This is a genomic window from Halomonas fontilapidosi, assembly GCF_014192285.1.
Lineage (GTDB): Bacteria > Pseudomonadota > Gammaproteobacteria > Pseudomonadales > Halomonadaceae > Halomonas > Halomonas fontilapidosi.
Window position 1 is genome coordinate 90,914 of sequence record NZ_JACHXQ010000002.1, and the last position, 56,132, is coordinate 147,045.

General features: G+C 65.2%; 51 protein-coding genes and 2 pseudogenes (2 of these 53 running past the window's edge). 24 read left to right on the plus strand and 29 right to left on the minus strand.

The features are described 5' to 3' along the window. From FHR95_RS04030 to FHR95_RS04090, 13 genes are all read right to left on the minus strand, one after another. Positions 1-1,615, minus strand: the 5' portion of a protein-coding gene (locus FHR95_RS04030; RefSeq protein ID WP_183313462.1) for an OmpA family protein. 122 nt of this gene lie to the left of the window's left edge; the window shows 1,615 of its 1,737 coding nt (coding positions 1-1,615); the start codon lies at positions 1,613-1,615; its stop codon lies beyond the left edge, outside the window. A gap of 1 nt (position 1,616) precedes the next feature. Then, complete coding sequence (locus tag FHR95_RS04035) at positions 1,617-2,201, minus strand: hypothetical protein (RefSeq protein WP_183313463.1); 585 nt, start codon at positions 2,199-2,201, stop codon at positions 1,617-1,619. Beyond that, positions 2,198-3,295, minus strand: coding sequence for a hypothetical protein (locus tag FHR95_RS04040; RefSeq protein ID WP_183313464.1), 1,098 nt, complete (start codon positions 3,293-3,295; stop codon positions 2,198-2,200). The genes FHR95_RS04035 and FHR95_RS04040 overlap by 4 nt, the downstream gene beginning before the upstream one ends. Positions 3,296-3,465: 170 nt before the next feature. Then, positions 3,466-4,482 carry an Lnb N-terminal periplasmic domain-containing protein gene (locus tag FHR95_RS04045; RefSeq protein WP_246378371.1) on the minus strand — a complete coding sequence of 339 codons (1,017 nt, stop codon included), beginning with the start codon at positions 4,480-4,482 and terminating at the stop codon, positions 3,466-3,468. Positions 4,483-4,564: 82 nt separating this feature from the next. Further along, positions 4,565-5,533 (minus strand): branched-chain amino acid transaminase, encoded by a 969-nt coding sequence (locus tag FHR95_RS04050; protein WP_183313465.1) that lies wholly within the window; start codon positions 5,531-5,533, stop codon positions 4,565-4,567. 43 nt (positions 5,534-5,576) lie between these two features. Next, positions 5,577-6,722 (minus strand): class II histone deacetylase, encoded by a 1,146-nt coding sequence (locus FHR95_RS04055; RefSeq protein ID WP_183313466.1) that lies wholly within the window; start codon positions 6,720-6,722, stop codon positions 5,577-5,579. Further along, entirely contained in the window at positions 6,719-7,660 is a 942-nt protein-coding gene (lhpI, locus tag FHR95_RS04060) for a bifunctional Delta(1)-pyrroline-2-carboxylate/Delta(1)-piperideine-2-carboxylate reductase (RefSeq protein WP_183313467.1), read from the minus strand. Before lhpI ends, FHR95_RS04055 begins: the two co-directional genes overlap by 4 nt. A gap of 1 nt (position 7,661) precedes the next feature. Continuing rightward, on the minus strand, positions 7,662-8,018 hold the full coding sequence (locus FHR95_RS04065) for a RidA family protein (RefSeq protein WP_106231538.1): 357 nt from the start codon (positions 8,016-8,018) through the stop codon (positions 7,662-7,664). 26 nt (positions 8,019-8,044) lie between these two features. Beyond that, positions 8,045-9,079, minus strand: coding sequence for a histone deacetylase family protein (locus FHR95_RS04070; protein WP_183313468.1), 1,035 nt, complete (start codon positions 9,077-9,079; stop codon positions 8,045-8,047). Positions 9,080-9,090: 11 nt separating this feature from the next. After that, a complete protein-coding gene (locus FHR95_RS04075; protein ID WP_040187224.1) occupies positions 9,091-10,368 on the minus strand; it encodes a TRAP transporter large permease in 1,278 nt (425 codons plus the stop codon). Beyond that, complete coding sequence (locus tag FHR95_RS04080; RefSeq protein WP_040187225.1) at positions 10,365-10,910, minus strand: TRAP transporter small permease; 546 nt, start codon at positions 10,908-10,910, stop codon at positions 10,365-10,367. The genes FHR95_RS04075 and FHR95_RS04080 overlap by 4 nt, the downstream gene beginning before the upstream one ends. A gap of 70 nt (positions 10,911-10,980) precedes the next feature. After that, on the minus strand, positions 10,981-12,054 hold the full coding sequence (dctP, locus tag FHR95_RS04085; RefSeq protein ID WP_183313469.1) for a TRAP transporter substrate-binding protein DctP: 1,074 nt from the start codon (positions 12,052-12,054) through the stop codon (positions 10,981-10,983). An 83-nt stretch (positions 12,055-12,137) separates the two neighbouring features. Next, positions 12,138-12,983 (minus strand): AraC family transcriptional regulator, encoded by an 846-nt coding sequence (locus FHR95_RS04090; protein WP_183313470.1) that lies wholly within the window; start codon positions 12,981-12,983, stop codon positions 12,138-12,140. Between the two features lie 213 nt (positions 12,984-13,196). Between FHR95_RS04090 and FHR95_RS04095 the strand changes: the two genes are divergently transcribed. Next, positions 13,197-14,297: a pyridoxal phosphate-dependent aminotransferase gene (locus FHR95_RS04095; RefSeq protein WP_183313471.1), complete on the plus strand. Its 1,101-nt coding sequence runs from the start codon at positions 13,197-13,199 to the stop codon at positions 14,295-14,297. Between the two features lie 83 nt (positions 14,298-14,380). On the opposite strand, the gene FHR95_RS04100 is transcribed toward FHR95_RS04095, so the two are convergent. The 3 genes and pseudogenes from FHR95_RS04100 to FHR95_RS04110 all read right to left on the minus strand — a co-directional run bounded on the left by FHR95_RS04100 (position 14,381) and on the right by FHR95_RS04110 (position 16,150). Beyond that, positions 14,381-15,124 carry a lipoate--protein ligase family protein gene (locus FHR95_RS04100; RefSeq protein WP_183313472.1) on the minus strand — a complete coding sequence of 248 codons (744 nt, stop codon included), beginning with the start codon at positions 15,122-15,124 and terminating at the stop codon, positions 14,381-14,383. Between the two features lie 13 nt (positions 15,125-15,137). Then, a pseudogene (locus FHR95_RS17090) lies at positions 15,138-15,902 on the minus strand (2-oxo acid dehydrogenase subunit E2). 11 nt (positions 15,903-15,913) lie between these two features. Continuing rightward, entirely contained in the window at positions 15,914-16,150 is a 237-nt protein-coding gene (locus tag FHR95_RS04110; RefSeq protein ID WP_183313473.1) for a lipoyl domain-containing protein, read from the minus strand. Positions 16,151-16,155: 5 nt separating this feature from the next. Here FHR95_RS04110 and FHR95_RS17330 point away from each other — a divergent pair, with 5 nt between their 5' ends. The 8 genes from FHR95_RS17330 (at position 16,156) to FHR95_RS04150 (ending at position 23,887) form a co-directional block, all read left to right on the plus strand. Then, positions 16,156-16,488 (plus strand): helix-turn-helix domain-containing protein, encoded by a 333-nt coding sequence (locus tag FHR95_RS17330; RefSeq protein WP_343065187.1) that lies wholly within the window; start codon positions 16,156-16,158, stop codon positions 16,486-16,488. Between the two features lie 84 nt (positions 16,489-16,572). Next, on the plus strand, positions 16,573-17,781 hold the full coding sequence (locus FHR95_RS04120; RefSeq protein WP_183313475.1) for an MFS transporter: 1,209 nt from the start codon (positions 16,573-16,575) through the stop codon (positions 17,779-17,781). 342 nt (positions 17,782-18,123) lie between these two features. Next, the gene (locus tag FHR95_RS04125; RefSeq protein WP_183313476.1) at positions 18,124-20,919 is read left to right on the plus strand and encodes a monovalent cation/H+ antiporter subunit A; all 2,796 of its coding nucleotides are present in this window, start codon (positions 18,124-18,126) and stop codon (positions 20,917-20,919) included. Beyond that, positions 20,919-21,257: a Na+/H+ antiporter subunit C gene (locus tag FHR95_RS04130; protein ID WP_040187250.1), complete on the plus strand. Its 339-nt coding sequence runs from the start codon at positions 20,919-20,921 to the stop codon at positions 21,255-21,257. The genes FHR95_RS04125 and FHR95_RS04130 overlap by 1 nt, the downstream gene beginning before the upstream one ends. Continuing rightward, a complete protein-coding gene (locus FHR95_RS04135) occupies positions 21,254-22,777 on the plus strand; it encodes a monovalent cation/H+ antiporter subunit D (protein WP_183313477.1) in 1,524 nt (507 codons plus the stop codon). Before FHR95_RS04130 ends, FHR95_RS04135 begins: the two co-directional genes overlap by 4 nt. Beyond that, positions 22,774-23,280, plus strand: coding sequence for a Na+/H+ antiporter subunit E (locus FHR95_RS04140; RefSeq protein WP_040187252.1), 507 nt, complete (start codon positions 22,774-22,776; stop codon positions 23,278-23,280). The genes FHR95_RS04135 and FHR95_RS04140 overlap by 4 nt, the downstream gene beginning before the upstream one ends. Continuing rightward, positions 23,277-23,546, plus strand: a complete 270-nt coding sequence (locus FHR95_RS04145; protein ID WP_183313478.1) for a K+/H+ antiporter subunit F — start codon at positions 23,277-23,279, stop codon at positions 23,544-23,546. Before FHR95_RS04140 ends, FHR95_RS04145 begins: the two co-directional genes overlap by 4 nt. Continuing rightward, entirely contained in the window at positions 23,543-23,887 is a 345-nt protein-coding gene (locus FHR95_RS04150; RefSeq protein ID WP_246378373.1) for a Na+/H+ antiporter subunit G, read from the plus strand. The genes FHR95_RS04145 and FHR95_RS04150 overlap by 4 nt, the downstream gene beginning before the upstream one ends. Positions 23,888-23,949: 62 nt before the next feature. Here FHR95_RS04150 and FHR95_RS04155 read toward each other — a convergent pair whose 3' ends face one another. Continuing rightward, positions 23,950-24,558, minus strand: coding sequence for a TetR/AcrR family transcriptional regulator (locus FHR95_RS04155; RefSeq protein ID WP_040187259.1), 609 nt, complete (start codon positions 24,556-24,558; stop codon positions 23,950-23,952). A 231-nt stretch (positions 24,559-24,789) separates the two neighbouring features. On the opposite strand from FHR95_RS04155, the gene FHR95_RS04160 reads away from it, so the two are divergent. Both FHR95_RS04160 and FHR95_RS04165 read left to right on the plus strand, forming a co-directional pair. Continuing rightward, positions 24,790-25,893: a class I SAM-dependent methyltransferase gene (locus tag FHR95_RS04160; RefSeq protein WP_183313479.1), complete on the plus strand. Its 1,104-nt coding sequence runs from the start codon at positions 24,790-24,792 to the stop codon at positions 25,891-25,893. A gap of 171 nt (positions 25,894-26,064) precedes the next feature. Next, positions 26,065-27,357, plus strand: coding sequence for a glycerophosphodiester phosphodiesterase family protein (locus tag FHR95_RS04165; protein ID WP_221199207.1), 1,293 nt, complete (start codon positions 26,065-26,067; stop codon positions 27,355-27,357). A 42-nt stretch (positions 27,358-27,399) separates the two neighbouring features. On the opposite strand, the gene FHR95_RS04170 is transcribed toward FHR95_RS04165, so the two are convergent. Beyond that, positions 27,400-28,305 carry a helix-turn-helix transcriptional regulator gene (locus FHR95_RS04170; protein ID WP_183313480.1) on the minus strand — a complete coding sequence of 302 codons (906 nt, stop codon included), beginning with the start codon at positions 28,303-28,305 and terminating at the stop codon, positions 27,400-27,402. A gap of 115 nt (positions 28,306-28,420) precedes the next feature. On the opposite strand from FHR95_RS04170, the gene FHR95_RS04175 reads away from it, so the two are divergent. The 3 genes from FHR95_RS04175 to FHR95_RS04185 all read left to right on the plus strand — a co-directional run bounded on the left by FHR95_RS04175 (position 28,421) and on the right by FHR95_RS04185 (position 30,714). After that, complete coding sequence (locus FHR95_RS04175; RefSeq protein ID WP_183313481.1) at positions 28,421-29,125, plus strand: ABC transporter permease; 705 nt, start codon at positions 28,421-28,423, stop codon at positions 29,123-29,125. Beyond that, entirely contained in the window at positions 29,122-29,847 is a 726-nt protein-coding gene (locus tag FHR95_RS04180; RefSeq protein WP_183313482.1) for an ATP-binding cassette domain-containing protein, read from the plus strand. The genes FHR95_RS04175 and FHR95_RS04180 overlap by 4 nt, the downstream gene beginning before the upstream one ends. 72 nt (positions 29,848-29,919) lie before the next feature. Next, positions 29,920-30,714, plus strand: coding sequence for an ABC transporter substrate-binding protein (locus tag FHR95_RS04185; protein ID WP_221199226.1), 795 nt, complete (start codon positions 29,920-29,922; stop codon positions 30,712-30,714). A gap of 18 nt (positions 30,715-30,732) precedes the next feature. On the opposite strand, the gene FHR95_RS04190 is transcribed toward FHR95_RS04185, so the two are convergent. Further along, the gene (locus tag FHR95_RS04190; protein ID WP_040187275.1) at positions 30,733-31,701 is read right to left on the minus strand and encodes a LysR family transcriptional regulator; all 969 of its coding nucleotides are present in this window, start codon (positions 31,699-31,701) and stop codon (positions 30,733-30,735) included. 126 nt (positions 31,702-31,827) lie between these two features. Here FHR95_RS04190 and FHR95_RS04195 point away from each other — a divergent pair, with 126 nt between their 5' ends. The 6 genes from FHR95_RS04195 to FHR95_RS04220 all read left to right on the plus strand — a co-directional run bounded on the left by FHR95_RS04195 (position 31,828) and on the right by FHR95_RS04220 (position 40,309). After that, on the plus strand, positions 31,828-32,769 hold the full coding sequence (locus FHR95_RS04195) for a sodium-dependent bicarbonate transport family permease (protein WP_183313484.1): 942 nt from the start codon (positions 31,828-31,830) through the stop codon (positions 32,767-32,769). A 279-nt stretch (positions 32,770-33,048) separates the two neighbouring features. Next, the gene (locus tag FHR95_RS04200) at positions 33,049-34,218 is read left to right on the plus strand and encodes an isovaleryl-CoA dehydrogenase (RefSeq protein ID WP_183313485.1); all 1,170 of its coding nucleotides are present in this window, start codon (positions 33,049-33,051) and stop codon (positions 34,216-34,218) included. Between the two features lie 240 nt (positions 34,219-34,458). Further along, entirely contained in the window at positions 34,459-36,066 is a 1,608-nt protein-coding gene (locus FHR95_RS04205) for a carboxyl transferase domain-containing protein (RefSeq protein ID WP_183313486.1), read from the plus strand. Positions 36,067-36,073: 7 nt separating this feature from the next. After that, complete coding sequence (locus tag FHR95_RS04210; protein WP_183313487.1) at positions 36,074-36,919, plus strand: enoyl-CoA hydratase-related protein; 846 nt, start codon at positions 36,074-36,076, stop codon at positions 36,917-36,919. Next, on the plus strand, positions 36,916-38,949 hold the full coding sequence (locus FHR95_RS04215) for an acetyl/propionyl/methylcrotonyl-CoA carboxylase subunit alpha (RefSeq protein ID WP_183313488.1): 2,034 nt from the start codon (positions 36,916-36,918) through the stop codon (positions 38,947-38,949). Before FHR95_RS04210 ends, FHR95_RS04215 begins: the two co-directional genes overlap by 4 nt. A gap of 460 nt (positions 38,950-39,409) precedes the next feature. Next, a complete protein-coding gene (locus tag FHR95_RS04220; protein WP_183313489.1) occupies positions 39,410-40,309 on the plus strand; it encodes a hydroxymethylglutaryl-CoA lyase in 900 nt (299 codons plus the stop codon). A gap of 142 nt (positions 40,310-40,451) precedes the next feature. Here FHR95_RS04220 and FHR95_RS04225 read toward each other — a convergent pair whose 3' ends face one another. The 4 genes from FHR95_RS04225 to FHR95_RS04240 all read right to left on the minus strand — a co-directional run bounded on the left by FHR95_RS04225 (position 40,452) and on the right by FHR95_RS04240 (position 44,162). Beyond that, positions 40,452-41,513 (minus strand): hypothetical protein, encoded by a 1,062-nt coding sequence (locus tag FHR95_RS04225; RefSeq protein WP_183313490.1) that lies wholly within the window; start codon positions 41,511-41,513, stop codon positions 40,452-40,454. 69 nt (positions 41,514-41,582) lie between these two features. Next, positions 41,583-42,164, minus strand: coding sequence for a hypothetical protein (locus FHR95_RS04230; protein WP_183313491.1), 582 nt, complete (start codon positions 42,162-42,164; stop codon positions 41,583-41,585). A gap of 180 nt (positions 42,165-42,344) precedes the next feature. After that, positions 42,345-42,806, minus strand: a complete 462-nt coding sequence (locus FHR95_RS04235; RefSeq protein WP_183313492.1) for a hypothetical protein — start codon at positions 42,804-42,806, stop codon at positions 42,345-42,347. 114 nt (positions 42,807-42,920) lie between these two features. Further along, positions 42,921-44,162 carry a PDDEXK family nuclease gene (locus tag FHR95_RS04240; RefSeq protein WP_183313493.1) on the minus strand — a complete coding sequence of 414 codons (1,242 nt, stop codon included), beginning with the start codon at positions 44,160-44,162 and terminating at the stop codon, positions 42,921-42,923. Positions 44,163-44,388: 226 nt separating this feature from the next. On the opposite strand from FHR95_RS04240, the gene FHR95_RS04245 reads away from it, so the two are divergent. The 4 genes and pseudogenes from FHR95_RS04245 to FHR95_RS04260 all read left to right on the plus strand — a co-directional run bounded on the left by FHR95_RS04245 (position 44,389) and on the right by FHR95_RS04260 (position 48,056). Continuing rightward, on the plus strand, positions 44,389-44,787 hold the full coding sequence (locus tag FHR95_RS04245) for a phage integrase N-terminal SAM-like domain-containing protein (protein WP_183313494.1): 399 nt from the start codon (positions 44,389-44,391) through the stop codon (positions 44,785-44,787). Positions 44,788-44,961: 174 nt separating this feature from the next. Beyond that, complete coding sequence (gene nfo, locus FHR95_RS04250) at positions 44,962-45,810, plus strand: deoxyribonuclease IV (protein ID WP_183313495.1); 849 nt, start codon at positions 44,962-44,964, stop codon at positions 45,808-45,810. A 173-nt stretch (positions 45,811-45,983) separates the two neighbouring features. Continuing rightward, positions 45,984-47,602 (plus strand): annotated as a pseudogene (locus FHR95_RS04255) (BCCT family transporter). After that, positions 47,574-48,056 carry a universal stress protein gene (locus tag FHR95_RS04260; protein WP_183313496.1) on the plus strand — a complete coding sequence of 161 codons (483 nt, stop codon included), beginning with the start codon at positions 47,574-47,576 and terminating at the stop codon, positions 48,054-48,056. The pseudogene FHR95_RS04255 and the gene FHR95_RS04260 overlap by 29 nt, the downstream one beginning before the upstream one ends. Before the next feature lie 247 nt (positions 48,057-48,303). Here the strand turns inward: FHR95_RS04260 and FHR95_RS04265 are convergent, their stop codons facing one another. The 6 genes from FHR95_RS04265 to FHR95_RS04290 form a co-directional block, all read right to left on the minus strand. Next, positions 48,304-48,987, minus strand: a complete 684-nt coding sequence (locus FHR95_RS04265; protein WP_183313497.1) for a DNA-3-methyladenine glycosylase I — start codon at positions 48,985-48,987, stop codon at positions 48,304-48,306. 68 nt (positions 48,988-49,055) lie between these two features. Beyond that, on the minus strand, positions 49,056-49,562 hold the full coding sequence (locus tag FHR95_RS04270) for a GNAT family N-acetyltransferase (protein ID WP_183313498.1): 507 nt from the start codon (positions 49,560-49,562) through the stop codon (positions 49,056-49,058). 38 nt (positions 49,563-49,600) lie between these two features. Continuing rightward, a complete protein-coding gene (locus tag FHR95_RS04275) occupies positions 49,601-51,469 on the minus strand; it encodes an ABC transporter ATP-binding protein (protein ID WP_183313499.1) in 1,869 nt (622 codons plus the stop codon). 65 nt (positions 51,470-51,534) lie between these two features. Further along, entirely contained in the window at positions 51,535-52,407 is an 873-nt protein-coding gene (locus FHR95_RS04280; protein ID WP_183313500.1) for a DMT family transporter, read from the minus strand. A gap of 56 nt (positions 52,408-52,463) precedes the next feature. Further along, entirely contained in the window at positions 52,464-52,946 is a 483-nt protein-coding gene (locus FHR95_RS04285) for a GNAT family N-acetyltransferase (protein WP_183313501.1), read from the minus strand. A 156-nt stretch (positions 52,947-53,102) separates the two neighbouring features. Continuing rightward, positions 53,103-56,132: the 3' portion of an efflux RND transporter permease subunit gene (locus FHR95_RS04290; protein WP_183313502.1), read on the minus strand. 15 nt of this gene lie beyond the right edge of the window; only the last 3,030 of its 3,045 coding nucleotides appear in the window; its start codon lies off the right edge, out of view — the gene reads right to left on this strand; it ends in the stop codon at positions 53,103-53,105.

Below are 56,132 nucleotides of genomic sequence, written 5' to 3' on the forward strand. Positions count from 1 at the left end.
ACTCCCGCTTGTCCACGCTGATGCCGATCGCCACGGCGGTGCTCGAGCCCTCGCGACTCTCGACCTGGCGTGACCGCGAGCGAGAGAACTGCTGGGTTACGGTGAGCCCCTCGCTGCCCGTCAGCTCGAGCTGTTCGCTGGTGGCGCTGAACAGCTTGACCTCATAGGTATCGCTGGCGCGCATCACCTCGACGACATGACCCAGCTGGTTGGCGCGCAATGAGCCGGTGGCATTAAGGGCTGCCGCCAGGTGGTGCGCATAGGCCTCGGCGGCATTGTCCGCATGCCCCGCCACGGCCGCGCCGTTGAGCCCGAACGCCTGCCCCTCGACGGTGACGGAGAACGCCGACAGGTCGGGCGAGGTCGGTTGCCACAGGAACACGAATCCGTTGCCGTCGCCTCCGTCCTGCCGGTCGGGCGCGACCCCGTCCAGCACGGCACTGCCCCCGCTGCGCAGCGAAAGCCAGTAGTAGTCGCGTTCAGGGGTCATGATCCAGGTGATCCGCCAGTCCTGATTCGGCGTGCCGTCATCATCGTTGGCGCGCGCCGCTCGCTGCTCGCCCTGGCTGTCCACCAGATCGATCTGGCTTTCGCGGACGCCGTTGGCGATGAGGAACTGCTTGACGAAACGTCCCCGCTCGCGGCCCAGCTCGAGATTCTTGGTGGCGGATCCCTGCCGATCGGTCATGCCTTCGAGTCGAATTTGAGTGCCCATGTCAGCAAAGCTGCGCGCGAGTACGGTCAGCGCACGCCGATCTTCCTCGCTGCGAAACTCCGCCTTGCCGGTGTCGAAGTAGACGCCGAAGCTAGGCTCTCCCGCCTCATAAGGTGGGTGAAGTTTCGTGGTGAAACCACCGGCCGCGTCGACCTGGCTCTTGACGTGCTCGGCATAGGCCTCGAGGCCCGCCTGGGCACTGGTCGAAACCGTCGTACCGCTATTCAGTACATAGTCGGTGTCGGCATTGTCGCGGATGGCGATCAGGCCGTTGGCCGTGGCGGTGAAGGTGAAAGCCACCGAGCGGGAGGTCGTCATGACCTGGTGGCCGGGGGCATCGCTGGAAATGGCCAGGGTGTTCGCCGGTGGCGAATAGACCATCGCCTCGACCCCCTGCCCGCCGACCAGCTGATCGCGCAGGCTGCCGAGACGGACGCGCGGCGCCTGGCCGGAGGGCACGACCTGGGTTCCGTTTACCGAGAGCGTACCGGTCGCATCGGCGCGATACTCGAGCCGAGCCTGACGTGTCTCGACCCGCGTACCGCTCTCACTCTCCGATTGGGAGGCCGACGCCGAGGCGCTCTGCTGGCGAGTATCGCCCAGGCTGGCGTTGGCAGAGAAACCAAACTCGTCGCGCTTGCCCACCTCGAGGCGCAGCTGCAGGGACACCGAGACATCGGCATGCTGATAGTGGTAGAAGGCGGGCATCAAGCCCAGTTCCAGCAGCGAGCGCTCACCCAGGGAGTCTTGAACCTCGGTAAAGGCCTGCATCTGGCGCACCGAGTTGTCGTCCAGTTCCTTCTGCGCCTTGGCGATGCCCAGCCCGAGTTCCTTGATGAACTCGGCCACGCTGGCATCCGCCAGCACCTCGCCAGGCGTCATGCCGTCGTAGTTGGCCATGTCATGTCACCTCCTGTCGGGAGAGGTCGGGCGGCAAGGTTGCCCTGCGCGCCAGATCGGGCCGCACCCTGGCGCGGCGAACGGTGTAGTAGCCGTGGCGAGACAGCGCCTCGGAGAGCGTCTGGGCGGTGATGGTCAGCGCTCGCCGCCGCCAGGCCTGGAGTTCGGCGGCCAGCGCAAGCCGGTCGGGACGGGCGATGGCCACCGCCTGTTCCAGATGATGGTCGGCCTCGTCCTCACGCCCGAGGAACAGCAGCAGGACGGCGCGGCGCAGCGTCAGGGTGGCGTAATCGCGCCGCTGCAGAGGGGAAGGCGTTCCACGCCGCTCGAGTTCCTCGCAGGCGGCAATAGTGAGCGCCAGCGCATCGCCATGCCGGCCCTGGCGCTCAAGGCTCTCGAGGATGCAATCGGTATAGTGGCGAGCGAAGGGCGTCGGCGCCGCCATCTCACCGGCCAGTCGCAGTGACGTCCGATAGAGCTCCAAGGCACGCGCGTGGTCGCCGGCCAGCGCCGCAAGCTTGCCTTTCTCCGCGATGGCCAGGTGCTGAAGGTGCGGCGACCCACGCTCGAGCTTCGTTGCTGTCATGTCTTGTCTCCGGGGGTAGGAGCCGCATCGACGAAGCGGGTCCGAGCGCCGGCCGCGGCCAGCTCATGGGCCAGCATCCTGGCTTCCAGGTCCGACAGGTCGGCCACGATGAGAGAGGGGATCCGCACCGTCTCCTCCAACCCGAAACGGGCCAGCACGGCGTTCAGCCGAGCCGTATCTCGGGCGGCCAGCAGCTCGATGCCCGCACGCCCGAAGCCGCTCGGCTCGCTGTCAACCGACAGCCCCAGCGCGTGTGCCTCATCGAGACATTGTCGTGCGTAAGCCTCGTCGCGGGCCTCGGCCAGGGCAAGAGGAGGATGGGCAAGCACGCGGGGCGCCACGTGAGGCGGAATGCCGAAGCACTCCTCGAGCCAGGCCAACACGCCTTTGGAGGGCGACGCCTGAGCGGTCAGGACAAGATCCCAGCGCATGAGCGCGCGATTCACCAGCCGCATACCGCCCTCCCGCCCGAGAGAGGACCAGAGCGACCGCGCCTCGGCGTAAGACAGACCGAGCGGATGCCATCCCGGACGGAGCGTCTGCTCCTTCTCGCGCAGACGCGCCTTAAGCCAGGCCGGCACGCTGGCATTCGGGGCGAGATACAGATCGAAAGGCCCCGCGTCGCTGGGGGCCCGGGTGACCTGAGCGCCCTCGCCGAGCCGTCGTGAAAGACTCTCCACCGCCGCCGCTCCGACACCACCCAGCACCACGCCCGGCGGCGTTGCCAGCAGTCCAAAGGCGCGCTGGGCCGAGACCCCGAGAAAGTCGGCGAGTGACTCGGTTACGGCGGCGATGCGCGCAACATCCTGGACCTGAACGGCCACGTCGAGGGAAGTTTCGACCGGCGCCGCCTCTCCGTCGGGGGCCACGCGAGATTCCAGGCCCAGCGATGCCAGCAGACGGTCGAGAGCCGTGGCGGTATCGGCGTCGAGGTCATCGACAAGGACGCTCGGGGCTCGGAAGATGGCTTCGGCCACCTCGGCAACGGGTCTGGCGAGACCGTCGGCAACGGCGCGCAGCGCGGAAGGCGACACGTCACCGGGCGAGGTGACGACCACCTGGTGACGTGCGTGAGGCAAGGCCGAGCGTGGCATCACCGTGCTCCTTCCACGCGGACAACGTGGTAATGGGGGAAGGACGCCTCGGAAATCGCATGACCCTGACGGTCATCGGCGAGACGGGGCGCCGAATCAGCTAATCATGCTTTGAAGCTAAGCTGAGGGAATCAGATCCGTCAAACTCAAATGGGCGGAGCGATCATGCCCTACTGTTCAGATTCTTCAGACCACCCTGGCACGCCCCGCCGAATACGGAGCGAGAAGTCGTGGGCGTCATGGGCCTGCCGTGCGCGCCGGGTAATATCGCCGAGGCGGCGCAGTTCGCTCAGGGAGTAGCCGGGCACCAGCCCGCCACGGTCATGAATGTAGCCGGGCAGCAGGCCGCTGAGCAGCAGGCGGTGGTCAAGCGGGAGCCCCTCGATGATCTGGCGCATCATGGCGAACACCAGGGTCGTGCAGTTGGCGGTGATGGTGTGATAGAAGCGGGGCTCGCGCTCCAGATCATTGGCCGCCCCCACCAGGGCCAGCAGCAGCTCGCGCCGCGCGTCGGGCGAAAGCGTGACATGGTAGAGGGTGACGCGCTCGCCGCGCACGTTGCTGCGCAGTCGCAACACATCGCGTTCGTCGGCGGCGATGATCGCCAACTCGTACTGCTTGAAGAAGCCAGCGATCTCCGAGAAGCGCTCGTGGCGCTCACGACGCACTTCGACCGAAAAGGCCACGAAGTCGTCATCGGCCGGCCCTTCACCGGAAAAGCCGAAGGAAACCAGCACGTGAGCGATGCCCGGCCGCCCCCAACTCGACACGAACAGGTCGACCGATTGCAGGCGGTGCAGGTCATAGACACGCCGCTCCCAGCCCCCGCGGGCCTCGGTCGGTGTCTGCCAGTCGAAGTGACGCACCCGGTGCAGGATCAACCGCTGCCCCTCGACGTCCCCCGTTGCCAGGTGGGCGACATCCTCGGCCCACGCCAGGTCTTTCGCCGGCCTCAGTCGCCGCCACCAGGCCAACAGCGCAGTCGTCTGCACCGCCATGCCGGCAAGCGGCCCCAGCCGCGCGCCCTGCCAGGCCAGCCACAACCATACACTCCCCGCCAGCAGCCAGAGACCCGCCATCAGCCACCGCCCGGGCCGCAGTAGTGACAGGCGATGGCCCAGGGCCAGCGCGCCCCAGAGAGTGGCGAGCAGCAGCACCAGGCGCAAAAGACCATCCAGCAGCGCCATGACCATCATCGTCCTCGCACGCAAAATAGCGCGAGACTACCACCGCCGGCCGTGCCGGATGTCAAGCCGGGGAAGCGATGGCTCAGACGCCAGTCAGCCAGCCGGCGAACCCCTCCAGGTCATCATCGAGATCACCGCGGGTTACCTGCTTGTAGAGCCGTTGCAGCCGGGCGGTCAGTGACGCCTCGGCGATAGGCTGACCGGGCGGAGGCGCACCGGCCCGGGCGCCGATGTGCCGGCCATCGAGCTCGCGTAACGGCAGCAACTCGGCGGCGGTCCCGGTAACGAAGGCTTCGTCGGCGGTATAGAGCTCGTCGCGGGTAATACGCCGTTCCTGCACCTCGATGTTCAGCACCTCGCGGGCCAGGCGGATCACGCTGTCGCGGGTGATGCCCTGCAGGCAGGACGTCACTTCCGGGGTATGCAGCACGCCATCGCGCAACAGGAAGACATTGGCCGCCGAGGCCTCGGCGACATAGCCCTCCGGGTCGAGCATGATCGTTTCGTCGAAGCCCGCCTTCACCGCCGTGTTGAGCGCCAGTATCGAGTTGACGTAGTTGCCGTTGGTCTTGGCCCGGCAAAGGCTGATGTTGACGTGATGGCGCGCCCAGGAGGAGGTCAACGCGCGAAGACCGATGGCGGCAGCCTCGGGCGACACATAGTCACCCAGATCCCAGGCAGCGATCATCACATGGACGGTCAGCCCTTTCGCTCTGAGTCCCAGCCCCTCGGCGCCGAGGTAGACCGTCGGCTTGAGGTAGGCGTTGGTCAGTCCGTTGCGCGTCAGGCATTGGCGCTGGGCCTGAATCAAGGTTTCGTCATCAAAAGATAACGGTATATCAAGGGCGTGGGCGCTATCCAGCAGCCGCCGCGTGTGCTCCGCCACCCGGAAGAGGTGCGTGCCCTGCGGACCGTTATAGGCGCGCACGCCCTCGAAGCAGCCCATGCCGTAGTGCAGGCTATGGGTCAGCATATGGGTGTGGGCGTCACGCCACGGCAACCATTCGCCGTCGTGCCAGATCCAGCCGTCGCGATCATAGAGCGGTGTCATGGGCATGCGTTCCTGTCATGAAAAGAGTCATCGAAAACGCGGATCAGAGCCTTCCGGCCGCGGCCCAGGCCGCGCGCCAGCCGTCGATCAACGCGCGCTGATGGGGTTGCAGGGCCTGGTAGGCCCAGGCGGCAATCTCATCGTTCTGGGGGTCGGGCACCGCAATCTCGCTGTCAGCAAGTGTCTGGATCACCGCATGACCGCATAGCGGCACATAGCCTTCCGAGTAACCGCCCTCGTGAATCATCACCAGCCGACCCTGAGAGACGCGCTCAGCCAGCTCCCGAAGTTGGCGGGTCATGCCTGCGAAGGCTGCGCTATTGAGCAGCATCTTGCCCAGCGGATCCTTGCCGCAGGCGTCGTAACCACAGGCCACCACAATCAGCTCGGGCGCGAAGGCCTCGAGCGCCGGCAGCACCAGCTCGGACATGGCGTATTCGTAGGCCCCTAGCCCACAACCGGGGGGCAGCGGCAAGTTGAGGCAGGCGCCCTCGCCGGCCCCCTCTCCCTGCTCCTCGAATGTCCCGGTGTCCAACGGGAAGTTGCCCGCCTGGTGGACAGAGACCGTGAACACGTCGGGATCCGCATAGAAGGCCGCCTGCTGGCCGTTGCCGTGGTGCACGTCCCAGTCGAGAATCGCCACGCGCCCCACCTGGCCCAAGGCATGCGCCCGCATGACGGCTACCGGAATGTTGCCCAACAGGCAGAAGCCGCGCCCGAGATCCGCCTCGGCGTGGTGCCCGGGGGGACGACAGAGCGCGTAGGCCGTCGCCAGCTCACCGCTGGCCACCGCCTCCACCGCGGCAATGGCCAGGCCCGCCGACTGGCGAGCCGCGGCCAGGCTACCCGGGGTATAGGGGGCGCAGTCGCCTCCGTCCCCCCCGCGGGCACGATCGCCCGCTTCCAGCGCCTCCAGATAGCGCGCCGTGTGAAAGCGCTCGAGATCCCTGCGACTGGCCGGGGGGGGCTTGACCACTGAAAGCGCGTCGATCAGGCCGGAGACCTCGAGCAGATTCTTCAACCGCCGCTTGCTCTCGGGACTCTCCGAGGCCGACTGCGGCTGAAGGAACTCGCCGGGCGCGGAAAAGACCCCGATGGCGCCTGGATCGTGCCAGAAGCAGCGCTCGTGCCAGAAGAACCCTGCGGCCGCCGGACCGCCGGCCGGCGTTGCGTTTCGATCCGCCGTCATTCGCGACCCTCCTGGCACTCCCAGACCTCGATGGCCGCGGCGAGGTCCTCAAGCGAAGCGCCCACCGACTTGAACAGCGTGATGGCCTCGGACGACGAACGCCCCGGCTGCTCGTCGCGCATCAGTTCAGCGAGCTCGCCACGTATATCGTCGAAGGCGAAGCTTCCCTCGTCGACGGCCTGCAGGATATCCCCCGCCTCACCCCGGGCCCCGGCATAGGTGTCGACGAACACCTCGCTGCGGGCCAGACAGCGGGCATCGCTCTCGCGCATGGTCGGCCGGAAGGCACCGACCAGGTCCAGATGGGTACCGGGCGCAAGCCAGTCACCCAGGATCAGCGGCGCGGTGGAGAGCGTCACGCAGCTGACGATATCCGCCTCGCCGGTCGCCGCCTCGAGGTCAGTAACCGCGGCGCTATCGAAGCGGTCGGCATAGTCAGCGGCCAGCCGCTCGGCTTTCTCCGTGTTGCGCCCCCACACCCTTACCCGCGTGATAGGGCGCACCGAGGCGTGTGCCTCGATCACCATGGGCGCCAGCTTGCCGGTGCCCACCACCAGCAGCGTCGAGGCATCCTCTCGGGCCAGCTCCCGCGCCGCCAGCGCCGAGGCCGCCGCAGTTCGCCGGCGCGTCAGCTCGCTGCCGTCGATGCAGGCCAGAGGACGCCCATGGTCGCCCTCGCTGAGCAGGTAGACGCCGGCAATGGCCGGCAGCCCGTGGTCGGCGTTCTGCGGAAAGACATTGACCATCTTGACGCCGATATAGCCGGCCCGCTCCCAGGCCGGCATCAGCAGCATGGTGGCCTCGCCATCGGGGCGATGCATGGCGTGATGGTGACGTGGCGGCGACTCCACGCCCTCACGGAAGGTCGTGGCCAGCCGTTCGACCAGCGCCGGCCAGGCCAGCGAGGCCGACACCTCCTCGGCGGTGATGATGCGCATCTCAGGCCTCCGGCAGCGCCGCGGTGACCATGATCTCCACCTTCCACTCGGGCTTGGCGAGCTTGGCTTCGACGGCGGCGCGCACCGGCGGGCGCCCCGGCACCACCCAGCCATCCCAGGCAGCGTTCATCTGGTCGAACTCGGCCATGCTGGTGACCCAGATCTGGGCGGCCACCAGATGCTCCTTGGAGGTGCCGGCCTTGGCCAGCAAATCGTCGATGCGAGACAGCACCTGCTCGGTCTGGCCGCGCATGTCGGCGGAGGGGTCGGTCGGCACCTGGCCGGCCAGATAGACGGTGCCGTTGTGCACAGTGATCTGGCTCATGCGGGCGTTGCTGTCGTGATAGGTGACGGTCATGGCGTGGTCTCTCGTCGGAAGGGCAGTCAGGCTGCGGTATAGCCGCCCAGGAAGGCGGCAAGATTATTGCCCAGGTGCTCGGTGGGGTAGCCCCCCTCCTGCACCAGCACCGTGGGCAGTGCCAGGGCGGCGAGGCGCCGCCCCAGGGCAGTAAAGTCGTCGGTTTCCAGGGCCAGGCCGGCCAGCGGGTCATCCTTGTGGGCATCGAGCCCCAGGGCCACCACCAGCGCCTGAGGACGAAAAGCGTCCAGGGCCTCGATCAGGCGATCCAGGGTCGCCAGAAAGGTAGCGCCGTCGCTGCCCAGGGGCAGCGGCAGGTTGACGTTGGCCCCCTGCCCTTCGCCCTCGCCGTGCTCATCGGCTCCGCCCCAGAAGAAGGGATAGAAGTCGGCGGGATCGGCGTGCAGCGAACCGGTCCAGACATCCCCTCGGTCATAGAAGATATCCTGGGTGCCGTTGCCATGGTGGAGGTCCACATCAAGGATCGCCACACGCTCATAGCTTTCACGTAGCACCGTGGCGGCCAGCGCCGAGTTGTTGAGGAAGCAAAATCCCCCGGCTCTCTCGGGACCGGCATGATGGCCCGGCGGTCGACAAAGGGCATAGGCCGCGGGCTCGCCTATCAGCACGGCATCAGCAGCGGCCTCGGCACTGGCGGCGCTGGCCAGAATGCCGGAGAAGCTATCGGCGGTCATCGGGCAGGCCATGTCATGCATGTGCCAGCCCACCAACCCCACCGGATGCCGGGGATAGTGGTGGCCACCACCGCAGGGATGGACGTTGGGCGCCACGATCTCCGCGGCGTCCGGCAGCTCGCACCAGCGGGCATGGATCGTTTCGAGAAAATCGAGATAGCGCGGGGCATGAATCCTGGCCAGGCGGTCTCTTAACCGCCCACTATCGACCTCGGTGGGAGGCGTCATGGCAAGGCCCATGGAGGCCAGCCCGCGGGTCAGCAGCTCGGCCCGCACCGGCCCCTCGGGCGAGTCCACCGGGCGGCCTCGCAGCAGGAAGGTCGGCGGCGCATGGCGCTCCTGGTCGGGGTGGTAGAAGAGCTTCATGAGAGGGTTCCTTAGCCCAGCAAGGAGGGGATCCAGGTGGAGAGCGACGGAAAGGTGACCAGCAGCAGGATCACCACGATAAAGGCTACATAGAACGGCAGCGAGGCGATGATCGCGCGTTCGAAGGGCACGTTGGCGATCCTCGCTGCCGTCATCAGCGTCATCCCCACCGGCGGTGTGACATTGGAGATATTGAGCACCACGATCATCAGGATGGCGAAGTGAAGCGGGTCCACCCCCAGCTGGATCATTGCCGGCACCAGCACCGGTGCCACCACCACCAGCGCCGGCAACACGTCCATCACCGTGCCGACCAGGATCAGCAGGGCACAGACCAGCAGCAGCTGCAGGAAGGTCGAGTCGCTGAAGGTGGTGATCAGGCCCGCCGCATCCCGGGCGATGCCGGAGCGGGTGACGAACCAGCCGAGCACCGCCGAGGTCGCCAGCAGGAAGAACACCACCCCCGAGAAGCGCACCGTCACCACCAGCGCGTGCCAGATCTTGCGCCAGGTGAGCGTGCGGTAGAAGACGACCCCGATGGCGATGGCATAGACGGCGGCAAAGCCCGAGGCTTCGGTGATGGTGGTCATGCCCGAGAGGATGCCGCCGAGGATGATCAGCGGCACGATCATCGCCGGCAGGGCCACCAGGAAGGCCACGGCCGCCACCTTGAACGGGGTGGGCGCCTGCTTGGGATAGCCCCGCTTCCAGGCCAGGAAGAAACTTACCGCCAGCAGCGCCACGGCCATCAGCAGGCCCGGAATGATGCCCCCGGCGAAGAGATCGATCACCGAGATGTCACGCAGCAGGGTGGCATAGACCACCATCACCACGCTGGGCGGGATAATCGGTCCAATGATCGACGAGCAGGCAGTGATCGCCGCCGCATACTCGGCGTCATAGCCTTGCTTCTTCATTTCGGGAATCATGATCTTGCCGATCGCCACGGTGTCGGTGATCGCCGCCCCGGTCAGCCCGGCGAAGAACACCGACACCGAGACGTTGACGTGGGATAGCGCCCCGCGCACCCGCCCGAACAGGGCATTGTTGAAGGCGATAAGTTTCTGGGTCAGGCCGCCCTGATTCATCAGTTCGGCGGTAAAGATAAAGTAGGGCACGGCAATCAGCAGAAACCCCGAGACGCCGGAGAACATACGGTCGGCGATGATGCCGAGCATGCGCTCGCCACCCATGGCGAAACCGCCGGCCAGTCCCGACATGGCCATTACCACGGCCACCGGCGCACCAATCAGCAACAGTACGACAAAAGCAATGATCGCGGGCGTCATGAGCGCTCCTCCCTATCGGCGGCGTCGATGAGTTCCTCGATCGCGGTCTCGTCATCGATGAAGTGTTCCAGCAGGTCAAAGCCCTGCACCAGGTGCAGCAGGATGATGACCCCGCTGATCGGCACCACAATGGCGGTGTATTTGGCGGAAATCTGGATCTGGTCGGAAACCATGTAGACCTGGGAAGCGCCCTGGAAGAAGATCCAGCCGTACCAGACCAGCATCAGGCCAAACAGCCCGATGACGGCAAGACAGAGCCCCGCGGCCACCTTGAGGAGCATCCGCGGCAGGCTGCGCACCAGCAGTGTCATGGCCACGTGCTCGCCATAGCGCAACGATATGGTCATGGAGAGAAAGCCGATCCAGGGCAGGAAGAGCCGCGCCAGGGAGTAGGTCCAGCTCAGAGTACTGCCCGTGGCCAGCTTGTAGAGAAAGGCCGTGAAGGAGATGCCCAGCATGATCAGCACGCAGGCCACACACATCACGATTGCCACCTGATTGACCACATCACTCAGGCGGCGCAGGGACTGAAGTCGATCCATCGGTCACCTCGAGGCAGCGCTGACCGGCCGGCCCTGCCGGCCGGTCAAGGGGTCGGATCAGGGTCGAGCATCAGGGGCCATAGACGGCCATGTCAGATTCCTTGACCTGCTCGCCGACCCTGGCGACCTCCGCGAGGAAGGCATCGACCTTCTCGGCCTCGATGCCGAAATCGTTGACGATCCAGTCCCTCCATGCCGGGGTGGCAATCTCCGCCATGCGCGCCCGCTCCTCGGGAGGCATGATGTAGCACTCCTCGAAGCGCTCGCAGGACTGCTGCCAACTGGCCGTGGCCAGTGCGCCGGACATGCCATGACCAATGGCAACGGCCTCACGGGCAGAGGTCACGATGGCCTCCTGATGCGCCTCGCTGAGGCTCTGGAACCACTCCTCGCTGACCAGCCAGGCGGCGCTGTTGTAAACGTGGCCGGTAAGCGTGGTGTAGTCCGTCACCTCATCGAAGTTATAGGTGACGTTGAGGACGGGCGCGTTGAACTGACCGTCGGCCAAGCCCGTCTCCAGCGCGGTGATGACCTCACCCCAGGGCAGCGGCGTCGCTGAGGCGCCCAGCGACTTCATGATAGCGACGTGGCCGGGGTTTTCCTCGGTGCGGATATTGAGCCCCTCGAGGTCCTCCACGGTCTTGATCAAGCGCTTGTTGTTGGTGAAGGCGACGAAGCCGCCGCCGTCATCGAAAGTACCGAGATAGCGCATGTTGGCTTCTTCGATGGTCCCCGACATGAAGTCGGCAAACCACTCACTGTCGAAGAAGGTCCAGGCCTGACGCCAGTTGTCGAAGATGAAGGGCGCGGTCATCAGCTGATAGTCGTCATAGAAGGACGACATGGCCCCGGTGGTGATGATCGTGGACTGCAGGGTACGGCCGCCCTGAACCTCGGAGGCGGTCTCGACTTCGGAACCCAGCTGACTGTTGCCGAAGATCGACACGGTGATCTCGCCATCTGTCCGAGTCTCGACCAGGTTCTTGAAGTGCACCAGCGCCGGGTAGACCTCGTTATTGCTCATGTTCTCCGGAAGGATGGTGGAGATAGCCATTTCCATGGATTGGGCCTGCACCTGGGTGCTGGCGATGGCCAGCGGCAGCGCGGCCAGGGCCAGGGCGCCGGGGAGAGTCTTCGCTTTCATGGTCAACCTCGTATCGTCTTGTCGTTGTCGTGACCCTGTCTCACCCTCCTGCGGAAGGGCACAATGAGACAGCTGTTTTCAGATTAGGTCGACTCGGCAGCCTTCGCTTGCCCGACACTACGGTGCTCTTGCCCGAGGCTCGCCAATGTCTGGTCCGCACGGCGTGCCATCGAGGGTGAAACCTCGAAGCAGCGGCGGTAGGCGCGCGAGAAACTGCCCTGATCACGAAAGCCCACCAGCGAGGCGATATGCCCGAGACTTAAGCCGCTGTGGGTCACCAGCGTACGGGCGTGATCCAGTCGACGTCGCTGAACATAGGCAAGCGGGGTCATGCCGGTCAGCTCACGAAAACAGGCATGGAAATGTCCCGCACTCAGCGCGCAGAGCGCCGCCAGCTGCTCGACCCGGATCTCGTCGGCGAGGTGGTGATCAATCCAGGCATCCAATCGGGTCAGATCGAGGCGTTCGCTGAACCCCGGACCGGGCGCCACCCCCGTATCCTCCGAAAGGGGCTGGGACTCGAGGTGCAAATAAAGGGCCCGCAGCAGCAGCGCGGCGATCTCGCTATGCAATGCCGGGCAGCACTCGAGCTGGTGCATCAGGCTGGCCGCCAGGCGATTGAGCCGCGGCGGCACGCTGAAGAAGCGCGGCCTTTCGAAAAGGCGCTCGATGGCCTCGCCATCGCGCAGCGCCGGCAGGCTGGTAGCAGGAATATCGAGCACGAAGGTTCTGTTGCGACCATCGCCCCGGTAGTCGTGGTGTCGGCCACAAGGGATCAAACAGCCGCGACTGCCGGTGATGCGATCACCGCGTCCTTCGATGGAGAGTTCGGTCGCGCCACAGGTGGCGAGGATCAGCTGGTGGTGGTCATGGGCATGGGCCACATGGGTCTGGCCCAGGTTGTCGGCGCGAAGGTCGAGCAGGGGCATCGGGGATTGCCCTCCAATCACCATGTAAGACCCCAACGTGGCGTGAGGCATGGGTGTAACGCAAATAGGGCCGGCCAACGCTCATGAGCCAGCGCTTCGAGCCTGCCACTCTCCCGATGGCTGACGCGCAGCGGCAGAGCCTGTCTTGACCCCGCCCTGCGCCTGGCCGACCGTAGCACTATTCCTTAGACCACATCTGACTGGGAGTTCACGATGCCGACCTTTCCCAAGCATCTCCGCGGAGAAGGACCGACCAACCCCTTCCCCGGGATTCGCGTGCTGGAGCGCCGCCTGGGCCACGAGATCCCCCACCGCCTGGGATCGAACGAGGGGCTCGACATGCCCCACCGCGCCCTGCGTGCGCACTTCGGGGATGCCATGGTCGAGCATGCCTACTGCTATGGAGATTCCGAGGCGCTGGGCGTCCGCCAGCGGCTTGCCGAGCAGCAGGGCATCCCGCTCGAGGCGCTGCTGGTCGACGCCGGGGCCGATAGCCTGATTGCCCTCGCCCTGCGCACCGTGGCCGAGCCCAGCACCGCCGTGGTGGCCACCGCCGGCACCTACCCGACCTTTGGCTACTTCGCCCGGGGCCAGGGGTGCCGACTGGTCGAGGTACCCTACGAGCAGGCGGTCGGCCATCTCGCCCCGGACCTGGAGGCGCTGTCGATCGCCGCGCGGCGCGAGCAGGCCCGGCTGGTCTATCTCGCCAACCCCGACAATCCGAGCGGCCACCTGCATGACGACGCGGCCATTCGCCGGCTGCGCGACACGCTGCCGGACGACTGCTGGCTGCTGCTCGACGAGGCCTACCACGACTTTCGCGAGGATGCCGAGTCGCCCTTCGCCCGCGAGGTCCTGCCCGGCGTCATCCGGCTGCGCACCCTCTCCAAGGCCCACGGCATGGCGGGGCTGCGTATCGGCTATGCCATCGCCGAACCCTACACCCTGGCGATGATGATGAAGGTGCGCATTCATTATGCGGTCTCCACCCTGACCCAGGCGGCCGCCGAGGTGGTGCTGGACCATCCCGACGAGACCCGCGAGCACATTGCGGCCGTGTTGAAGCGCCGCGAACGCCTCGCCGAGCACTTTCGCGGACTCGGCGCCGAGGTGCTGCCCAGCGCCACCAATTTCATCGGCATCCGGCTGCCCAGTGCCGAGCTTGCCGAGCGGGTCAACCATGAGCTGCTCGCCGCCGGACGGCTGATTGCTCGCCCGGCCCACTCAGATCTCGGCCGCGTGTTACGCATCACCGCCGTCGAGGATGCCCTGGTGCCGGGTCAGCTGAAGATCCTGGAAGACGCCCTGCGGTAATTGCATCCCCTGCCGGGAAGGGCCGCCTCAACAGCGGCCCTTTTTGGCCTGATCCGGCGGGCAGAATGACCCATCAGCCACTATCAGCGTTCTGGGTCAGCTTCCAGGGGGACACGCCACGTCATCAGGCGTTCGACCAGGTTGGGAATGGCGGATGCCAGCGGCAGCTCGGGCAGGATCTCGCGCAGGGCGACATGGCTCCCCGCCCGGAAGCGCTGCGGATCGTCGATGGCCGCCTGGAAGGTGTTGACCACGGCGACCAGCGCCTCGGGGGTGTCGTCCACCTGCATGGCGCCATGGACCAGCAGGGCCATGTCGCGACAGCCCCGCACCCGGCGCCAGCGCTGGGCGGTGCCGACCAGCTTGCGCCCTCCGATGCGCACATTGAAGCGCCCATCGCAGTAGGCGCCGGGTGCCGGCCCGAGATCGGCGTCCCCCACGCCCAGATCACCGAGCCAATCGCACCAGGGATCGCCCAGTCGGCGATAGCCCCACTCGAGGTGAGCGGCCGAGCCGCCTACCCGACAGCGGAGGGCGAGCGCCAGGTTGACCACCGCCGGACTCTGGGGCACCGGGGTGCCGCCGGTGGCGCGGAACAGCACCGGCCAGTCCATCGCAGCCAGCCGTTTCCGCGCCTCGGGGAAGCCTGCCAGGCGCTCGTGACGTCGCGGCATCACCAGGGCACGGTCGGTGGGCGACCAGGCCAGCCAGCCCAGTGATGTCTCCCCCTGGCAGACCCTCTCGAGGAGGCCCTCCTCGGCAACGAGGCCCTCCTCCACCGTGGGGCGTTGCAGGGACATGCTGGAGATATCGAGCGGACCGGCCATGGCGCCCCCCGGGTCAGTCGTGCAGTTCGTGGTCGAAGGCATCGGGCGCGAGATGCTCGATGCGCTCGACCAGCGTATCGAGAAAGGCCGCCGCTGGCGCGCCATTGACCGCGCGATGATCGAAGGTCAGCGACAGGCCGATCACCTCGGCGGTTAGAACGCCGCCCGCCTCGTCGGGCACCACCCTCGCCTCGCTGCCGCCGATGCCAAGGATGGCCACCTGGGGCACGTTGAGGATCGGCGTGAAATGGTACGCCCGGGAGCGCCCCAGATTGGAGACGGTGAAGGTCGCCCCGGTCAGTTCTCGCACCGACAGCGTCCCGGCTTGGGCCTGCTCCACCAGGTCGCGTCACGCGCCGGGCAGTGTCCCCAACGCGATCGCCTGAGCGTCGAACAGCGCCGGCGCCAGCAGCAGGTCATCCGGCAACGGCACGGCGAGCCCCAAGTGTACCGCGGGGTGTTCGGTGATGCGGTTGTCCTCCAGGGTCGCGTTCAGCGCTGGGACGTCCTGCAAGGTCTGCACCACCAGGCGCAGCAGCACGTCCTGCACCGAGGGCGGCGCGAGACCGGCGGTCCGGCAGTGCGCGCGCAGCGCCTGAACCGCGCCGAGCTCGGCACTGGCATGATGGGTGAGCTGGGCGGTCGATTGCAGGCTCTCGCGCATCTTGGTGGCGATCATGCCGCGCATCCCGCGCAGCGGAATCTCGCGAAGCTCCTGCACCGCCCCCGGACCGGCCGCCCCCGAGGGGGCAGCGGCCGCTTGATGATCGGTGGACATGGCGGTCCTCCTCAGGCGTCCAGGCTGGCGATGGTGGTGCCCTTGGCGACCACCTCGTCTTCCTGCTTGGTGATGGCGAGGCGGCCCGCGGCCGGCGCCTCGATCTCGTACTGGGCCTTCTCGACCATCACCTCGGCCACCAGGTCACCCTGGCTGACCTGGTGACCGTCATCCACCAGCCAGGCGGTGATCACGCCCTCGTTATCGCCTTCCCGGAGGTCCTCGGGTACGGTAATTGCGGTACTCATCAGCGGTGTCTCCTGTTATTGGCTCAACATCTGGTGAAAGGCAGCGACGATCTTGTCGGCATTGGGCAGCGCCCACTGCTCCATCGTCGGCGCGAAGGGAATCGGGATATCGGGATATCCGGATAGGCAACCCGCGCCGGGGTGACGACCCGCTGCAGGAGGCGCTGCGCCGACATCGCTGGAACATCAGTGCCGTGGCGCGCGACCTGGGCCTGTCACGGCCGACCATCTACCGGCGCATGAAGCGGCTGGGCATCGTACCGCCTCACCATCAGGAGGCGCACGGATCCCCGAGCCACCCGACAATGACCTCCGGCGCCCCCGGCGTAGGAGGTTAGCCCGCTGCCCATGGCAACGGTGGCCAACGCACGGCAGATGGGCGATAGTGACCTGTCATTAGTCTGCAAACAGGTCCTTCCGCAATGGATGCGCTGCGTCGCCACACCCTGCTGATCATCGTCCTGGGCAGCCTGGTCATCTCGCTGGCCATGGGCCTGCGCCACGGCTTCGGGCTATTCCTCGAGCCGATGAGCGCGGAGCTTGGCTGGGGCCGCGGCGTCTTTGCCTTCGCCCTAGCGATCCAGAACCTGCTGTGGGGGCTCTCGCAGCCCTTTGCCGGCGCCCTGGCCGACCGCTTCGGCGCCGCCCGGGTGGTGGTGGTCGGGGGCGCCCTCTATGCCTTGGGCCTGCTGTTCATGGGGCTCTCGGAATCGGCACTGGGCATGACGCTCTCCGCCGGGCTGCTGATCGGCCTAGGCCTCTCCGGCACCACCTTCTCGGTGATACTGGGCGCCGTGGGCCGCGCCGTGCCACCCGAGAAGCGCAGCCTGGCCATGGGGATCGTCAGCGCCGCCGGTTCCTTCGGCCAGTTCGCCATGCTGCCCGGCACCCTGGGCCTGATGGGCTGGCTGGGCTGGTCGGCGGCGCTGCTAGCCATGGGCGCCATTGCCGCGCTGATGCTGCCCCTGGGAGCCATGCTGCGCGACCGCCCCTCGGCCAAGACCTCCAGCGACATCAGCCTCGCTGCCGCGCTCAACGAAGCCGCCAACCATCGGGGATTCTGGCTGCTCTGCCTGGGCTTCTTCGTGTGCGGCTTCCAAGTGGTCTTCATCGGTGTTCACCTGCCCGGTTACCTGTATGACAACGGTATCGCCGTGACGGTGGGCAGCACCGTGCTGGCGCTGGTGGGGCTGTTCAACATCGTCGGCACCTACACCGCCGGCTGGCTGGGCGGACACCTGTCCAAGCCGCGCCTACTCACCTGGCTCTATCTGATCCGCGGCGTGGTGATCACGCTGTTCCTGATCACGCCGCTGAGCCCGGCCAGCGCCTACCTGTTCGGCATCGCCATGGGGCTGCTGTGGCTCTCCACGGTGCCGCTGACCAACGGCATCGTTGCCTCGGTGTTCGGCGTGCAGCATCTCTCGATGCTGGGCGGGATCGTCTTCCTCTTCCACCAGCTCGGCTCCTTCATGGGCGTCTGGCTCGGCGGTTACCTTTACGACCTGCAGGGCGACTACGGCACGGTGTGGAACATCGCCATTCTGCTCTCGGTCGTGGCGGCCGCCCTGCACTGGTTCATCAACGAGCGACCAGTCAATCGCCCGGCTGCTCGGGGGGTCGAAGCGTGAGCCGCGCCTGGCGGGGCGTGCTTGTCTTGCTGGCTGCCGCCGCCCTGGGGCTGGCCTGGTGGGGCTGGCAGACCCTGGATGCCAGCCTGCTGCTGCTCGGCAGCCGGCTGTGCTGAGGCCCCGCACCGATTACGCCTCTGACGGTCCTCGCCATGGCGGATGAGGGCACCGGCTCGCTGAAAGGCTTCACCATCCTGTGTGCCGCAGGTAATCTCGAGATGCCCTCGGTCGATTTCCCGCGACGTCGCCCCCGGTTGACGTCGATCATGACACGCCTCACTGCCCTGGTGTGGAGTGAGGGAACACTCGCCGAACTCGATGCCGGACAGGGAGACGAGTCCCATGCCACTTGCGCTGATCATCCTGCTACCGCTGACGGGCGCCTGCCTGCCCGCCCTGATGCAAGGTCGATCGTCGCGCCTGCTGGCGTCGGTCTCGGCAATCCCCGCCCTGTTGAGCCTGCTGATGCTGCTGAGCTGGTTGCCCCACGTGGCGAGCGGCGGCGACACCATCGTGCAGCAGCTGACCTGGCTGCCGTCACTCGGCCTCAACGTGGCCTTCCGCCTCGATGGCCTGGGGCTGCTATTCGCCCTGCTGATCACGGGCATCGGCTGTCTGATCCTGCTCTATGCGCGCTACTACTTCGAGGGGGAGGATAGCGTCGCGCGCTTCTTCACCCTGACCCTGCTGTTCATGTCAGCGATGCTGGGCATCGTGCTCTCCGAAAACCTGCTGTTCATGCTGGTCTTCTGGGAGCTGACCAGCCTGGTCTCCTTCCTGCTGATCGGCTACAACACCGACCGACAAGCCGCCAGGCTGGGCGCCAGGATGTCACTGGTGATCACCGCTGGCGGCGGGCTGGCACTGCTCGGCGGCGTCGTGCTGCTGGGTCAGGCCGCCGGCAGCTATGAACTCTCCGCGGTGCTCGCCGCGGGCGACCGAATCCGCGCCCATGAGCACTACGGCCTGATGCTCAATCTGATCCTGCTGGGGGCCTTCACCAAATCGGCGCAGTTCCCCTTCCACCTCTGGCTGCCCCATGCCATGTCGGCGCCGACGCCGGTCTCCGCCTATCTGCACAGCGCCACCATGGTCAAGGCGGGTCTTTTCCTGGTCGCCCGCCTGCATCCAGCGCTGGGCGATACCTCGGCGTGGTTCCACCTGGTGACCCTGACCGGCATGGTGACGCTGATGCTGGGCGCCTTCGTCGCCATGTTCATGCACGACATGAAGGGGCTGCTGGCCTACTCCACGGTCTCGCACCTGGGGTTGATCATGCTGCTGCTGGGACTGGGCACCCCCATGGCGCTGGCGGCGGCGCTCTTTCACCTGCTCTGTCACGCCCTGTTCAAGGCGCCGCTGTTCATGATGGCAGGCTACGTGGAACACGCCACCGGTACGCGCGACATGCGCCGAATCAACGGGATGTGGCGCTTCATGCCGGCCATGATGGTGCTCTCCGGCATCTCGGCGGCGGCCATGGCGGGGCTGCCGCTGATGAGCGGCTACCTGAGCAAGAAGATGTTGTTCACCGAAAGCCTGCAGGTGTCGACACCCGACTGGGCCGTCGTGGTGATTCCCCTCTGGGTGACCCTGGCCGGGCTGTTCTCGGTGGCCTATTCGATCCGTATCTTTCACAACGTCTTCTTCAACGGCCGCCCCATCGACCTGCCCGTCTGGCCACCCCACGTCACGGGTTCGGCGGCGCTGTCGCCCATCGCACTGCTGGCCGTGGCCACGCTGCTGGTGGGGCTGGCCCCGCAACAGGCCTATACCACGCTGATCCAGCCAGCCTTCACCGCGGCCCGTCAGGCCCTTGTCGCCCCCTACGACGTCTCGACCCTGGGCGGCAACGTGCCCATGGCCATGAGTCTGATTGCCCTGGCCGGCGGCGCGCTCTTCTATCGGACCCGCGATCCGCTGTTCCGCTTCCATGCCCGCCTGCCGGAAGTGGATGCCAAGGAGATCTTCGACTGGGTCATGCGCCGCACCATCGCCCTCTCCCAGCGCCGCGTCTTCCAGCTCGAGAACGGCTCGCTGCAGCGCTACCTGACCTTCATCGTGATCACCGTGGTGCTGCTGGTCGGGCTGGAGCTGGTGGCCGTGACCCACTGGCATGGCGGCCTACCGCTGGGTCCCCTCGATCCGCTGACCGTGATGTCGGCGCTCCTGCTGTGTCTGGCGGCCATCGGCGTCGTGGTCTTTCATCACTATCGCCTGCCGGCCCTGCTGCTGCTCGGGGTGACCGGCCTGTTCGTCACCCTCGCCTTTGCCCGCTTCTCGGCACCGGACCTGGCCCTGACCCAGCTGATGGTGGAGGTGATGGCGGTGGTGATCATGATGCTGGCGCTCTCCTTCCTGCCGCAGACCTCCCCGCGGGAGTCCACACGCACCCGAATGGGACGCGACCTCGCCATCGCCGGCCTGATCGGCAGCGGCGTCACGGCCTTCAGCTTCGCCATTCTTACCCGCCCCCAGCAGACGATCTCCGACTTCTTCCTCGCCAACAGCGTTCCCGGCGGCGGCGGCACCAACGTGGTCAACGTCATCCTGGTGGACTTCCGCGGTTTCGATACCCTGGGTGAAATCACCGTGCTGGGCATCGCGGCCGTCGCGGTATTTGCCTTCACGCGCGACCTGCAACTCAAGGAACGGGTGGTGGATACCCAGCCGGGGCATTGGGTCGCCGAGCCCCATCCGATCATGCTCAGCACCGTGGCGCGGCTGGTGCTGCCGATCGCCCTGCTGGTCTCGGCCTATATCTTCCTGCGCGGCCACAACCTTCCCGGCGGCGGCTTCATCGCCGGGCTGATCACCGCGGTGGCGCTGACCCTGCAGTACATGGCGGGCGGGCTAGTCTGGGCACAGCAGCGCATGCTGACCGCCTTCCGGCCATTGATCGGCGCCGGCCTCCTGATCGCCGTGGCCACCGGGCTGGGCAGTTGGCTGTTCGGCTACCCCTTCCTCACCTCGGCCCACGGCCATGTCACCCTGCCACTGATCGGCGAGTTCGAACTGGCGACCGCGATGCTCTTCGACCTCGGCGTCTATGCCACCGTGGTCGGGTCGACGCTGCTGATACTCGCCAACCTCGGCAAGTTGATGACCGTGGCCGGCCCCGGCAAGGAGATCGGTTAATGGCACTGCTCTATGCAATCACGCTCGGCGTATTGACCACCTGCGGCGTCTACCTGCTGCTGCGGGCGCGCACCTTCACGGTGATCCTGGGGCTGACGCTGCTCTCCCATGCGGTCAACCTCTACCTGTTTGCCTCGGGACGCCTGGTCAGCAGTGCCCCGGCGATCATCGGCCTCAGCGAGCAGCCGGCCGACCCGCTGCCCCAGGCGCTGGTGCTCACTGCCATCGTCATCGGCTTCGCGATGACCGCCTTCGTCGTGGTGCTGGCTCTCAAGGCCGCGGTGGAGCTGCGCAACGACCACGTGGACGGTGAGAACCCCGACGAGGATCTCGCATGAACCACGCCCTGATCCTGCCAATCCTGCTGCCGCTGATCACCGGTGCCGGGCAGCTGCTGTTCTACCAGGCGCCTTTCGCCCTGCAGCGCCTGTTGGGGTTTGCGAGCACCTTCTGGCTGGTGCTGCTGGGCATCTGGTGCCTGCAGGTGGCCGGCAATGGCGAGCATCTTGTCTACCACGCCGGTGACTGGCCGGCCCCCTTCGGCATCGTGCTGATCCTCGACCGCCTCTCCGCCGTCATGCTGGCGCTGACCGCCGTGCTGGGGTTCTGCTGCCTGCTCTACGCCAGCAATGGCGGCGACCAGCGTGGCGCCCACTTCCACGCCCTCTTCCAGTTCCAGCTGGCCGGCTTGAACGGCGCCTTCCTGACCGGCGACCTGTTCAACCTGTTCGTATTCTTCGAAATCCTGCTGATCGCCTCCTACGCCCTGCTGCTGCACGGCGGCGGCCGCGCCCGCAGTCGCGCCGGACTGCACTACGTGATCATCAACCTGGTGGGCTCGGCGCTGTTCCTGATTGCCCTGGGCACCCTGTATGGCCTCACCGGCACACTCAACATGGCCGACCTGGCCCAGCGAGTGGCCCAGGCGCCGCCGGGCGATGTACCGCTGCTCGCCGCCGCCAGCCTGCTGCTGCTGGTGGTGTTCGGCGTCAAGGCCGCCATCCTGCCGCTGCTGTTCTGGCTGCCGCGCGCCTATTCGGCCGCCAGCGCACCGGTCGCCGCGCTCTTCGCCATCATGACCAAGGTCGGCATCTACGCCATCTTGCGGGTCTTCTTGCTGGTTTTCGCGCTGGGCGAGGCGCCGATCAACGAGACCGCATGGGGCTGGTTGTGGCCGCTTGCGCTGTTCACCCTGGCGCTGGGCGGCATCGGGGTGCTGGGCTCGAACAGCCTGCGCACGCTGACCGCCTACCTGGTGGTGCTCTCGGTCGGCACCCTGCTGGCCACCATCAGTTTCGCCACCCAGGAAAGCCTCGGCGCCGCGCTCTTCTACCTGATCCACAGCACCGGCATGACCGCCGTCTTCTTCCTGCTGGCCGACCTGCTGGGCCAACAGCGCGAGGAGGGCTACGACAACTTCACGGCAACCGGCCCCATCGGCCATCGCTGGCTGCTGGGCACAGTGTTCTTCTTCGCCGCTATCGCCATGGTCGGCCTCCCCCCCTTCAGCGGCTTCGTCAGCAAGGCCTGGATCCTCCAGGCGAGCGCCCAGGAGTCCCAGGGGTTCTGGCTGTGGGGCGTCCTGCTGGCCGCCGCACTGCTCACCCTGATTGCCGTCAGCCGCACCGGAAGCAGCTGGTTCTGGCGACCCGGTGACATGGCGAGGCCCTATCCGCTCGAGCGAGGTCCGCTGACGCTGGTGTCCAGCATGGTCGGCCTCAACGGGCTGCTGGCGGTATTCGGCGAGCCGGTGATGGGGTATCTCGAACTGACCGCACAGCAGCTGCTCGACCCGCACGCCTACATCGCCGCCGTGTTGCCAGAGGCCTTCGTGGCCCGCCAGGAGGTGGCACCATGACGATATCGCGCCGCTCCCGGCAGTACTGGCTGCCGCGTCCGCTGTTCTCGCTGTTCCTGGCGCTGCTCTGGCTGCTGATGGTCAATGACTTCAGCATGGCGCATGTGCTGCTGGGGCTGGCGCTCGGCGTGGCCATTCCCGTCGTGACCCATGCCTTCTGGCCAGAAGAGGCAAAGATCAAGCGACCTCTGCCCCTGCTGCGCTACCTGCTGGTGCTGCTGCTGGACATCCTGCGCTCCAATCTGGTGGTGGCCCTGCGCATACTGCGCCCCGCCCGTCACCTGCGGCCGGGCTTCTTCGTCTATCCGCTGACGCTCGACGACGACTTCGCCATCACCATCCTGGCCAGCACCATCTCGCTGACGCCCGGCACCGTTTCGCTGCACTACGACAGCGAGGCCAACACCCTGCTGGTGCACGCCCTGCACCTGGAGGACGAGGCGGAGGCCATCGCCTCCATTCGTGAGCGTTACGAGATCCCACTCGAGGAGATCTTCCGATGATCGCCACCATCGTCCCGATCGCCATGGCGCTCTTCGCCGTCGCCGCCCTGCTCAACCTCTACCGCCTGGCCATCGGCCCGGATATCGTCGACCGGATCCTGGCGCTGGACACCCTGATGATCAACAGCATCGCGCTGATCGTGCTCTCCAATATCTGGATGGGGTTCGGCATGCTGTTCGAACTGGCCCTGCTGATCGCGCTGATGGGCTTCGTCAGCACCGTGGCCATGAGCAAGTACCTGCTGCGGGGGGACGTTATCGAATGACCAGCATCGACATGCCCTGGACGCTGCAACTCGTCATCGTCGGCTTTCTGCTGTTCGGCGCCCTGGTCGCGCTGATCGGCTCTTGGGGGCTGGCCAAGCTGCCCGATATCTACACGCGCCTGCATGGCCCCACCAAGGCCAGCACCCTGGGGGTCGGCTGCACGCTGATCGGCTCGCTGCTCTACTTCAGCCACCAGCAGGGCGGCGTGTCGTTCCAGGAAGCGCTGGTGACGATCTTCCTGTTCGCCACCGCCCCGGTCAGCGCCCACATGATGGGCAAGGCCGCCCTGCGCCGACGCCTCAAGGGTGTGCCGGGGACGCGCAACATGCCGGATCGTTAACGGTGCCCCAGCTTGCCAGGGCTATCCATGGAACAGACGAGCCCTCAATGCCGCCCCCTGGCCTAGGGCTCGAATAACAGCTGGATATAATGGCGCAGCAACATGAGTTGGGTGGGCAGGATCTGCGAATCGCCGGTGGCGCGGCTAAGCACCAGCCCACCCTCGATGATCGTCGACACCATGTCGGCCAACGCCTGGGTATCGACCGGCGCGCGTGGCGGTTGCTGCACGACGATCTCGTCCAAGATGGCACTGAAGCGCAAACGCCAACGCAACACGATCCGCCGGTTGAGTTCACGCACATCGCGATCGAAGAGGCGCTCTTGGTAACAGTAGGTCGCCACCAGGCAGCCGGGATAATCGCCCGGCAGGTCGCTCATGGTTTCTGCCAACAGCTTCAGGCCCGCGAGAAAGCCATGGAGGGGGTCGCCGGCCAGTTCACGGCCGCGGGCGAAGACATCGTCCAACTGGGCATCCTCGCGCGCCATATAACGCTCAAGCAGCGCTCGCGCCAGCGCGTTCTTGTCGTGGAAGTGGTAAAAGAAGCCACTCTTGGTGATGCCCGCCTCGGCGATCAGCTCCTCGATGGACGTGGCACCGAAGCCCTTCGCCAGTACCGCCGACTCCGCAATCGCCAGGATGCGTTCGCGGGTCGCTTCGCCCCTGCCCATCTTCATCACCACCCCGGTTCACCGTACCGGACGTCCAGTTTGACGGCCCCGAGACCCGCCAGGGCCGCACCGTTGCCGCCTACACCTGACCCATATAGCTGATTCTAGTCGAGACTCCCCGCCGCGTGAGAACCCGACCACGGGTTCACTAGCCGCCACCCGGGGTAGCGCCCAAGCTGCTGGTAGGAAAGCCGGCCCCCCGGCTGCGCTCACCCACAGGAGGGAGACATCATGACGGCACCCCATGACGACACCTCAGTCCTTGACGCCTTCGATGAACGCCACGCCGAGGCCTTTGCCGACCGCCTCGTGGACCATCTCAATGGCGGCGCCTTGAGCTTGATGACCTCGCTCGGTCATCGTACCGGCCTCTTCGACACCCTGGCCGATATGCCACCGGCCACGAGTCCGGAGATTGCCCAGCGTGCCGGCCTCGCCGAGCGCTATGTCCGCGAATGGCTGGGCGCCATGACGGTTGGCAACATCGTCGAGCACGACCCGTCCGCCGGCACTTACCACCTGCCACCGGAACATGCGGCCTGCCTCAGCAGACGCTCACCCACGGACAACATCGCGGTGTTCGCCCAGTACATTCCGCTGCTCGGCAGCGTGGAAGACGACATCGTGCGCTGCTTTCACGACGGCGGCGGCGTGCCCTATGAACGCTTTGGCCGCTTCCACGAGATCATGGCCGAGGACAGCGGGCAGTCGGTGGTACTGGCGCTGGAATCGCAGATACTGCCGCTGGTACCGGGACTCATCGAGCGCCTCGAGAACGGTCTCCACATGCTCGACGCCGGCTGCGGCAGCGGCCAGGCCCTCAACACCCTGGCACACCGCTTTCCGCGAAGTCGCTTCATCGGCTATGACCTGTCCGAGGCGGCCATTGCCAAGGCTCGCCGGGAGGCAAACGAGCTCGGCAATACCAACGTAGTTTTCGAGGTACGCGACTTGACCGACTTCGACCGCACCGCCGAACCGGCGACCTTCGATCTCATCACCACCTTCGATGCCGTGCACGACCAAGCCAATCCCTCTGCATTGCTGCGCGGCATCCGGCGGGCCCTGGCCGATGACGGCGTCTATCTGGCCCAGGACATCAAGGGCTCGAGCCACCACCATCAGGACCGCGGCCACCCGATCGGACCGCTGCTCTACACGCTTTCCTGCATGCACTGCATGACGGTGTCGCTGGCCCGCGGTGGCGAAGGGCTCGGCGCCATGTGGGGCCGGGAAAAGGCACAGGCGTACTTCCGCTCGGCCGGCTTCAGCGACATCGCGGTTCACGAACTCGATCACGATTTTCAGAACTACTGGTATGTCTGTCGGCCCTGAACAGCCGGGCGGGGGCCAATGCCCCCGCCCGGCCACCGACCGCGAAGGCTTCTATGCTGAAGGCGGCCCTGCCTGCCCGACATGCCAACGTCACCGTGGCGTCATAGGCCATCAGGCATGCTGAACGGGCTCGACTCCTACTTTCCGCTCAAGAAGAAATGCGAGGCCCCCATGAAGATACCCTCCCCGATGCTCACCCTTGCCAGCCTGGCAATGCTGCTGCTCGTTCCCGCCAGCGTCGCCGCGCAGGACGAGATCACCGCCGCCAGCAAGGTCACCCTCGGCCCCCGCCCGCTCTTCCTGGTCCAGGACATGGACGAGGAAACGCAGCGCTCACGCGAGCTCAAGGCCGAGCTCCTGCGCTGCGCCGCCGGCACCGACAGCTGGCAGCGCAGCGACTTCAGCATCGGCCACCGCGGCGCGCCCATGCAGTTCCCCGAGCACACCCGCGAGGCCTACCTGGCCGGCGCCCAAATGGGCGCCGGCATCCTCGAGTGCGACGTCACCTTCACCGCCGACCAGGAGCTCGTCTGCCGCCATTCGCAGTGCGACCTCCACTCCACCACCAATATCGTCGCCACCGAGCTGGCACAGAAGTGCAGCGTGCCACCGGCCTTCAACGAGGCGGGCGAATTGACCAATGCCGCGGATATCCAGTGCTGCACCAGCGATATCAGCCTGGCGGAATACCGCACCCTTCAGGGCAAGATGGAAGGCGCCAACACCGACGCCACGAGCGTCGAGGCGTATCTCGACGCCACCCCCGGCTGGCGCACGGACCTCTACAGCACGCGCGGCACGTTGATGACCCACGCCGAAAGCATCGAACTGTTCAAGGCGCTGGGCGTGAAGATGACCCCGGAACTCAAGGCGCCCAGCGTCGAGATGCCCTTCGAGGGCATGAGCCAGCACGACTACGCCCAGAAGATGATCGACGAGTACAAGGCCGCCAACGTGCCGGCCAGCGACGTCTGGGCCCAGTCGTTCAACCTGGACGACGTCCGCTACTGGATCGACAACGCCCCCGAGTTCGGTGGCCAGGCCGTCTACCTCGACGACCGCTATAGCCAGGAGGACTTCGACCACAGCGACCCGGCTACCTGGTCGCCGAGCATGGAGGAGCTGGCCGAGATGGACGTGCAGATCCTCGCGCCGCCGATGTGGATGCTGCTGGCGGCCAACCCTGACGCGGGTGACGACGAGAGCCGCATCGTGCCCTCCGTCTACGCCGAGCTCGCCAAGGCGGCCGGGCTCGACCTCATCGCCTGGACCTTCGAGCGCTCCGGCCCGCTGGCCAACGACGGCGAGTGGTACCACCGCACCACCGATGAGGTGATCGACAACGAAGGCGACAAGCTGCTCACGCTGGATGTGCTCGCCCGCGACGTCGGCATCATCGGCCTGTTCAGCGACTGGCCCGCCACCGTCACCTTCTACGACAACTGCATGAACCAGAAGAGCTGATCCCGCCGTCGGGCCGCCTCCCGCGCGGCCCGGCACCCTGCCTCACGCGTTGTAGACCACGCTCCCCAGCTCGCTGACATCATAGCCACCGAAGGCCTCGGCCCGCTCGACGAAGCGCGCCTCCCGCGCGAAGGCCAGCAGCCGCTGGATCGGCGGCTCGAAATAGCTGCGCCGCCGCAGAGCCAGGTCGAAGGACTCCTGGTGCAACGGCACGAAGGCCAGCCCCTGGCGGCGGGCCGCGGCCTCGACCCCGAGCCCGGCATCCGCCTCCCCCTGATGAATCGACAGGGCCAGGTCGTCCTCGTTGAGCGAGGGGTGGGGGCTGAAGGGCAGCCGGCCGACATCGATCCCCGCCCGCGCCAGCAGCCAGGTGAATAGCCGGTGGGCGCCGGCATCGGGCTGGCGATGGGCAAGGCGCACCGGGTTCGCGGCCAGATCCTCGAGCGAGCCGATGCCCAAGGGGTTGTCCGGCGCCAGCAGCAGTCCCTGACGACGCACCGCCCAGCGCACCATCACCAGGTCGCGCATGCCGGAAAGCCCCAGCGCCTCGGGCCGGTTGTAATCACCGCTGCGCGCGTCCAGCAGGTGCAGCCCCGCCACCATCGCCTCGCCGGCCAGCAGGCGCCGCACCCCGTCACCGCTGCCGTGGCAGAGCAGTGCCAGGCTCGCCCCGCTCTCGCGAACCGCCCACTCCAGCAGCGGGTCCTGGCTGCCGGCCAGCACCACGGGCACCGGCCGGCTGCTGGCCCGGTCTCCCTCCAGGTGGTTCATCAGCCAGAGATCGATGCTCTGCCGCGGGAAGAGCAGCTTGCCGGTGACGCGCACGCAGGGCATCTCCCCTTGGCGCACCAGGTCATAGACCTTGCGCTCCTTGAGCCGCAGATAATCGGCGACTTCGGCGGTGGTCAGGTAGGCAGGGGACACACTCCCTCGATCGGCCTCTCTCATGACGGGTCCTCGTGGCACGAACGTCGTTTTACTGTATGAGACTGCATGAATTACTGCGTTGGATGCGCCACTGCACATTAACGCACATGATGCAGGGAGTCCGCAGGAGACCGCGATGTCCGACGATGCCAATGCCTTCCAGACCGCCCTGGCCCTGATCCTGGGGCGTGATCCCGACCTGGTCGGGATCGTCATGCTGTCGCTGCAGGTCTCGCTCAGCGCCGTGCTGATCGCCGCGCTGATCGGCCTGCCGCTGGGCGCGGCTCTGGCGCTATGGCGTTTCCCCGGTCACGGCGTGATCGTGGTGATTCTCAATGCCCTGATGGGGCTGCCGCCGGTGGTGGCGGGGCTCAGCGTCTACCTGCTGCTCTCGCGCGCCGGGCCGCTGGGCGAACTGGGTCTGCTCTTCACCCCCGGGGCAATGATCATTGCCCAGATCATCCTGGTGCTGCCAATCATCGCCGCCCTGGCCCGTCAGCAGGTCGAGGAACTCTTCCAGGAGTACCGCGAGCAGCTCACCTCGCTGGGGCTCTCACGCCTGCGCATGATCCCCACCCTGCTCTGGGACGCCCGACTGGGCCTGGTCACCGTGGTGCTCGCCGGCTTCGGCCGGGCCAGCGCCGAGGTGGGGGCGGTGATGATCGTCGGCGGCAACATCGACGGCGTCACGCGGGTCATGACCACCGCCATCGTGCTGGAGACCAGCAAGGGCAACCTGCCTCTGGCATTGGGCCTGGGCCTGGTGCTGCTGTCGCTGGTGGCGCTGGTCAACGCCGGCGCCTACCTGATGAGCGAGACGGCCCGTCGGAGGCTGGGATGAACGATCTGAGCGGACGCCTAACCGCCGAGATCCCGAGCCTGGTGCTCGAGGGCGCAAGCTTCCTGCATCGCGGTCAAGTGCTGCTGTCGCCTCTCGACCTGCGCCTGACAGGCTGCTGCCGCACCCTGGTGATGGGCCCCAACGGCGCCGGCAAGAGCCTGCTGATGCGCCTTGCCCATGGCCTGCTCACTCCCAGCAAGGGGCGCGTCCACTGGGAGGGGCGCACCCCGCGCCAGGCCATGGTCTTCCAGCGGCCGGTGCTGCTCAGGCGCTCGGCGCTCGCCAACCTGAGCTATGCGCTGGCCGTCAATGGCACGCCACGCCGCCTCCGCAAGCCCCGCGCCCGCGAGGCGCTGGAGCGCTTCGGCCTGGCCACCCTGGAGAAGCGCCCGGCCCGCGTGCTCTCGGGAGGCGAGCAGCAGCGCCTGGCCCTGGCCCGGGCCTGGCTGCTCGACCCCGAGGTGCTGTTCCTGGATGAGCCCACCTCGGCGCTCGACCCCGCCGCCATCAAGGCGGTGGAAGACGCCGTTCAGGAGTTCCACCAGCGGGGAACGCGCATCGTGATGAGCAGCCACGACTTGCATCAGGCCCGACGCCTGGCCGATGACGTACTGTTCCTGTGCCGCGGCAAGGTGATCGAGCACGCCCCGGCCGAGACCTTTTTCACGGCCCCCGCCTCGTCCCAGGCGCGGGCTTTCATCCGGGGCGATCTGGTGCTCTAGCGGCGCCTGCGCCTCATCGCGTCAAGCAGCAACCAAAAGGAAGCAACCATGCAACACAAGGCACGTATCGCAATGACCGCCGTGAGCCTGCTGGGGCTGTCGATGGCGGCCCAGGCCCAGGATGGAGAGCGCCATATCACGCTGGCTTCGACTACCTCTACCGAAAACTCGGGGCTGTTCGACGCCATCATTCCGCAATTCACCGAAACGACCGGTATCGACGTACGCGTCGTCGCCGTGGGCACCGGCCAGGCCTTCGAGATCGCCCGTCGCGGCGACGCCGACAGCCTGCTGGTGCACGATACCGTCGGCGAAGAGCGCTTCGTGGAAGAGGGCTACGGCACCGAGCGGGCCGACGTGATGTACAACGACTTCGTCATCATCGGCCCCGACGGCGACCCGGCGGGCATCGCCGATGCCGAGACCGTGGCCGAGGCGCTTTCATTGATTGCCGAAGCCGAGGCGCCCTTCGCCTCGCGCGGCGACGACAGCGGCACCAACCGTGCCGAGCTGCGCCTGTGGGATTCGGCCGGCGTCGAGCCGGGCGGCGAATGGTATCGCGAGCTGGGCAGCGGCATGGGCCCGACGCTCAACACCGCCGCCGGCATGGACGCCTACGTGATGAGCGACCGCGCCACCTGGGTCGCCTTCGATAACCCGCGGGACCTCGAGCTGCTGTTCGAGGGGGATGATGCGCTGTTCAACCAGTACGGCAGCATCCTGATCTCCGCGGAGCGCCACCCCCACCTCAAGCACGACCTGGCCGAACAGTGGCACGCGTGGCTGCTCTCCGAGGAGGGCCAGCAGGCCATCGCCGACTTCGAGGTGAAGGGCCAGCAGCTGTTCTTCCCCAACGCCAAGCAATAACCCTTCGGTCCGGCTCCGTCAGCCTGCTGACGGGGCCGATCCCAATCCCGCCAGCAGCTCCTCGAGCTCGTTGCTAAGAAAACGCTGCTCGACACACTCGCTCAGGTGGCCGGCCGCGAAGCGCAGCAGCCCCAGCGCCGCGTGCGGCAGCCGTCGATCGCGGCGCACGATGAACTGCCAGTGGCTCTCGATGGGCAGCCCCGCCACCGGCAGGATCACCAGGTCCGAATGCTCCGGCGGCAGCACGTGCTCGGAGAGCACGGCGAGCCCCATCCGCGATGCCACGCCGACGCGGATCGCCTCGTTGCTGGCCATCTGCAGGGTCGGCCCCAGGGTCAGGCCCTGCTCCTGAAGCCAGCTCTCGAAGAGCATCCGCGTGGCCGAGCCGGGTTCGCGCAGCAGGAAGCGCTCGCCCAGCAGCTCGCTCATCGCCACCTGCTCACAGCCCGCCAGCGGATGGTCGCGCGGTGCCACGACCACCAGCGGATTGCGCAGGAAACGCCCGGCCCGCGCATGGGCCAGCGAGGGCGGATGGCTGAAGACGTAGAGGTCATCGTCCTGGCGCTCGAAGCGGGTCAGCACCTGCCGGCGGTTGCCAATATGCAGGGTCAGGTCGACCTCGGGAAAGGCCCGGCTGTAGGGGCCGAGCAGGCGTGGCAGCACGTACTGGGCGGTATTGACCAGGGCAATCGAACAGCGCCCTCGCTCGCCACCGCGCAGCGAGGCCAGGTAATCCTCGACGTCATCGAAGCGTACCAGCACCTCGCGGCTCGCCCGGTAGAGCTCGCCGCCCGCCTCGGTGGTCACCAGTCGCCCCTGGCGGCTCTCGAGCAGCGGCTCGCCTACCGTCTCGGCCAGGCGACGCAGCTGCTGGGAAACGGTGGGTTGTGTAAGGTGGAGACGGCGTGCCGCTTCGCTGATCGAGCCGGCACGCACCACGGCGACATAGACTTGCAACAGGCGAAAGGTCAGGTGTCGAATGTTCATCGTCGCGGTGCCCTCGGCCCATCATAGATAATCATCTATGGTGCATTGCGAAAGAGTTTATTGGAATCAATGCAACCGGCTTAGCAGAATGCCAGGCGTTTTTCCTCAACCATTAGAGACCTCCCGATGCCCGATATCGTGGTGATGTTCTTCCTGCTCGGCCTGCTGGCCGGGCTGGTGAAGTCCGACCTGACCATCCCCAAGGCCGCCTACGACACCCTCAGCCTGCTGCTGATGCTAACCATCGGCCTCAAGGGCGGCATGGCCCTCTACGGCAACCTGGACTGGTCGCTCGTGCCCGAACTGGCCGCGGTGGCGGCGCTTGGCGCGCTGATCCCGCTGGCCTTGATGCCGGTGTTGCGCCGCGTCGTCCGCCTCTCCGCCGCCGACAGCGCCAGCATTGCCGCCCACTACGGCTCGGTAAGCGCCGGTACCTTTGCCGTGGCGCTGGCCTTTGCCGAGAGCCGCGCCCTGCCGATCGGCGCCGAAGTCACCCTGTATCTCGTAATGATGGAGCTGCCGGCGATCATGGTCGCCATCGCGCTCTATCGCCGTCATGCAGGCAAGAACTCGGGGGAAGCGATGCAGGGCATCTGGCACGAAACGCTGACCAACCGCGGCGTGATCCTGCTGGCCGGCGGTGCGGTGATCGGCACCATGTATGGCCCCCAGGAGGGCGCCAACGTCACCGACCTCTTCACCGGTGCCTTCCACGCCGTGCTCGCCCTCTTCCTGCTGCAGATGGGCCTCACCGCGGCGGACACCCTGCGTCCGATTCCCTGGTTCCACTGGCGCCTGCTCACCTTTGCCCTGCTGGCCCCGCCGCTGCTGGCCACGGCCGGCCTGTCCGTCGGCCTGGTGCTGGGCCTGCCCCAGGGCTCGCTGCTGATCCTCACAGCGCTCGCCGCCAGTGCTTCCTACATCGCCGCCCCGGCCGCCATCCGCACGGCGATCCCCCAGGCCAATATCGGCCTGGCCATGCTGGCCTCGCTCGGCTTTACCTTCCCGCTCAACGTGATCATCGGCATACCGCTCTACCACCAGGTGATCACCTGGCTGGCGGGCTGAGTCACCGGGGGCAGCCGCGACGGCTGCCCCCGCTTGCGCCTCGCCCTTTACTCCTCGTCTCTCACCCCTAGCACCTCGCCCCTCGCCCCTCGCACCTCGCCCCTCGCACTTCGCACCTCGCACCTCTTCTACATTCGTCGAAGGCGCTGAAAGCTGCACTTTACGTTAACGTCAACCTCGCCTAGTCTTATCGCATCTGCCATATTGATGGCCAACTGTTTGACCCCGGCGCCGCGCCCGAACAATCGGCGCCTTACCTGACGAGAACGGGAGCCCGCCATGCACACGCCCTACAAGCCCCTCGACTTCGGCCACGACGACGAGCTGAACATGCTCCGCGACCAGGTCAACGCCTTCGCCCGCGACGAGATCGCCCCGCGCGCCGCTGAGATCGACGAAAAGAACGAATTCCCCAACGATCTCTGGCAGAAGTTCGGCGACATGGGTCTGCTCGGCATCACCGTCTCCGACGAGGATGGCGGTAGCGGCATGGGCTACCTGGCGCACTGCATCGCCGTGGAGGAGATCTCCCGGGCCAGCGCCTCCGTGGGCCTCTCCTACGGCGCGCACTCCAACCTCTGCGTCAACCAGCTCAAGATCAATGCCAGCGCCGAGCAGAAGGCCAAGTACCTGCCCAAGCTGATCAGCGGCGAACATGTCGGCGCGCTGGCCATGTCCGAGCCGGGCGCCGGCTCCGATGTGGTCTCGATGAAGCTGCGCGCGCGCAAGGAGGGTGACAAGTACATCCTCAACGGCAACAAGATGTGGATCACCAACGGCCCCGATGCCGACGTGCTGGTGGTCTACGCCAAGACCGACCCCGATGCCGGCTCCAAGGGCATCACCGCCTTCATCATCGAGAAGGGCATGCCCGGCTTCTCCACCGCCCAGAAGCTCGACAAGCTGGGCATGCGCGGCTCCAACACCTGTGAGCTGGTGTTCGAGGACTGCGAGGTGCCCGAGGAGAACATCCTCGGCGAGCTCAACCGTGGCGCCAAGGTGCTGATGAGCGGCCTGGACTACGAGCGCACCGTGCTCGCTGCCGGCCCCATCGGCATCATGCAGGCGGCCATGGACATCGTGGTGCCCTACGTCCACGAGCGTAAGCAGTTCAACCAGTCGATCGGCGAGTTCCAGCTGGTGCAGGGCAAGATTGCCGACATGTACACCACCCTGAACGCCTGCCGCGCCTACCTCTACGCGGTGGCCGCCGGCTGCGACCGCGGCCAGACCTCGCGCAAGGACGCCGCCGGCGTGATCCTCTACTGCGCGGAGAAGGCCACCCAGGTGGCGCTGGACGCCATCCAGCTGCTCGGCGGCAACGGCTACATCAACGAGTACCCCACCGGCCGCCTGCTGCGCGACGCCAAGCTCTACGAGATCGGCGCCGGCACCAGCGAGATCCGCCGCATGCTGATCGGTCGCGAGATCTTCAACGAATCAGCATGATCGGTGGCATCTCGCAGTAGGAGCCTTGCTTGCAAGGCGATGGCAACGGGGGCTTATCGCGCTGCAAGCAGCGCTCCTACAAGGCGCCAGAATTAGCCTGATAGACCACCGGGCCTGACCTGTAGGAGCACAGCTTGCTGCGCGAATGGCGCCGACAGGCGCCCCTGATGATCCACGCTATCGCGATCGTCTCCTACATTAGTCAGCAAGGCACTGGTAACGACATCCAAGGGATCCCAGATGAGCATCCTCCAGACCCAGATCAACTCGCGCAGCGACGTCTTTCAGGCCAACGACGTCGCCATGCGCCACGAGGTCGGCAAGCTGCGCGAGCTGACCGCGGCCATCGCCCAGGGCGGCGGCCAGAAGGCCCGCGAGCGCCACGAGTCGCGTGGCAAGCTGTTCGTGCGCGACCGCATCGACCACCTGATCGACGAGGGCTCACCCTTCCTCGAGTTCTCGTCGCTGGCCGCCCATGAGGTCTACGAGAGCGGCGTGCCGGCCGCCGGCGTGGTCACCGGCATCGGCCGGGTCTCCGGGGTGGAGTGCGTGATCGTCGCCAACGACGCCACGGTCAAGGGCGGCACCTACTTTCCGCTCACCGTGAAGAAACACCTGCGCGCCCAGGAGATCGCCCGCAAGCACCGCCTGCCGTGCATCTACCTGGTCGATTCCGGCGGCGCCTTCCTGCCCCGCCAGGACGAGGTCTTCCCGGATCGCGACCACTTCGGCCGCATCTTCTACAACCAGGCCACCCTCTCCGCCGAGGGCATCCCGCAGATCGCCGTGGTGATGGGCTCCTGCACCGCGGGCGGCGCCTACGTGCCGGCCATGGCCGACGAATCGATCATCGTCAAGGAGCAGGGCACCATCTTCCTGGGCGGCCCGCCTCTGGTGAAGGCCGCCACCGGCGAGAGCATCAGCGCCGAGGACCTGGGCGGTGCCGACGTGCACGCCAAGCAGAGCGGCGTGGCCGACCACTACGCCGAAAACGACGCCCACGCCCTGCAGCTGGCGCGCGGTTGCGTCTCGCGGCTCAACTGGCAGAAGCGCGGCCAGCTGAAGATGCAGGCGCCAAAGCCGCCGCGTCTCGACCCCAGCGAGCTCTACGGCATCGTCGGCACCGACCTCAAGAAGCCCTACGACGTACGCGAAGTGATCGGGCGCATCGTCGACGACTCCGACTTCGACGAGTTCAAGCGCTACTACGGCGACACCCTGGTGACCGGCTTTGCCCACATCCAGGGCTACCCGGTGGGCATCGTCGCCAACAACGGGGTGCTGTTCTCCGAATCCGCGGTCAAGGGCGCGCACTTCATCGAGCTGTGTGCCCAGCGCAAGATCCCGCTGATCTTCCTGCAGAACATCACCGGTTTCATGGTCGGCTCCAAGTACGAGCACGAGGGCATCGCCAAGCACGGCGCCAAGCTGGTCACCGCGGTGGCCTGCGCCAAGGTGCCCAAGTTCACCGTGCTGATCGGCGGCAGCTTCGGCGCCGGCAACTACGGCATGTGCGGCCGCGCCTACGATCCCAACCTGCTGTTCATGTGGCCGAATGCGCGCATCTCGGTGATGGGCGGCGAACAGGCCGCCGGCGTGCTCTCCCAGGTCAAGCGCGAGCAGTTCGAGCGCGAGGGCCGCGAGTGGACCGCGGAGGAAGAGGAGGCCTTCAAGGCACCCACCCGCGCGCAGTACGAGCACCAGGGTCACCCCTACTACGCCAGCGCCCGGCTGTGGGACGACGGCGTGATCGACCCGCTGCAGACCCGCGAGATCCTCGGCCTGTCGCTGGCCGCCGCCATGAATGCCGAAGTGGAAGAAACCCGCTTTGGCGTGTTCCGGATGTGAGGTCGAGATGACGCAGACATACTCCCGACTGACGATCGACGACCGCGGCGTGGCCTGGCTGACCCTGGAACGCCCGGACGTCCACAACGCGTTCGACGACCACCTGATCGCCGAGCTCAACGATCATCTGCGCCGGGTGGGCGAGCTCGCCCAGCGAGGCGAGGTGCGCGCGCTGGTGCTGGGCTCCGAGGGCAAGAGCTTCTCCGCTGGGGCGGACCTCAACTGGATGAAGCGCATGCTCGACTATGACTTCGAGGACAACCTCGCGGACTCTAGGGAGCTCTCGGCGCTGATGCACGGCCTGGACACCCTGCCCTGCCCCACCGTGTGCCGCGTGCAGGGCGCCGCCTTCGGCGGTGCCGTGGGCCTGGCCGCCTGCTGCGACATCGTGATCGCCTCCGAGAAGGCCAAGTTCTGCCTCTCCGAGGTGCGGATCGGCCTCTCGCCGGCGGTGATCAGCCCCTACGTGCAGCGCGCTGTGGGCTCCCGCCAGATGCGGCGCTACGCGCTGACCGCCGAGGTCATGGACGCCGCCACCGCCGAGACGCTGGGCCTGGCCCATCGGGTGGTCGCCGCCGAGGAGCTGGACAACGCCGTTACGGCCATGGTCGACACCCTGCTTGGCACCTCGCCCCAGGCCAGCCGGGCCACCAAGGCGCTGCTCGCCGAGGTGGCCCGGGAGCCCGACAGCAACACCACGCGCGATCATACCTGCCGGGTGATCAGCGAGCTGCGGGTCAGCCACGAAGGCCAGGAGGGCCTGGCGAGCTTCTTCGAGAAGCGCCGCCCCGCCTGGGCCCAAGGCCCCGCCGGAAACACTAGCGACACGACCGCCACGGAGCGACGCTCATGAGCCTCAATACCTTCGACACCCTGCTGGTCGCCAACCGCGGCGAGATTGCCTGCCGCGTGATGCGCACGGCGCGTGCCATGGGCCTGCGCACCGTCGCCGTCTACTCCGACGCCGACGCCAACGCCCGCCACGTCCGCGAGGCCGACGAGGCCATCCGCCTCGGCCCGGCCGCGGCCCGCGAGAGCTACCTCAAGGTCGACGCCGTGGTCGAGGCCGCGCGGCGCAGCGGCGCCGGCGCCATCCACCCCGGCTACGGCTTCCTCTCCGAAAACGGCGCCTTCGTCGAGGCGCTCGACCAGGCCGGCATCGTCTTCGTCGGCCCGCCCGCCTCGGCCATCGCCGCCATGGGCGACAAGTCCGCCGCCAAGGCGCGCATGGCCAACGCCGGCGTGCCGCTGGTGCCGGGCTACCACGGTGACGACCAGGACGACGCCCTGCTCAAGGCCGAGGCCGACAAGATCGGCTACCCGGTGCTGCTCAAGGCCAGCGCCGGCGGTGGCGGCAAGGGCATGCGCGTGGTGGAGTCCGCCGCCAACTTCCAGGCCGCCCTGGAGGGCTGCCGCCGCGAGTCCCAGGCCGCCTTCGGCGACCAGCGCATGCTGATCGAGAAGTACCTGACCCAGCCGCGCCACGTCGAGGTGCAGGTGTTCTGCGACAGCCTCGGCAACGGCGTCTATCTCTTCGAGCGCGACTGCTCCGTGCAGCGCCGCCACCAGAAGGTGCTGGAAGAGGCCCCGGCCCCGGGCATGACCGCCGCGCTGCGCCGCGAGATGGGCGAGGCCGCGGTGCGCGCCGCCAAGGAGATCGGCTACGTGGGCGCCGGTACCGTGGAGTTCCTGCTGGACATCGATGGGTCGTTCTTCTTCATGGAGATGAACACCCGCCTGCAGGTAGAGCACCCGGTCACCGAGATGATCACCGGCCAGGACCTGGTCGAATGGCAGCTGCGCGTGGCCATGGGCGAGGCGCTTCCCCTCGACCAGGACGAGCTGACCATCACCGGCCACAGCTTCGAGGCCCGGCTCTACGCCGAGGACCCCGAGCAGGACTTCCTGCCTGCCACCGGCACCCTGACCCGCTTCGCCATGGACCTGGAAGGCGCCGGCCTGGACCCGGAACGCGTTCGTCTGGACAGCGGCGTGGAGACCGGCGATGCCGTCTCCATGCACTACGACCCGATGCTCGCCAAGCTGATTGTTCACGGCAACGACCGCACCCAGGCGCTGGCCACCCTCAACCGGGCGCTGGCGGCGCTGGACGTGCAGGGCGTGGTCACCAACCGCGCCTTCCTGCAGCGGCTGGCCACCCACCCTGCCTTCCGTGACGCGGAGCTCGATACGCGCTTTATCGAGAAGCACGAGGAGACCCTCTTCGCGCCGCGCCGCTACAGCACCGAGGAGTATGCCGGGGCCGCCCTGGTGGGCCTTAACCAGCTCTCCCGCGAGTGCGAGAGCGACTCGCCCTGGGACCGCCACGACGGCTTCCGCGTCAACGCCCCGCGCACCATCCGCATCGCCCTGTGCGACCCGGCCCATGCCCAGGACGATGACGACTCCGAGGCCGTGGTGGTGGTCGAAGGCACTCGCGCCGACAACAGTGGCCCCTGGCACCTGACCATCGGCGGCGAAACGCTCACCGCGCGCCTCGACCCGCTGGCCGGCGACGCCGTGGCCATGACCCTGGACGGCCACCGCCGCCGCCTGCAGGCGCGTCGCGACGGCAACGTGGTGGTGATGGTCGACCCGCGCGGCGAGACCCGCCTGTTCTGGCGGCGCATCGACGCCATCGACCACGGCCACCACGAGGCCGAATCCACCCTCACCGCGCCCATGCACGGCACCGTGGTAGCGCTGCTGGTGGAACCCGGCCAGAAGGTGGAAAAGGGCATGCCGCTGATGGTCATGGAAGCCATGAAGATGGAACACACCATGTCCGCCCCCGCCGACGGCCATGTGGCCAGCTTCCACTTCCACGCCGGTGATACCGTCGGCCAAGGCGACGTGCTGCTCGAGTTCGCCCCGGAGGAGTAATCTGGGATTCACGGCAGCGCTGCCCTTCGTGGGAGCGCTGCTTGCAGCGCGATGATGGGAGCTACCTTGTGGAGCACGGCTCTCAGCGCAACGGCGCTGCCCTACGTGGGAGCGCTGCTTGCAGCGCGATGATGGGGGCTCCCTTCTGGAGCGCCGCTCCCAGCGCAACGGCGCTGCCCTTAGTAGGAGCGCTGCTGGCAGCGCGATAGGAGGCCGCAGGCCTCCCCTGCCAGAGACAGGCACCATCACGGGCCATACGTTTCGGCAGGGAGCTGCCACTGCGGGCCAAAGCCCCGTGGGTCAGACCCCGGCGGCGGCCGGCCCCAACGGCAACGACCACCGAAACACGCCACACGGCGTGGCGGGGTCTGACCCGGAGGGGCCAGCCACCTAAGCTCAAATAGCCAAGATCCTGGCCGGGGCACGCCCCCGCCGGGCCGATAAGGATGGGAGACAACCGATGGCATTCCCGAAACACGTGCGCCTGGTCGAGGTCGGCCCGCGCGACGGGCTTCAGAACGAGCCCGAGCCGATCAGCACCACCACCAAGCTCGAGCTCATCGAGCGCCTCGGCGCGGCGGGCATCAGCTACATCGAGGCGGCCAGCTTCGTCTCGCCCAAGTGGGTGCCGCAGATGGCCGACCATCAGCAGGTGATGAAGAACATCGCCCGCCTGGATGGCGTCACCTATGCCGCCCTCACCCCCAACCTCAAGGGGCTGGAAGGCGCGCTGGAGTGCGGCGTCGAGGAAGTGGCGGTGTTCGGTGCCGCCTCCGAGGCCTTCTCGCAGAAGAACATCAACTGCTCCGTGGCCGAGTCCCTGGCCCGCTTCGAACCGGTGCTCGAGCGTGCAAACGAAGCCGGCGTGCAGGTGCGCGGCTACGTCTCCTGCGTACTGGGTTGCCCCTACGAGGGCGAGATCGCCCCGGCCAAGGTGGCGGAGGTCTCCAAGGCGCTGTATGACATGGGCTGCTACGAGGTCTCGCTGGGCGACACCATCGGCACCGGCACCCCGCTCAAGGCCAAGCGCATGATCGAGGCCGTGAGCCGCGACGTCCCCATGGACAAGCTCGCCGCCCACTTCCACGACACCTACGGCCAGGCGCTCGCCAACCTCTACGCTGTAATGGAGGAAGGCATCGCCGTGGTCGACAGCTCCGTGGCGGGCCTCGGCGGCTGCCCCTATGCCAAGGGCGCCTCCGGCAACGTGGCCAGTGAAGACGTGGTCTACCTGCTCGATGGCCTCGGCATCGAGACGGGCATCGATCTGAACGCCCTCGCCGCCACCGGCACCTGGATCACCCAGGCCATCGGCCGGCCCAACCGCTCCAAGGTCGGTGTAGCGTTGGCCGCACAGTAACGCTTCTTCCGGAACGAAAAGCCCCGAGCCAGGTGACTGACTCGGGGCTTTGTTTGTGGGCAGTTGAACGTTTAAATAACCGGCGTCACGAAGTTGCGGAGCGAGGAACGAGCGGAGCAGCTTTGTGACGTCCGAGTTAATTTTATTGTTGTGCATTTTTGTCTTTTTTTAGATTCAGTGCCATGTCAATAAATGGGGAAATAGATTTGCCCAATATTGCCATTCCTGCATCATGGACAGCCTCTAACTTATATTTTCCCTGCGCAGCTCCGTTCAACGCATAGTCTTGGCCTTCAATGGTTACAATACACCAATGATCATCTCGACATTCAATGATTACTTCCTCATGGTAAAAAGGCCAGTCTCCTTCAAATTCATCTTTTCTGATATGCTGATGAGCATAATTATTATTAAATTTTATGTCAATTTCGTCTTTGATGTTTCGTTTGTGTGGTTTCTTCGAGTTAGTTTTATACCTTGTAGTTGTTTCTCTGTAATTCTTTGTTCCGAGCTCTTCATCTCTTAACATAATAAATGGGTGGTATACAGATGAATACTGTAATGCGATTGCACCTAGTTTTCCCATTGTGAACTGCCTACCAATACTTCTAACAAACTTTTCTAATATAATTATTATGCGTCTCTGAATAGTATTGATTACCTCTTTGTGAAGCTCAATATTCTCAATTTTTTTCATTAAATTTGGGTCAGAAGTCAAAATTCCACTCTCATACTCTTCCCAAAGAGATTTTACATTTATACTTGGCTTTTTGTTAGCAGTAACCACGTCAAAATTATGGTATCTCGCAAATTTACCAAACTCAGACAATAAATAGATGAGTCGGTCTAATTCTGTACTATTTCTCAGAAAATCATGGTCTTCTTTTAGGACAGGTATGTCATTTGTTTTAAAGTGGGAACTCAAAATGTTTTTTTTCAATTCCCCTAAATCATGGCCATTACTACCACCACATTTTTTTAACTCCATGAATTCTGGATATTTCCCTGTTGTCTCATGAACTCCAAAACAAATATGACACTTCATTAGCCTTTCAAAACCACTCGACAATAACTGGAAAGGCAGATGATAAAAATCGTTCTCAACATCCATATTTTGAAATTCACCAAATCCAATTTCAATAAGTTTGAATGATGTTAACAATTCATCGTATAGGTGAAGATTCTTTATTACATTCTCATTCATTTATTTTCCTCTGCACAACGCTGAGTGCTGGGTGTCCGAGTGAGCGCAGTGAACGGCTTGAACGTCTTGTTATGCGCCCAATACTCGCCACAACAATGCGCCTACTGCGACGAATGCTAGCAGATACGGAACGAAGAGGTCTGAATACGCTTTATCAGCCAATATTACTTTCACCCACGCACTAGCTTTCATTCTTTCGTACGAAAATACAGGTATGCGGTGGGCCTCCCGATCTGGGTTGAAATCGCCCTTCGGATTCGCGACTCGAAGCACCAACTCGCGCGCCCAAAAATGCCCACCTATGTGCTCCTCGACAGGAATCGGCACAAATTCCTTTTTGTCGTCTTCATCCGCGAACTCTTGCCACCCTTCAGCGTGTGCCACTCCAGACTCTTCCTTGAATTTCTTTACTCGAGGATCAACGAACTCTCGATAGATTTTAGAACTCTCCAAGGTTTCTTGGACGAGTTTCCTAAACTCATCATGTTCCGGCTTTACGTAAAGCCAATATCGCCACAGCAAATAGGCCAAAGCGAGGTACCCCAACGAAATAAGAAGTTCCGGATTCTCTAGCGATACACCGCCATTGATAAACGAAACTTCCTTGACTTGGCCTCCCGCGATTTCAAAAACGATGAGCCCAAGCGACATCGCAATAAGGTTTCTCCGCTGCCGATGAAGTTCTAGGTCCATAGTGATGTCAACGTTCCAAATTTACGCATAACGCCTACGCTCAGCTGTGCCGCAACCGCGCAGCGGTTAAGGCGGCAGCTGAAGCGTATTGTTGGCCGTGCACCAAGGTACCACAGAACCTCCTGACCATATGTCCCGCTATAGCGCCCTTGCTAATGTGAATACGCCTAATAAGAAGAACACAAAAGACGCCACTACGAACGTGTAGCATAGGCCGTGATACCAGGTTTTTCCGTATCTTTCCGGCTCATTCACGAAGGGGTGAACGGCTTGCACCCAATCAATTGCTGCAATCGCATCCTCAAGGACTTTTCTTTTACGGTGCATGATCTTGGAGTACAACTGCCACTGGAACCAGCTTGCAAAAAGGACACAGATTACGCCTAAGGCAAAGAGGACCATCGGCAGCCGCACAAACTGGGTTGGGTCACCAGCCTGCACTGCTTCCCTAACAAAAAGAAGTGAGGCTGCCATCACAGCAGCATTGAGCGACAGAACTAACTTAATCGGAAACTGTAGCGCCGTTGCGGTCTGGGCCGCGTAGAATTCGTGTTGACGCGTGTACACTTCGAATGTAACTCGCTTATGGTCTTCGCACATGCCGGTTTACTCACGGTAACGGTTCTCGACGGCCAACGCTTGGCACACGTGCCGGTTTGGAGCCGCAGCGCGGCGGAAAAGCGGTCACCGTGCTGCCACTTGTTATAAGCCACCTCATCGAGGCAAGTGAAATGCCTGAACGGCAACATGCACTTCTCGATTGGGATCGTCGTTGATGTGGAACCTGAACTGATACCAGCCTTCACCTGCCTCCTTTACGAAACCCAAGTGGTTGGGATGCTCCGAGGTGACTTCACGAATAGTTTCAAGCACCGGGGTGAATTCTTTGTTGGGAACGAACATCACCACAGCCGCCTTTGAATCCCGCCACGTTAGGTACGACAAGAGTTGAGTTATAGTTTCAAGGTAGCCTTTCTTTCCATGCCAATATTTTAGCTCAGCAACAAACACATTCGAGTTCTCATGGCGAAGAAGAATATCTGTTTTTCCCTTCTTATTGAAAGTTTCTCCTGTCGCCGAGCCCTCAAAATTAGGCTCTAAAATCAGCAATATATGGTCCCGAAGATGTTCTTCCTCCTTGTCGGTATAAGTACTTGGTAAGCGTTCAAACTGCTTCCCCACATCGTGGATGATTTTGAGAATCTGACGATAGATTTCATCATCGAGCGTTGGTTCAGGCTTGTAGCCTTTAGCAGAAACATCAGGCTTAGGCTTGCTTGTTATGGCTGGAGTTCTTTTGGCTGGAACGGAAAACGTTCGTGGCGTGCCAGTTGCCTTCCGCACTGGAATGCCCAACGATGAGATTACGTCGTGCTTCTTGAGCAATTGCGCTTTACGGGCATCAAACGCCTGGCTTAGCTGGGCCTCCAAGGACCCGTTGAACCTAACCAAGTCTTTTGTAAGGTGCTGATTTTGCGAGGCCAGCTGAGAGACGACATTGTCTGCCTCTCGCTTAATGGCATCAGCTTCTTGGTTGAAGTTGATGATCTCAAACTGGATTTCTTGACCAGAAACCATGATCCGGGGGGATGACATGCTATAGGTGCTCGCACGAACCTTGAGAAGCTGAGCATCACCCGAAAACGGAAGGTGAAACGTGTACACATCTTTTGGGTAAGACTGGCCATCATCAACAAAGTACGACCGCGGATGCCACTCAGCCGGGATCATTCGCTCTTCTACTGATACCGTCAGCTCGTCTCCACAAATTTCCAATGGCGGTATGGAATACTCAGAAACCAAATGTTCGAGGTACTCGGCCTTGTTGACATTCAAGATGTAGTCATCGACTTGGTCCTTGATTGCCTGAAGCGCTTGACTCTTTCGATTCTCGAGCACTCTGAATCCGTCCAACTCTGAGAACGCCACAAATTCATTGCGCCCGTAACGACTCATATAAACTCCGGTTGCTTATAACAGGTATTAGACAGCGCGCTCGTTTATTGACTTGAATGAGCATGCGCGTTCAACAATCTTATCAGCGCAACCTTTTTTCAGCTAACCCTGTGATTTCATGATACCCAAAGGAAAGCTTGGCCACCTATACAGAATTCGCGAGCTTGCGCGTTTTGCCAGCACCAATAATACTGTATGCATATCCATGCATCGAGAGGGAGGCCTCATGGAGACGCAGCGCAGGCCGCCGAAGCTGATGGACCGGGTCAAGGCCACCCTGCGGGTGAAACGCTACAGCCCGCGCACCGAGAAGACCTACTGCTACTGGATTCGCGATTTCATTCGTTTCCACGGCGTACGGCATCCCGCCAGCATGGGAGGCGCCGAGATACGCGCCTTTCTGGAATATCTGGCAGTGGAGCGCCTGGCGGCGGCGGCCACTCGGAATCAGGCGCTGAATGCCCTCGTGTTTCTGTATCGTCGCGTTCTTTATCAACCCTTGGGAGATATCGGAGGATTCTCGCGAGCCAGGCGGCCGCGACATCATCCCGCCGTCTTGTTTCATAAGGCAGTGGTGGGAAAGATTCAGCCACGCTACCGCCCCTACCTGGGCATGTGGCGATGACCTCCGCCATCCATGCGATAGTCCCTGCGTGCCGCGCTATGCCACTCTCGAGGGCGCCGTATTGCAGCCTTGGCGCTTGAGCCTATGCGAGGCCTGGCGGGGTTGCAAAGTCGAGTTTGGTTGTCGCGGTGCTATGGTAGGGCCTTACCAACGCCATGATGGAAGGAATCCCCCGTGAAATACCTCGGAGCCCATGTCAGTGCCGCCGGCGGCCCCGACCAGGCGGTGTTGCGCGCCGTGGAGATCGGCGCCGATGCCTTCGCCCTGTTCACCAAGAACCAGCGCCAGTGGAACGCCAAGCCGCTGACCGACGAGGCCATCGAGGCCTTCCGCACGGCCTGCGATAAACACGGCTTCGGCCCGGGGCAGATCCTTCCCCACGACAGCTACCTGATCAACCTCGGCCACCCGGAGCGCGCCGGGCTCGAGAAATCCCGCGCGGCCTTTCTCGACGAGTTCCAGCGCTGCGAGCAGCTCGGCCTCACCCTGCTCAACTTTCACCCCGGCAGCCACCTGAAGAAGATCAGCGAAGCCGAGTGCCTCACCCGCATCGCCGACTCCATCAACCAGGTGCTCGCCGAGACCCGCGGCGTGACCGCGGTGATCGAGAACACCGCCGGCCAGGGCACCAACCTGGGTTGGCGCTTCGAGCACCTGGCCGAGATCATCGACCAGGTCGAGGACAGATCGCGGGTCGGGGTCTGCATCGATACCTGCCACGCCTTCGCCGCGGGCTACGACCTACGCACACCAGAGGCCACCACCGCCACGCTGGATGAATTCGACAAGGTGGTGGGCTTGGCATACCTGCGCGGCATGCACCTGAACGATGCCAAGAGCGCATTTGCCAGCCGCGTCGATCGTCATCACAGCCTGGGCCAGGGCAACATCGGGCTGGACGCCTTCACCACCCTCATGCGCGACCCGCGTATCGATGAGATCCCCATGGTGCTGGAAACCGTCGAGCCGGCGATCTGGGCCGAGGAGATCGCCTGGCTGCGCGCTCAGGTCACCACCACCTGAGTAACGCCGCAAGCTAACGCCGCCCTGCCCTGGCGCGCGCCCTCAGTCGGGCCTATCGCGCCCGGATGCCGGATCGCCCCGCGCCCCGAGGGCCGCCTGCCTGCAGCCGCCCATTGGCTATGGTAGCGTGAAGGTTCCCCCCATTGGCCCTTTCCAACGCAACGGAGGCGCGTGTGCTGACATGGCTGCAACGTCGGCTAGGATTGCAGACCATACCAGGAGTCTTCTTCACCTCGGCGGGCATAGCGGCACTATTTGTCGCCATCGCGATTCCCTTTGACGAGGCCGTCGCCACCCATTTCGGCCAGCTCACCGGCTGGGTCGCCGCCAACCTCGGCTGGTTCTACATTCTGGCGGTCAGCGCGCTGCTGGTCTTCCTGCTCGGCCTGGCAGTAAGCCGCTATGGCAATATCCGCCTGGGCGACGACGACAGCCGCCCCGATTACTCCAACCTTACCTGGTTCACCATGCTGTTCGCCGCCGGCATCGGTACCATCCTGATGTTCTGGGGTGTGGCGGAGCCGATTTCCCACTTCGCCCATCCGCCCTTCGATGGCGTCACGCCAGGCTCGGAGCGCGCGGCCAGCGATGCCATGACCCTCGCGCTGTATCACTTCGGCCTGCACACCTGGACCATTTTCGCCATGCCGGGCTTGGCGATCGGCTACTTTGCCTACCGCCACCATCTCCCCATGCGCATCAGCAGCCTGTTATACCCCCTTCTGGGCGAACGCGCCTTTGGGCCCTGGGGCTGGGCCATCGATGTGATCGCCGTGCTGGGCACGCTGTTCGGGGTCGCCACCTCGCTGGGGCTGGGCACGCTGCGTTGAACAGCGGCCTGAACTATCTGGTAGGCGCGCCCACCAGCCCACTGGTCCAGGTCGGCCTGATCGCCGTCATCACCGGCATCGCCGCTACCTCGGTCGCCCTCGGGCTGGACAAGGGCGTTCGCCGCCTCTCCCAGGTCAATATCGTCCTGGCCATGCTACTGCTGGCGTTCGTGGGGCTTGTCGGCCCCACGGTGTTCATTGCCGAGGGCATGGTGCAGAGCGTGGGCGACTACCTCAGCGCCCTGCCCTGGCTGGCCTTCTGGACCGAAACCTACAAGGAGACCGACTGGCAGCGGCAGTGGACCCTGTTCTACTGGGCCTGGACCATTTCCTGGGCGCCCTATGTCGGCCTCTTCATTGCCCGCATTTCGCGGGGACGCACCATTCGCGAGTTCGTGGGCGGCGTGCTGTTTGCCCCCACGGCCTTCACGCTGGTGTGGTTCGGCATCTTCGGGCTCTCGGCCATCCAGGGGGAAATGAGCGGGCAGCTGTCGCTGGCGGACCAGGTGCAGCAGGACCCCTCGGTGGCCATCTTCGCCTTCCTGGAAGGCTTTCCGCTGACGAGTGTGGCCTCGGCCTTGAGCGTGGTCATCATTGTGATCTTCTTTACCACGTCGTCGGATTCCGCCTCGCTGGTGATCGATCTGTTGACCCGGCGCGATGATCAGCCTTCGCTGGTACGCCAGCGCATTTTCTGGGCCGTCGCGCAGGGCGGCATTGCCGCCACGCTGTTGCTGGCCGGCGGCCTGGATGCCCTGCAGAATGTGATCACCGCCCTGGGGCTTCCCTTCTGCATTCTGCTGGTGTTCATGGGTATCGCACTGCTTCGGGCGCTGCGGGCAGACTATCGCGGCTTCAGCGTCGACGAGCTCGTTCAGGGCAGGGCCTTTCCCGAGGTGGAGGGCTCCGCTACGCCGAAACAGGAGACCGCTGATGTATCAGAAACTATTGCTCGCCATTGACCCGGAAGACGATGGCGAGGGCAAGTGCGCCATCGCGGCGGCCGTGGAGCTGCTTGCCGACGACGGCGAGCTCCACCTGGCCAGCGTCTTCCACCCCGGCGGCGGCGGCTTTTTCCCCCATGTGACCGACGAGGCACCGCAGGAGAAGGAAGCCGAAGTCCGCAAGACCCTGGATCTGCTGGTGCGCAAGTACCTGCCGATGGATCGCACCGCCACCCTGCATGCCTTGGCCGGCAATGCCGGCGAGAAGCTGGTGGGCCTGGCGGCGCAGCTCGGTGCCGACCTGATAATCCTGGTGTCCCGCGGCAGCAGCGGGCACTGGCCGCTGCGCCGTGCCACCGTGGAGTACGTGGCGGTGAACGCCCCGTGTCGGGTGCTGGTGCTACCGGCGATGGAAAAGCAACAGGATGGCGCTCAGGCCGACGAGGGGGCGAAACACGACGGGGGGCAGTAGCTAAGTCGCCCATACGCCCCAGGCGGTGCGGCTCTGCCTGGGCGGGGCGCGCTCGCGGGTGGCGCTGACCCAGGCCCTGAAAGTGGTGAAGGAGACCCTGCAGGCGCCCCCGCCGATCCCGTGGCGCACACTCTGAGTGCCGCCCAGCTCAAGGGCCGCCAGGAGGCCTTCGCGGACTACCGTCTGCGCGTGGCCGGGGTGCTCCGCGACTACGGCCAAGGATTGCTTACCGGCCTATCGCCATGGGCTAGACCCTGGGATTGATGGTCAAAGCGAGCATGGCCGAGAGATGGCACAGCGGCCTTCCTGACGCCTGCTGCAGCGCATTGAAGGCGTCCTGTACCCGCTGCTGGTCTCGCTGACTGGTAGGCGCCTGGTCAATGATGCCGGCGGCGACCAGGCGTGCCACCACATCGCTGGTCAGCAGGAACGTATCCTTGCCGACCAGGCGCAGGAAGCCGGCGGCGGAGCGTCCCCCCAGACGAGCGCCACGCTTCGCCAGTAGCCGCCACAGGCCGATGATGTCGGTACTCGGCCAATCGGCAATGAACTCGCCAAAGCTGCTCCCCCGCTCCTGGCGGATATCCAGGATGAATTGCGCGTTCCTGGGGATGGTCTGCAGCTTGGTTCGATGGCGAATGAGGCGATCATTCGTCATGAAGCCTTCGATCTGCTCCGGAGTGAGCAACACCATCTTCTCGGGCACAAACCCCCAGAAGGCGTCTTCGAAGGCAGGCCACCTGGCATCAACCACGGAATGCTGCATGCCGGCCCGAAACACCCGCCGACTCATGGCGGAAAGGTAGCGGTCATCCCCCAGCTGCTTGAGCTCGTCAGGCGTCAGCGCTCTGGGCAGGAAGGCCTCCATGGCGTCCTCGGATTCGAAACGATTGCGAACTGTGTCTTGGAGCCACCGGTAATCAAGTGCCATGCCTACCTCGTTCTGCCTGTGCCATCTCCGTCTTGTCCTCCATCAGCATGATGTGCCAATCCGCCGGTTCATGGCGCCAGCCACTTGTACATGATCAGGGCGTCGAGATAGCCGTTGACGGGATGGTGGAAGGCCTTGGGCAGGCGGCCTACCGTCTTGAAGCCAAGCCGGCTCCAGAGCCTTATGGCCCCTTCGTTGCTCGATGCCACGAAGTTGAACTGCATGGCCTTGTAGCCAAGTGCCCTTGCGACCTCCTGGGAGTGCTCGCACATCATGACGGCCAGGCCACGCCCCCTCGCCGCCGAGGCCACCATGTAGCCGCAGTTGCAGACGTGGTCGCCTGGGCCAGGCTGATTGGTCTTGAGGTAGTAGGTGCCGAGGATCTTGCCGGCCTCCTCGAGCACATAGGTCTTCCTCGGCGCCTCGAGCCATATCCCCTCTGCCTGCTCCCGGGTCACGTCACGCGGGTAGGCGTAGGTGTCGCCGGCGGCGGCGACCTCATGGAAGATCGGCCAGATCTGATCGAAGTCGTCCCTCCTGGCCTCTCGGATCGTTGCGGCTTCCCGATGGTTCATAACACCTCGCAAGACGGTGGGCACGGCTATTGCCGGCGCTACTGCTCCCCATCGATATCCTCGCCAATAAAGCCACCGGACTGGCGCCGCCACAGGGCGGCATAGAGGCCGTTTTTGGCCAGCAGCTCGCCGTGGGTGCCGCTCTCCACGATCTGGCCCTCGTCTAACACCACCAGGCGGTCGAGCATGGCGATGGTCGAAAGCCGGTGGGCAATGGCGATCACCGTCTTGCCCTCCATCAGCGTGTAGAGCTGCTCCTGAATCGCCGCCTCCACCTCGGAGTCCAGCGCCGAGGTGGCTTCATCCAGCACCAGGATGGGCGCGTTCTTCAGCAGCACCCGGGCGATGGCGATGCGCTGGCGCTGGCCGCCGGAGAGCTTGACGCCGCGCTCGCCTACATGGGCATCCAGGCCGCGGCGGCCCTGGAGGTCCACCAGGTCATCGATGAAGGTATCGGCATGGGCGCGACGCACCGCCTCCTGGATCTGTTCCTCGCTGGCCTGGGGGCTGCCGTAGCGGATGTTGTCGCGCACCGAGCGGTGCAGCAGCGAGGTGTCCTGGGTCACCATGCCGATATGCCGGCGCAGCGATTCCTGGGTCACCCCGGTGATCTCCTGGCCGTCGATCAGGATGCGCCCGCCCTCCAGATCGAAGAAGCGCAGCAGCAGGCTGGCCAGGGTCGACTTGCCGGCCCCGGAGCGGCCGATCAGGCCCACTTTCTCGCCGGGGGCGATGGTCAAGTCGAGGCCGTCGAAAACGCGCACGCCCTCCCCGTCGGGGCGCGCATAGCCGAAGCGCACGGCATCGAAGCGTATCTCGCCGCGCGGCACTGCCAGCGTCCTCGCATCGGGCGCGTCCTGGACCGCCGGCTCCTGGGCGATGGTGTTGAGGCCATCCTGTACCGTGCCGATATTCTCGAAGAGCCCGGCCACCTCCCAGAGAATCCAGTCGGACATGAAGCGGATGCGCATCACCAGGGCGATGGCCACAGCGATGATGCCCAGCGATACCGCTTCCAGGTACCAGGCGCCGATGGCCATGGCCGCTACCCCGGCCAACAGCAGGGAGTTGAGCACCGTCAGGCTGACGGTAAGGCCGGTGGCCAGGCGCATCTGGCGGTACACGGTGCCCATGAAGCCCTCCATGGCGTCCCGGGCATATTCCTGCTCGCGACGGGTATCGGCGAACAGCTTGATGGTCTGGATATTGCTGTAGCTGTCGACGATGCGCCCGGTCATTACCGCCCGGGCATCGGCCTGGGCCATGGAGACTGCCCGCAGGCGCGGCACGAAGACCCACATGATGGCGATATACCCCACCAGCCAGAGCACCAGCGGCAGCATCAGCCAGGGCTCGGCGCGGCCCATCAGCAGCATGGCGCCGGTGAAGTAGACGAGCACATAGACCATCAGGTCCATCAGCTTCATCACCGTCTCGCGCATCGCCAGGGCCGTCTGCATCACCTTCTGGGACACCCGCCCGGCGAACTCGTCCTGATAGAAGGCCAGGCTCTGGCCGAGCATATGGCGATGCGCCAGCCAGCGGCCGATCATCGGGTAGTTGCCGAAGATGCTCTGGTGGGTCACCAGCGCCTGCAGCAGGGTCAACAGCGGCAGGCCGACCACCACCAGCGCTGCCATGCCGGCCAGGCGCCAGCCATGCTCGGCGAAGAAACCCGCGCGCTCGGCACCGGATAGCCAGTCCACCAGCTCGCCCATGTAGCTAAAGAAGAGCACCTCCGCCGCCGAGACCAGCGCAGTCAGCAGCGACATCACGACCAGCAGCGGCAGCACCGGCCGCGAAAAGTGCAGGATGAAGGCGAACAACCCCCTGGGGGGTGTGCCCCGGTTGTCCTCGGGATAGGGGTTCACCAGGGTCTCGAAAGTGCGCAGGAGGGCGCGAAACATGGCAGCAATCCGGTTGCGAGGGGTGACTCGAGTTCGACATGCTCGAGATCGATCGGCCGATACGCTCAGCGGCTGCTGGAGACAACGCTCAACGCCGTCACCGTGAGCAGGATCAGGCCCATGCCCACCAGCTCGAGGCCGACCAGGCGCTCATCGAGCACCACGACGCCGAACAGCGAGGCCGTGACCGGTTCGATCATGGCTACGATGGCGGCCACGGCGGGGGCGGTATAGTTGAGCCCGACGACATAGAGGATGAACGATACGCCGGCGCCGAGCACGCCCAGCGTGACGAACAGCGGCCAGCTCGGGGTGCCCAACGCCGAGAGGGTCTGGCCGGTATCACCCAGCGGGAAAAGGATGAGCGAGAGTGCCGCGAAGGCGATGACGAGGATGGCCTGAGGGCTGCCATGGGGCGCAGCGTACTTGAAGCCGAAGATGAAGAGCGCATAGGAGAGCCCGGAAAGCAGCCCGGCGATGACGCCTAGGGGGGTCACCCCGCCCGGCTGGATGTCATAGATGCGCGTCAGCAGCACGATCCCCAGCATGACCATGGCAATCGCCGCCCACTTGAAGGGCGTTGGCCGTTCGAGCTTGAGGGAGAAGGAGACGAGAAACACGAACACCGGGGCGCAGTACATCAGCGTCGCCGCCACCGCGACGCTGCCCTCGGAGATGCTCACGAAGTAGAAGGTGAAGTTGCCGGCCACGCCCAGGCCGGCCATCACCGACCAACCCCATAGCCGAGGATTGGCCAGGCCGCTGCCGCCCGAGCGCAGCGCCAGCCAGGCGAGCACGAACACCAGGCCGATCGCGCCGCGGTAGAACGAGACCACGAGCGGGTTCCAGCCGTCGGCCATGAGCACGCCACCAATGCCCCCCGACAGGCCCCAGCAGAGTGCCGCCAGCATCACGAACAGCGTACTCAATTGCGCCATGAGCCCTCCTTACTTGCGGTGCCGGTAAGCCCGCGATGGTCTCAGCGGGCCGCGGTTCAGGAAAAGGGGCTGACGACGCGGCGCATGATGGTCACCGCCTCGCCGCGGTAGTCTCGCACCTCGATGTCGCGCCATCCCAGGCGGCGATATAGCGGCTGCTGATCTGGGGTATAGAGATAGCAATGCGCAACCCCATGGGCCTGCGCCTCGTCTTCCACGCGCTGGACCAGCCGCGAGGCGATGCCCCGGCTGCGCCACGCGGGCGGCACGAAGACCGAGGCCAGCCAGGGCGTCAGGTCGCGGCGGTCGCTCATGTCGTCGGCCACCAGGCTGGCGGTGCCCACCGGCGTATCGCCCTGCAGGGCGGCAAACACCGACGGCACGCCGCCCGCCCCACACTCCTCGCGCAGCACGGCAATGGCGGTCTCCAGGCCCCTGCCCGGGTGCAGATACCCCCAGGTCTCGTGGACCCACTGCGCCACGATGGGCACATGAGGCGAGTCACCGGCGAGGCGGGCAATGCGGATCCGTTCTGGCATCGAGGGGCCTCTTGTCGTTCTCCATGATGGCCGCTATTGCGGGCAGCCGTTCCGGCAAGCGGGATCCGGCCGGTGCGCCGGTGCTTGCCAAACTTAGGATAACAAAGGGCCACGGGGTAAGGCCTTGCGCTTGGTGCTTCGCAGACTGGCGCGGGCTCACTCGGCACGCGAGGCGATGCGGTACCACAACGCATAGAGCGCCGGCACAAACAGGAGGGTGATCAGGGTACCCACGGCCACCCCGCCGATCAGCACATAGGCCAGCGGCCCCCAGAAGCTGTCCAGGGTCAACGGAACGAACGCCAGCATCGCCGCCAGGGCGGTAAGCACCACCGGTCGAGCGCGCTGCACGGCCGCTTCGACCACGGCATCGCGCATCGCCATCTCGGCCTTGGCGTTATCTGCCACCTGCTGGGTGAGGATCAGGGTGTTGCGCATCAGGATCCCCGCCAGGCCGATCAGCCCCAGAGTGGCCACGAAGCCGAACGGCTGGTTGAACAGCAGCAGCGCCGCCACCGCGCCAATCAGCCCCAGCGGCGCGGTGGCCACCACCATGAAAGTACCGGCGAAGGAGCGCATCTGCAGCATGATGAAGATCAGCATCAGCACCACCATCAGTGGCTGCAGGGCCTGGATCGAGGCCTGAGCCTTGCTCGACTGCTCGACCGAGCCGCCGATCTGCAGCTGGTAGCCGGCAGGCAGGCGCCCGCGCACCTCGCCCAGCGCCTCCCAGACCTCCAGGGTCACATCCTTGGGCTGGGCGCCCTGGACATCGGCATTCACGGCCAGGAACGGCTGGCGGTTGTAGCGCTTGATCACCGGCTCCTCGAACACCGTCTCCAGCTCCCCCAGCTGGGTAAGCGGCACCCGGCGCCCCTCGCGGTTCACCACCTCCAGGCTCCGCAGGTCGGCCACGTCCTGCGCGGCGCCACGCCCCACGGCGGGCACCAGGCGGATGCCGTCGCGCAGTTCGGTGATGGTCATGCCGTCCAGCTGAAACTGCAGCTGGCGTGCCACCTCATCCGGCGACAGGCCGATCAGCTGCAGTCGCTGATGATCGATCGCCAGGTGCAGCCGGGGCACGCGCTCGTCCCACTCCAGGTGGGGGTCGCGGGTGGCGGGGTGTTCGGCGATCACCTCGCGCACCTCGTGACCGATCTCACGCAGACGGTTGGGCTCGTCGCCCAGCACGCGGATGCTCACCGGCCAGTCCACGGGCGGGCCGTACAGCAGCTTTTCCACACGAACCCGCGCCTCCGGGAAGGCGCCGGCCGCGATGCGCTCGTTGAGCCTTTCGATCAGCCGCTCCCGCGCCTCGACACCCTCGGTCACCGCGATCAACTTGGCAAAGGCCGGGTTGGGCTGCTCCGGGTTGGCGGAAATGAAAAAGCGTGGCGCCCCCGCCCCCACATAGGCGGAGAGCGATTCCACCCCCTCGGCCTCGCCGATCAGCGCCTCGAGGCGCCGGGTCGTCGCGTTGGTCGCGCCGATGGCCGTGCCCTGCGGGTGGTAGACGCTGACCAGCACCTCGGGACGGTCCGAGCTGGGGAAGAACTGCTTCTCCACCGGCCCGGCCATGCCCGCCACGGCGGCCACCAGCAGCGCCAGCGTCACCGCGACCACGCTCTTGCGGTAGCGCACACAGGCGCTGACAACCCCGCGAAGGCGCCGATAGCCGCGCGACTGGTAGGCCTGGTGGGCCTGATGCGTGGCCTTCTGCTCGGGCAGCAGCTTGACTCCCAGATAGGGCGTGAACACCACCGCCACGATCCACGACAGCAGCAGCGCGATACCCAGCACCCAGAAGATGTTGCCGGCGTACTCACCCACCGCCGATTGCGCAAAGCCGATCGGCACGAAGCCGGCCACCGTGACCAGGGTGCCGAACAGCATCGGCGCGGCGGTGATGTTCCAGGCATGGGAGGCGGCCTCGAGGCGATCCCAGCCCTCCTCCATCTTCACGATCATCATTTCGATGGCGATGATGGCATCGTCGACCAGCAGCCCCAGGGCGATGATCAGCGCGCCGAGGGTGATGCGGTCCAGGTTGATGCCCATCGCCAGCATCACCACGAAGGTCATCGCCAGCGTCACCGGAATGGCGATGCCGACCACGATGCCGGCACGCAAGCCGACCGCCAGCATGGTGACCAGCATCACCACCAGCACGGCGACCAGGAACTTCACCTGAAAGAGGTTCACCGCACCGGCGATGGCCTCGGCCTGGTTGGTCATCACCTCGAGCGACATGCCCAGCGGCAGGCGCTCGCGCTCCTGCTGCCAGAAGGCCTCAAGGCGCTCGCCGAATTCGAGGCCGTTGACGCCGCTCTGCATCACCACTCCCAGCAGCAATGCCTGCTCGCCGAAGGCGCGAACCAGGTAGCTGGGCGGATCCTCGTAGCCGCGGGAGATCTCGGCGATGTCGCCCAGCCGAATCAACCGCTCGCCGATACGAATGGGCACCTCGGCCAGCGCTTCGGTGTCGGACAGATCGTGATCGAGTCGCAGGTACATGCGCGGGCCCTGGGTGTCCACGCGTCCGGCAGGAAGCAGCCGGTTGTGGGCTTCGATGGCGGCGAAGACGGCCTCGGGCGTGATGTCCAGGCTCTGCAGCCTGGCCAGGTCGAAGTCGAGGTGCATGCGCTGCTGACGCTCGCCCAGCACCTGCGCCTTGTTGGCCCCCTCGACGCGCTGCAGGCGATCACGAATCTCTTCTGCCTCGCGCACCATCTCGCGCATCGGCATGCCGGGGGCGCTCAAGGCCACCAGCGAGAAGTAAACATCGCCGAAATCCTCATTGATCAACGGGCCGACTACGCCGTCGGGCAGGCTTGGGGCGGCGTCCTGCATGCGGCGGCGCACCTGGTAGAAGCGCTCGGACATTTCCTCGCCGGGGGTGTAGTCCTCGAACTCCACCTTGAGGTCGGCGCGCCCCGGACGAATGGTGGTCTCGATACGGTAGAGGTCATCGACCTCCTGGATGCGCTTCTCCAGCGGGTCCACCACGCTCTCCTGGATCTCCTGGGGCGAGGCACCGGGCCATGCGGCCGAGACCATCATTACGCGCACGGTGAAGTCGGGGTCTTCCGCACGCCCCATGGAAGCGAAGGCATAGAGCCCCGCCAGCAGCGCGATGACCAGGAAAAACAGCGTGACGGCGCGCTCGCGGACGGCCAGCGCGGAGAG

What these genes read in the sequence shown, in the direction of transcription:
- FHR95_RS04035 (WP_183313463.1), bottom strand. Translation starts at nt 2,201, where the DNA reads ATGACAGCAACGAAGCTCGAGCGTGGGTCGCCGCACCTTCAGCACCTG.
- FHR95_RS04040 (WP_183313464.1), bottom strand. Translation starts at nt 3,295, where the DNA reads ATGCCACGCTCGGCCTTGCCTCACGCACGTCACCAGGTGGTCGTCACC.
- FHR95_RS04045 (WP_246378371.1), bottom strand. Translation starts at nt 4,482, where the DNA reads ATGGCGCTGCTGGATGGTCTTTTGCGCCTGGTGCTGCTGCTCGCCACT.
- FHR95_RS04050 (WP_183313465.1), bottom strand. Translation starts at nt 5,533, where the DNA reads ATGACACCGCTCTATGATCGCGACGGCTGGATCTGGCACGACGGCGAA.
- FHR95_RS04055 (WP_183313466.1), bottom strand. Translation starts at nt 6,722, where the DNA reads ATGACGGCGGATCGAAACGCAACGCCGGCCGGCGGTCCGGCGGCCGCA.
- lhpI (WP_183313467.1), bottom strand. Translation starts at nt 7,660, where the DNA reads ATGCGCATCATCACCGCCGAGGAGGTGTCGGCCTCGCTGGCCTGGCCG.
- FHR95_RS04065 (WP_106231538.1), bottom strand. Translation starts at nt 8,018, where the DNA reads ATGACCGTCACCTATCACGACAGCAACGCCCGCATGAGCCAGATCACT.
- FHR95_RS04070 (WP_183313468.1), bottom strand. Translation starts at nt 9,079, where the DNA reads ATGAAGCTCTTCTACCACCCCGACCAGGAGCGCCATGCGCCGCCGACC.
- FHR95_RS04075 (WP_040187224.1), bottom strand. Translation starts at nt 10,368, where the DNA reads ATGACGCCCGCGATCATTGCTTTTGTCGTACTGTTGCTGATTGGTGCG.
- FHR95_RS04080 (WP_040187225.1), bottom strand. Translation starts at nt 10,910, where the DNA reads ATGGATCGACTTCAGTCCCTGCGCCGCCTGAGTGATGTGGTCAATCAG.
- dctP (WP_183313469.1), bottom strand. Translation starts at nt 12,054, where the DNA reads ATGAAAGCGAAGACTCTCCCCGGCGCCCTGGCCCTGGCCGCGCTGCCG.
- FHR95_RS04090 (WP_183313470.1), bottom strand. Translation starts at nt 12,983, where the DNA reads ATGCCCCTGCTCGACCTTCGCGCCGACAACCTGGGCCAGACCCATGTG.
- FHR95_RS04095 (WP_183313471.1), top strand. Translation starts at nt 13,197, where the DNA reads ATGCCGACCTTTCCCAAGCATCTCCGCGGAGAAGGACCGACCAACCCC.
- FHR95_RS04100 (WP_183313472.1), bottom strand. Translation starts at nt 15,124, where the DNA reads ATGGCCGGTCCGCTCGATATCTCCAGCATGTCCCTGCAACGCCCCACG.
- FHR95_RS04110 (WP_183313473.1), bottom strand. Translation starts at nt 16,150, where the DNA reads ATGAGTACCGCAATTACCGTACCCGAGGACCTCCGGGAAGGCGATAAC.
- FHR95_RS04120 (WP_183313475.1), top strand. Translation starts at nt 16,573, where the DNA reads ATGGATGCGCTGCGTCGCCACACCCTGCTGATCATCGTCCTGGGCAGC.
- FHR95_RS04125 (WP_183313476.1), top strand. Translation starts at nt 18,124, where the DNA reads ATGCCACTTGCGCTGATCATCCTGCTACCGCTGACGGGCGCCTGCCTG.
- FHR95_RS04130 (WP_040187250.1), top strand. Translation starts at nt 20,919, where the DNA reads ATGGCACTGCTCTATGCAATCACGCTCGGCGTATTGACCACCTGCGGC.
- FHR95_RS04135 (WP_183313477.1), top strand. Translation starts at nt 21,254, where the DNA reads ATGAACCACGCCCTGATCCTGCCAATCCTGCTGCCGCTGATCACCGGT.
- FHR95_RS04140 (WP_040187252.1), top strand. Translation starts at nt 22,774, where the DNA reads ATGACGATATCGCGCCGCTCCCGGCAGTACTGGCTGCCGCGTCCGCTG.
- FHR95_RS04145 (WP_183313478.1), top strand. Translation starts at nt 23,277, where the DNA reads ATGATCGCCACCATCGTCCCGATCGCCATGGCGCTCTTCGCCGTCGCC.
- FHR95_RS04150 (WP_246378373.1), top strand. Translation starts at nt 23,543, where the DNA reads ATGACCAGCATCGACATGCCCTGGACGCTGCAACTCGTCATCGTCGGC.
- FHR95_RS04155 (WP_040187259.1), bottom strand. Translation starts at nt 24,558, where the DNA reads ATGGGCAGGGGCGAAGCGACCCGCGAACGCATCCTGGCGATTGCGGAG.
- FHR95_RS04160 (WP_183313479.1), top strand. Translation starts at nt 24,790, where the DNA reads ATGACGGCACCCCATGACGACACCTCAGTCCTTGACGCCTTCGATGAA.
- FHR95_RS04165 (WP_221199207.1), top strand. Translation starts at nt 26,065, where the DNA reads ATGAAGATACCCTCCCCGATGCTCACCCTTGCCAGCCTGGCAATGCTG.
- FHR95_RS04170 (WP_183313480.1), bottom strand. Translation starts at nt 28,305, where the DNA reads ATGAGAGAGGCCGATCGAGGGAGTGTGTCCCCTGCCTACCTGACCACC.
- FHR95_RS04175 (WP_183313481.1), top strand. Translation starts at nt 28,421, where the DNA reads ATGTCCGACGATGCCAATGCCTTCCAGACCGCCCTGGCCCTGATCCTG.
- FHR95_RS04180 (WP_183313482.1), top strand. Translation starts at nt 29,122, where the DNA reads ATGAACGATCTGAGCGGACGCCTAACCGCCGAGATCCCGAGCCTGGTG.
- FHR95_RS04185 (WP_221199226.1), top strand. Translation starts at nt 29,920, where the DNA reads ATGACCGCCGTGAGCCTGCTGGGGCTGTCGATGGCGGCCCAGGCCCAG.
- FHR95_RS04190 (WP_040187275.1), bottom strand. Translation starts at nt 31,701, where the DNA reads ATGAACATTCGACACCTGACCTTTCGCCTGTTGCAAGTCTATGTCGCC.
- FHR95_RS04195 (WP_183313484.1), top strand. Translation starts at nt 31,828, where the DNA reads ATGCCCGATATCGTGGTGATGTTCTTCCTGCTCGGCCTGCTGGCCGGG.
- FHR95_RS04200 (WP_183313485.1), top strand. Translation starts at nt 33,049, where the DNA reads ATGCACACGCCCTACAAGCCCCTCGACTTCGGCCACGACGACGAGCTG.
- FHR95_RS04205 (WP_183313486.1), top strand. Translation starts at nt 34,459, where the DNA reads ATGAGCATCCTCCAGACCCAGATCAACTCGCGCAGCGACGTCTTTCAG.
- FHR95_RS04210 (WP_183313487.1), top strand. Translation starts at nt 36,074, where the DNA reads ATGACGCAGACATACTCCCGACTGACGATCGACGACCGCGGCGTGGCC.
- FHR95_RS04215 (WP_183313488.1), top strand. Translation starts at nt 36,916, where the DNA reads ATGAGCCTCAATACCTTCGACACCCTGCTGGTCGCCAACCGCGGCGAG.
- FHR95_RS04220 (WP_183313489.1), top strand. Translation starts at nt 39,410, where the DNA reads ATGGCATTCCCGAAACACGTGCGCCTGGTCGAGGTCGGCCCGCGCGAC.
- FHR95_RS04225 (WP_183313490.1), bottom strand. Translation starts at nt 41,513, where the DNA reads ATGAATGAGAATGTAATAAAGAATCTTCACCTATACGATGAATTGTTA.
- FHR95_RS04230 (WP_183313491.1), bottom strand. Translation starts at nt 42,164, where the DNA reads ATGTCGCTTGGGCTCATCGTTTTTGAAATCGCGGGAGGCCAAGTCAAG.
- FHR95_RS04235 (WP_183313492.1), bottom strand. Translation starts at nt 42,806, where the DNA reads ATGTGCGAAGACCATAAGCGAGTTACATTCGAAGTGTACACGCGTCAA.
- FHR95_RS04240 (WP_183313493.1), bottom strand. Translation starts at nt 44,162, where the DNA reads ATGAGTCGTTACGGGCGCAATGAATTTGTGGCGTTCTCAGAGTTGGAC.
- FHR95_RS04245 (WP_183313494.1), top strand. Translation starts at nt 44,389, where the DNA reads ATGGAGACGCAGCGCAGGCCGCCGAAGCTGATGGACCGGGTCAAGGCC.
- FHR95_RS04260 (WP_183313496.1), top strand. Translation starts at nt 47,574, where the DNA reads ATGTATCAGAAACTATTGCTCGCCATTGACCCGGAAGACGATGGCGAG.
- FHR95_RS04265 (WP_183313497.1), bottom strand. Translation starts at nt 48,987, where the DNA reads ATGGCACTTGATTACCGGTGGCTCCAAGACACAGTTCGCAATCGTTTC.
- FHR95_RS04270 (WP_183313498.1), bottom strand. Translation starts at nt 49,562, where the DNA reads ATGAACCATCGGGAAGCCGCAACGATCCGAGAGGCCAGGAGGGACGAC.
- FHR95_RS04275 (WP_183313499.1), bottom strand. Translation starts at nt 51,469, where the DNA reads ATGTTTCGCGCCCTCCTGCGCACTTTCGAGACCCTGGTGAACCCCTAT.
- FHR95_RS04280 (WP_183313500.1), bottom strand. Translation starts at nt 52,407, where the DNA reads ATGGCGCAATTGAGTACGCTGTTCGTGATGCTGGCGGCACTCTGCTGG.
- FHR95_RS04285 (WP_183313501.1), bottom strand. Translation starts at nt 52,946, where the DNA reads ATGCCAGAACGGATCCGCATTGCCCGCCTCGCCGGTGACTCGCCTCAT.